Raw genomic sequence first — 56,516 nt, forward strand, 5'->3', positions numbered from 1 at the left:
TGGATGGCGACCACCCCGAACTCGCGCGAGGCGCCCTCGGGCAGGCCGACCAGGTGCCGGACCAGGGCTCGGTAACGCTCCTCGAAGATGTGCAGTGGCAGCACCAACCCGGGAAAGAGCACCGTTGCGAGCGGGAACACCGGCAGCCGTGCGGTCACAGGTGGAGCCTAGCCAATCTCGCCCACGTCGGCGTGGCCCGGCTCACCGTCCCGGCGGACGGGCGGCCCGGGTGCGCTCCGGTCCGGCCGCCTAGACTCGCAAGGGTGCTGAATCGGATCGACCTGCGCAATGGTCTCGGTGACCCGCGCCGCCTGCTGCCCCGTGCCCAGCTCGACGTGTCGGTTGCCGTCGAGCGGATCCGGCCGCTCGTGGAGGCGGTCCGGGAGCATGGGTACCCGGCGATCCGGGAGGCCAGTGAGCGGTTCGACGGCGTCTCCCCGGAGGTGCTGCGGGTGCCGGTCGAGGCGATCGCCGAGGCCGAGGGGGTGCTCGACCCGGACGTGCGCGCCGCGCTGCTGGAGTCGATCAGCCGCGCCCGCCGGGTGCACGCCGACCAGCGGCGTACCGAGCACACCACCCAGGTGGTGCCCGGCGGCACGGTCACCGAGCGGTGGCTGCCGGTCGACCGGGTCGGGCTCTACGTCCCCGGTGGGCTGGCCATGTACCCGTCGACCGTCGTGATGAACGTGGTGCCGGCCCAGGCGGCCGGGGTGCGCTCGCTGGTGGTGGTCAGCCCACCGCAGAAGGACAACGGCGGCCTGCCCGACCCCCGGGTGCTCGCCGCGTGCGCGCTGCTCGGCGTCGACGAGGTCTACGCCGTGGGCGGCGCCCAGGCGGTGGCGATGCTGGCGTACGGGGCGGCGGTGGATCCGGCGGGCGACGCGCGCTGCGAGCCGGTCGATCTGGTCACCGGCCCGGGCAACATCTGGGTGACCGCCGCCAAGCGGCTGCTGCGGGGCGTCGTCGGCATCGACGCCGAGGCCGGTCCGACCGAGATCGCCATCCTGGCCGACGACACCGCCGACCCGGCGCACGTGGCCGCCGACCTGATCAGCCAGGCCGAGCACGACCCGCTCGCCGCGAGCGTGCTGGTCACGCCGTCGGTGGCGCTGGTCGAGGCGGTCGAGCGGGAGCTGGCCCGGCAGGTGCCGGCGACCAAGCACACCGAGCGGGTCACCACGGCGCTGACCGGCGAGCAGAGCGGCGTGGTCCTGGTCGACGACCTCGAGGCCGGGCTGCGGGTGGTCGACGCGTACGCGGCCGAGCACCTGGAGATCCAGACGGTCGACGCCCGCGAGTGGGCGCTGCGGGTACGCAACGCCGGAGCGATCTTCGTGGGTGCCTGGTCGCCGGTGTCGCTCGGCGACTACTGCGCCGGCTCCAACCACGTGCTGCCCACCGGCGGCTGCGCCCGGCACTCGTCGGGGCTGTCCGTGCAGTCCTTCCTGCGCGGCGTGCACCTGATCGAGTACACCCAGGCCGCGCTGCGCGAGGTGGCCCCGCACGTGGTCACCCTGGCCACCGTGGAGGACCTGCCCGCGCACGGCCAGGCCGTCCGGGCCCGCTTCCCCGGGGGGTCGGCGTGAGCTCACTCGACGACCTGCCGATCCGCGACGACCTGCGCGGGCTGTCGCCGTACGGCGCGCCGCAGCTGGACGTGCCGGTGCGGTTGAACACGAACGAGAACTCCTACCCGGTGCCGGAGCCGGTGGCCGACGCGATCGGCAAGGCGCTCGCGGCCGAGCTGCGCGACCTGAACCGCTACCCGGACCGGGACGCGGTGGCGCTCCGCGCCGACCTGGCCGGGTACCTCGGGCACGGGCTCACCGTCGAGCAGGTGTGGGCGGCCAACGGCTCCAACGAGATCCAGCAGCAGCTGCTCCAGGCGTTCGGCGGTCCGGGCCGCAGCGCGCTCGGCTTCGTGCCGGCGTACTCGATGCACCCGCTGCTGGCCCTCGGCACCGGCACCCGGTGGGTGCCGGCCCGGCGCGGCGTCGACTTCGGGTTGACCGCCGACGAGGCGGTGGCCCAGGTCCGTGAGCACCGGCCCGACGTGGTCTTCCTCTGCTCGCCGAACAACCCCACCGGCACCGCGCTGGCCCCGGCGGTCATCGCCGCCGTGCTGGACGTCGCGCCCGGCATGGTGGTGGTCGACGAGGCGTACGCCGAGTTCGCCCGGCCCGGCACGGTCAGCGCGTTGGCCGTGCTGCCGGGGCACCCGCGGCTGGTGGTGACCCGGACGATGAGCAAGGCGTTCGGCTTCGCCGGCGGACGACTGGGCTACCTGGCGGCCGACGCGGCGGTGGTGCAGGCGGTGCAACTGGTCCGGCTGCCGTACCACCTCTCCGTGCTGACCCAGGCCGCCGCCCGCGCGGCACTGGCCCACCGGGACGCCCTGCTCGGTACGGTGAGCGCGATCATGGCGCAGCGGGACCGGATCGTGGCGACGCTGCGTGGTCGGGGGCTGCGGGTGGCCGACAGCGACGCCAACTTCGTGCTCTTCGAGGTGGGCGGCGACCAGGGCGCCGCCTGGCGCGCACTGCTGGCGCAGGGGGTGCTCGTCCGCGACGTCGGCCTGCCCGGCTGGCTGCGGGTCACCGCCGGCACCCCCGCCGAGACCGACGCCTTCCTTTCTGCGATGGAGACATTCTGATGAGCCGGACCGCCCGGGTGGAGCGGATCACCAAGGAGACCAAGGTCCTCGTCGAGATCGACCTCGACGGCACCGGCACGGCCGAGATCAGCACCGGGGTCGGTTTCTACGACCACATGCTGCACCAGATCGCCCGGCACGGCGGCTACGACCTGACCGTGCGCACCGTCGGCGACCTGGAGATCGACGCGCACCACACCATGGAGGACACCGCGCTCGCCCTGGGCGCCGCGTTCGACCAGGCGCTGGGCGACAAGGCCGGCATCCGGCGGTACGGCTCGGCGACCGTCCCGATGGACGAGGTGCTGGTCCGGGCCGCCGTGGACCTGTCCGGCCGGCCGTACGTGGTGCACGACGAGCCGGCGCTGGCGCCGTACATCGGCCCGGTGTACCCGACCAGCATGACCCGGCACATCTGGGAGTCCTTCGGCCAGGCGGCCCGGATCACCCTGCACGTCGACGTGCTGCGGGCGTCCCTGCCGGGCGGCAACCCGGACGCGCACCACGTGGTGGAGGCGCAGTTCAAGGCGGTCTCCCGGGCGCTGCGCGAGGCCACCGCGATCGACCCGCGGGCGGCGGGCGCGATCCCGAGCACGAAGGGCGCTCTCTGATGCGCGTGTTGCCGACGCTGTTGCTGATCCTGGCCGGGGTGCTGGTGGGCGGGGTGTGGTCGCTGTACCGGCAGGGCGCGCCGCAGGCCGCGGTGGTGGTCACCGCGCTCCTGGCCGTGTTGGCCACCGCTGGCGGGGTGCTCTGGCTGCTCCCGGACTCGGGCTCATGACCGGCGTCGTGGTGCTCGACTACGGCTCGGGCAACCTGCGTTCCGCGGAGCGGGCGCTGGCCGCCGCCGGCGCGGACGTGCGGGTGACCGACGACCTCGCGGCCGCGGCCGCGGCCGACGGTCTGGTGGTGCCGGGGGTGGGCGCCTTCGCGGCGTGCATGGCCGGGATCGAGGCGCTCGGCGCCGGCCCGGTGATCGCCGAGCGGGTGGCCGCCGACCGACCGGTGCTCGGCATCTGCGTGGGCATGCAGGTGCTCTTCGAGCACGGGGACGAACACGGTGTGGTGACCAAGGGGCTCGGTCTGCTGCCGGGCGGGGTGACCCGGCTGGCCGCGACCCGGCTGCCACACATGGGCTGGAACACGGTCCGGGCGCCCCGGGACTCGGTGCTCTTCGCGGGCATGCCGGCGCAGAGCAGGTTCTACTTCGTCCACTCGTACGCGATGGGTGACCCGGCGGCGCTGGCCGCGACCGGCGCCACGGTGACCACGGCCCACCACGACACCGATTTCGTCGCCGCGGTGGAGCGTGGTCCGCTCTCGGCGGCACAGTTCCATCCGGAGAAGTCCGCCGACACCGGTGCCGCGCTGCTGCGTAACTGGCTCGCCACGCTGCCCAGTGGTGGCTGAGCGTCGTCGCCGCCCGGCGCTCGCCCGGCGGGGGTCGCGGTGAGCCGGGAACGGGCGCGCCGCCGGGCGGAACGCGAGGCCGAGCAGGCCCGGGAGCGGGCGGTCCGGCAGCGCCGGGTGGCCCGCCGGCAGCGTCGCCGGGCGGTGGTTCGCCGGTTGACGCCGCAGCTGCGGCGGGGCCGGTCCGGTCGGTTGGCCCGGCACACCCGGGGCGAGCGTGCCGCTATCGTGCTGCTCACCGGGGCGGCGCTGATCCTGATCTGGACGTTCGTCGACGATCTGGCGCTGCGCATCGCGCTGATCGTGCTGTTGCTGCTCGTACTGCCGGCGGTCGTGGTGATCGCCCTGGACCGCCGTACCTGATCGAGGAGAAGACGTGAGCCTCACCCTGTTACCCGCCGTGGATGTCGCCGACGGCCGGGCCGTCCGGCTCGTGCAGGGCGCCGTCGGTAGCGAGAGCATCTACGGCGACCCGCTCGACGCCGCACTGGCCTGGCAGCGCGACGGCGCAGAGTGGATCCACCTGGTGGATCTGGACGCGGCGTTCGGACGGGGCACCAACGCGCACCTGCTCGCCGAGGTGGTGCGCCAGCTCGACGTGCAGGTGGAGCTCTCCGGCGGCATCCGGGACGATGAGTCGCTACGTGCGGCGTTGGGCACCGGGGCGGCCCGGGTGAACATTGGCACCGCGGCCCTGGAGGACCCGGTCTGGTGCGACCGGGTGGTCGGGGAGTACGGCGACCGGGTCGCCATCGGGCTGGACGTGCGTGGTCGTACCCTCTCGGCGCGTGGCTGGACCCGTGACGGCGGTGACCTGTACGAGGTGCTGGAGCGGCTGGACAAGGCGGGCGCCAGCCGGTACGTGGTCACCGACATCACCAAGGACGGCACCATGCGCGGGCCGAACCTGGACCTGCTGCGCGAGGTGTGCGGCCACACCGACGCTCCGGTGATCGCGTCCGGCGGTGTGTCCACACTGGACGATCTGCGGGCGCTGGCGACCCTGGAGCCGCTCGGGGTGGAGGGTGTGATCGCGGGCAAGGCGCTCTACGCGGGCGCCTTCACGGTGGCCGAGGCGCTGCGGACGCTGGCCGAGGTGTAACAGCCACCCGGCTCGGACCGTGGTCACGACCGCACCGCGACCAGATCGGTTGTGCACAACTTAATTGTGGGCTACGGTTCAGCGGTGACCGATGACCTGGTGCTGCGCCGGCAGGTGTGCTTCGCGCTCTACGCCGCGTCGCGCGCCCTGACCGACGTCTACCGGCCGATCCTCGACCGGTTCGGCCTGACCTACCCGCAGTACCTGGTGCTGCTGGTGCTCTGGGAGCGCCCCGACGACGCCCCCACGGTCTCCGAGCTGGGCGCCGAGCTGCGGCTGGACTCCGGCACGCTCTCGCCGCTGCTCAAGCGGCTGGAGGGGGCGGGCCTGGTGGTGCGGCGGCGGTCGGCGCGCGACGAGCGACGGGTCGAGGTGGGCCTCACCGAGCAGGGCCGGGCGCTGCGGCAGCAGGTGGACGAAATCCCGCTGCAGATCGCCCGGGCCACCGGGCTCGACATCGCCGAGCTGGTCGCGCTGCGCGACACCCTCACCCGGGTCACCGACACCATCCAACGACAGAAGGAGCAGTGACCATCATGCAGGTGCTCTACACCGCATCCGCCACGGCCAGCGGCGACGGCCGGGACGGCCACGTCGAGACCTCCGACGGCACGTTCACGCTCGACCTGGCCGTGCCGAAGGAGATGGGTGGCGCCGGTGGCGCAGCGAACCCCGAGCAGCTCTTCGCCGCCGGCTACGCGGCCTGCTTCCACGGCGCGCTGCGGCTGGTCGCCCGCCGGGCCAAGGCCGACGTGACCGGCTCGGTCGTCGCCGCCGAGGTGGGCATCGGCCCGAACGGCAGCGGCGGGTTCGGGCTCACCGTGCAGCTCGTCGTCGACCTGCCCGCCGTGCCCCGCGACGCCGCCGAGCAGTTGGTCGAGCAGGCACACCAGGTCTGCCCGTACTCCAACGCCACCCGCGGCAACATCGACGTCGCGCTGACCGTCCGCGAGTCCCTGACCGCGTGACGTCGCGGACCCAGGCCCCGACCGCGACGAGAGGACGACCACCCCGTGACCAGCAACCGTGAGATCCACCTGGCCAGCCGCCCCCAGGGCTGGCCCGTTGAGGAGAACTTCCGGCTCGTCGAGACCGACGTCCCGACGCCCGGCCCGGGCCAGATCGTGGTCCGCAACCAGTACCTGTCGGTCGACCCGTACATGCGTGGCCGGATGAACGACGTCAAGTCGTACGTGCCGCCGTTCGCGCTCGACGCGCCGCTCGACGGCGGTGCGATCGGCGAGGTGGTGGCCAGCGAGGCAGCGGACGTCAGCATCGGCGACACCGTGCTGCACGGGCTGGGCTGGCGGGAGTACGCGGTGCTCGACGCCACCGCCGCCCGCCGGGTCGACCCGAGCCTGGCACCGGTCAGCGCGTACCTCAGCGTGCTGGGTATGACGGGCCTGACCGCGTACGCCGGGCTGCTGGAGGTGGCCGCGATGAAGCCCGGCGAGACGGTCTTCGTCTCCGCCGCGGCCGGCGCGGTCGGCAGCCTGGTCGGCCAGATCGCCAAGCTCAAGGGCGCCGGCCGGGTGATCGGCAGCGCCGGCTCGCCGGCCAAGGTAGAGCGACTGCGGGCGCTGGGCTTCGATGCCGCCTTCGACTACCACGACGGGTCGGTCCGCGACTCGCTGAAGGCGGCCGCCCCGGACGGCGTCGACGTCTACTTCGACAACGTCGGCGGCGATCACCTGGAGGCGGCGATCTCGGTGCTGAACCTGCACGGTCGGGCCGCCATCTGCGGCATGATCGCGCAGTACAACGACACCGAGCCACCGGCCGCACCACGCAACCTGGCGCTGGTCATCGGCAAGCGGCTCACCCTGCGCGGCTTCCTGGTCCGCGACCACGAGGACGTGCGCGAGGCGTTCGTCCGTGACGTCGCCGGCTGGCTGCGCGAGGGCCGGCTCTTCTACGACGAGACGATCGTGGACGGCATCGAGAACGCCCCGGCGGCGTTCCTCGGCCTGCTCCGCGGCGACAACCTGGGCAAGATGCTCGTCCGGGTGTAAGGAAGGGCCCCCTGTTAACGCCTGCGGTATAGGAAGGGCCCCTTCCTAACACGCACAGCACCAAACGGCACCCGCGGTGGCCGGCCACACAGGCCGGCCACCGTCGTGTCGCAGGGGGATAGGCTGGCGGGCATGACGGTGGCGGTGCGGGTGATCCCCTGTCTGGACGTGGACGCCGGGCGGGTGGTCAAGGGGGTCAACTTCCTCGACCTGCGTGATGCCGGTGACCCGGTGGAGCTGGCCGCCGCCTACGACCGGGCCGGCGCGGACGAGCTGACCTTCCTCGACGTCACCGCGTCCTCCAGCGACCGTGGCACGATGCTCGACGTGGTGCGCCGCACCGCCGAGTCGGTGTTCATCCCGCTGACCGTCGGCGGCGGCGTCCGGCAGGTCGCCGACGTCGACACGCTGCTCCGCGCCGGCGCGGACAAGGTCGGCGTGAACACCGCCGCCATCGCCCGGCCGGAGCTGATCGCCGAGATCGCCGACCGGTTCGGCCGGCAGGTGCTGGTGCTCTCCCTCGACGTGCGCCGGGCCCCGGCCGGCACCACGCCCAGCGGCTTCGAGGTCACCACGCACGGCGGCCGGCGCGGCACCGGGATCGACGCGGTGCACTGGGCGCAGCGGGGGGCCGAGCTGGGCGCGGGGGAGATCCTGCTCAACTCGATGGACGCCGACGGCACCAAGGCGGGCTTCGACCTGGCACTGATCGGCGCGGTACGGGCGGTGGTGGACGTGCCGGTCGTGGCCAGCGGTGGCGCCGGCGAGGTGGCCCACTTCGCGCCCGCCATCGGTGCCGGGGCGGACGCGGTGCTCGCCGCCAGCGTCTTCCACTTCGGCGAGCTGACCGTGGCCGAGGTCAAGGACGCACTGCGCCGCAGCGGCCACCCGGTGCGCTGAGCCCCCATCAGTGCCCTCCGGAGTGACCCTCCGGTGAACGCCGGGGTGTGGGAATCGAGCGGACCGCGTACTCCTGGACAGCCGCCGCGTGGTCGGCCTCGTCCAGGTTCCACTCGGCGCTGCCCGGCGCGTGCCGGCGGCTCAGCACGCCCTGGACGGTGTCCACCATGGTCGCCACACCGGCGCGTGGCCGGGAGCGCCAGAGCTGCTCGCCCTCGGCGGTGATCCGGAACCAGCCGTCGGCGACGCTGACCAGACCAGCGCCGACCAGCCGTCGGACGGCGGCCTCCACCTCGTGCCGCTGCGGGATCGCCTGGTTGAGGTGATCGGCGGTGGAGAGCACGTCGGCCAGGCGGACGCCCTCCGGACGGCGGCTGGTGGCGGACCGACGGTGCCGCCCGGCCCCGCTCGCGATCACCAGCGACACGAAGATCCAGGCGTCGGTCCAGCGCCAACCGTTCTCCCCCATGCAGAGATGATGACGGCGAGCGTCGCGGAAGGGAACACCAACCCACCAACCGACCGCCTCCACCACCGGCGCGTGCCGGTGCGCGGACCGTCGGTGAACGCTCAGCCCGCCGGGGCCACCGGCGTGACGGCTCCCGGCGCGGTGGCCGAGGGGTCGGGCACGCCGGGCAGTGGGTCGGGTGCCGCGGGGTGCTGTTCGGGCACCGCGAACAGCGGGATGAAGAGCTGCGCCAGCGGGCCGATGGCCAGCGCGTACGCCACGGTGCCCACACCGACCGTGCCGCCCAGCAGCCAGCCCAGCGCCAGCACGGTGACCTCGATGACCGTGCGCACCAGGCGGATCGAACGGCCGGGTCGGCGGGCCACGAAACCGGTCATCAGCCCGTCGCGTGGGCCGGGGCCGAGCCGGGCGCCGAGATAGAGACCGGTGGCGGCGCCGTTGGCGACGATCCCGGTGATCAGCAGCGCGATCCGGACGCCGAGCGGGCCGCCGGCCGGCAGCAGGGCCAGCGTGGCGTCCACCACCAGGCCGATCACCACCACGTTGCTGACCGTGCCGAGGCCGGGGCGTTGCCGCAGCGGAATCCAGAGCAGCAGCACCAGCGCGCCGACCCCGATGGTGACCGTGCCGAAGGAGAGCCGGGTCAGCTCGGCCAACCCCTGGTGGAACACGTCCCACGGGTCGAGGCCCAGGTCGGAGCGGATCATCAGAGCCATGCTGATCCCGTACAGGGTCAGCCCGGCGTACAGCTGGGCCAGCCGTCGCGCAGGCCGGTGCCGCAGATTGCCAATCAGTGCCATGCATGCCACCCTAGGTGCCAATCCTCCCGGAGGAAGAAGCCAATATCGGAGGAGTGGCCATGACAGCTCAGGTGCGCGGCGGCCAATTGGCCCGTCTGCTCGGGCAGTGGCACGCCCTACCGGGTCGTCGCCGCAGCCCCGACTACGCCGCCCTGGCCGGCGCGGTGCGCGGGCTGCTCGCCGACGGCCGGCTGCCGCTCGGCGTCCGCCTGCCGGCGGAACGGGAACTGGCCGAGGCGCTGCGGATCAGCCGGACCACGGTCACCGCCGCGTACCGGCAGCTGCGCGAGACCGGGCACCTGGCCAGCCGCCGGGGAGCCGGCAGCTGGACCATGCTGCCCGGTAACCACCGGGTGGCCAGCACCGGACTGTGGACCCCGCTGGACGACCGGGAGATGATCGACCTCGGCGTCGCCGCGCTGGCCGCCCCGCCGCAACTGCTGGCGGCCGCCCGCGCCGCCGCCGAGGACCTGCCCCGCTACCTGGGCGGGGCCGGCTACCACCCCACCGGGATCATCGAGCTGCGCGAGGCGGTGGCCGACGGGTACGCCGCCCGGGGCCTGCCCACCTCGGCCGACCAGATCATGATCACTAGTGGCACCCAGCACGCGCTGGACCTGGTGCTGCGACTCGCCCTGGCCCCCGGCGGCAGCGTGCTGGTCGAGTCACCGACCTACCCCAACGCGCTCGCCGCGCTGGCCGGCCGGCGCGCTCGCATCGCCACCCACGGCCTGGCCGCCGACGCCGGTTGGGAGTCCGACCTGCTACTGGGCAGCCTCCGGCAGACCCGACCCAAGCTGGCCTACCTGATCCCGGAGTTCCAGAACCCGACCGGGCACCTGATGCCGGCGTCGCTGCGCGAGCGGGTGGTGGCCGCCGCCCACGCCGTCGGCACCGACCTGGTCATCGACGAGTCCTTCGTGGACCTGCCGCTGGACGGCACCGAGCTGCCCCCGCCGACGGCCACCTTCGACCGGCACAGCCGGGTGGTCAGCATCGGCGGGATGAGCAAGCCGTACTGGGGTGGCCTGCGGATCGGTTGGGTACGCGCCTCCGCCCCACAGGTGCAGCGGCTGGCCGCCGTCCGGGTCGGCGTGGACATGGCCAGCCCGGTGCTGGACCAACTCGTCGCCGTGCACCTGCTCGCCGACGCGAAGGCCATCGTCGCGGACCGCCGCGCCCAGCTCGCCGCCCAGCGCGACGCGCTGCTCGGCGCGCTGGCGCACCGGCTGCCGGACTGGCGGATCACCGTGCCACGCGGCGGCGTGACGCTCTGGGCCGAACTGGACGGCCCGGTCTCCAGCGCGTTGGCCCGGGCCGCCGAGGACGTCGGCGTCCGGCTGGCGCCCGGCCCCCGGTTCGGCCTGGACGGCACCCTGGAGCGCTTCCTGCGGCTGCCGTTCACCCTGCCCGCCGCGGACCTCGTCGAGGCCGTCGGGCGGATCGCCGCAGTCCGCTACGACCTGGACCGCACCGGCCGGCAGCGATGGAGCGAGCCCGCCGTCATCGCCTGAGACCGTCGCCCCGAGCGCAAGCCCCGGCTGGGATCGCCGTCACGTCGTCGCGGGGGCCTCGCCGGTCCGCCTGGACTGCGAGACTGTGCGCCGTGACGATTGGCGGTACGACGCGGCGGACGCCGCGGATGCGGGCGATGACCGAGGGCTCCACGGTGACCCCGCTGGAACTCTTCTTCGACCTGGTCTTCGTCTACGCGCTCACCCAGGTAACCGCGCTGATGGCGGACGACCTCACCGGTGCCGGCCTGCTGCGGGGCCTGCTGCTGCTGGCCCTGCTCTGGTGGTGCTGGTGCTGCTACGCCTGGCTGGGCAACACGGTGCGGGCCGACGAGGGCCTGGTGCGGGTGGTGCTGTTCGCCGTCATGGCCACCATGTTCGTGGTCGCGGTGACCATCCCGGAAGCCTTCGACGACCTTCCCGGCGGGCTCTCCGGCCCGGTGGTCTTCGCCGCCTGCTACCTGGTCGTCCGGGTGCTGCACCTGGTGCTCTACTACTTCGCGGCACGTGGTGACGCCGGGCTGCGCCGTCAACTGCTCCGCGCCGCCCTGCCGATGCTCGCCGGGGCGCTGCTGCTCTTCTCCGCCGCGGTGGTGCCGCAGCGGCTGACCGACTCACCACAGCAGGTCGACACGATCCGCACGGCTCTCTGGGTGCTCGCACTCGCTGTCGACTACGGCGGGATCATGGCGATCGGGGCGCGGGGCTGGCAGATCTTCTCCGCCGCCCACTGGACCGAACGGCACGGCCTGATCATCATCATCGCGTTCGGCGAGTCGCTGGTGGCCATCGGCGTGGGGGTCACCGCGCTGCCCATCTCCTGGCCGATCATCGTCGCCTCGGTGCTGGCCATCATGGTCACCGCCGCGCTCTGGTGGGCGTACTTCGACGTGGTGTCGATCGCCGCCGAGCGGGTGCTCCACCGGGCCGAGGGCGCCGCCCGCGCCGCGCTGGGCCGCGACTCCTACACCTACCTGCACCTGCCCATGGTGGCCGGCATCATCCTGCTCGCCCTCGGCTTCAAGAAGGTGCTGTCGTACGTGGGGGACGGCACCGAGCACGAGCTGAGCGACCCGCTGCACGGGCTGGGACTGCTGGCCCTCTACGGCGGCGTGATCCTCTACCTGCTGGGCCACCTCGGCTTCCGGCTGCGCAACATGGCCTCGGTCAACTGGCCTCGGGTGGCGACGATGCTGCTGCTGGTGGCGCTGCTGCCGGTGGCCGACCACCTGCCGGCGCTGGCCGCGCTGGGCCTGCTGGCCGCCGTCTGCGTCGGAATGGTGGTCGCCGAGGTGCGGCTGTTCGGCGCTGCCCGCCGCGAGCTGCGGGACTCCTTCCTCGCGGAGCACGGCGCGGGCGCGGCTCCGGGCGACTGACCGGAGCAGGCGGCGCGGGTGGGTGGCGGAACACAGCGGTGCACGGCACCGGTCGCGGCGGCCGGCCAGACGCACCGGCGGGCTGCGCACCCGTGAACGCCGGCAGCCCCGAGACCTGATCGGTGCGGGGCCGCCGGCGGTCGAGCTCAGGGCTCGTCTCAGAGTTCGGCGAGGGTGCCGGCGTACATCTTGTCGATCTCGGCGGCGAAGTTGCTCTCCACACCGCGCCGCTTGATCTTCAACGACGGGGTGATCTCGCCGTCCTCGATGGTCAGGTCGCGCGGCAGGATCGCCACCTTCTTGATCGTCTCCCAGCGGTTGAGCTTGGCGTTGAGCTGGGCGACGTACTCCTCGACCATCGCCTTGGCCTCGGGCGAGGTGACGATGGCCGAGTAGTCGCGGCCCTCCAGCGGGCCGCCGGCCACCCACCCCCGGATCGCGTCCGGGTCCAGCGTGACCAGCATCGTGCAGAAGTTGCGGGCCTGCCCGACGACGACCGCCTGCGAGGTGTACGGGCAGATCGCCTTGAACATCCCCTCGATGTGCGAGGGCGCGATGTACTTGCCGCCCGAGGTCTTGACCAGGTCCTTCTTCCGGTCGGTGATCCGCAGGTAGCCCTGCTCGTCGAGGCTGCCGATGTCGCCGGTGCGGAAGAACCCGTCCTCGGTGAACGCGGCGGCGGTCTCCTCCGGCAGGTTGTGGTAGCCGCGCATCACCGGCCGGCCGCGGACCAGGATCTCCCCGTCGGTGTCGATCCGGCACTCCAGGTCGCCCATCGCCCGGCCCACCGTGCCGATCCGCAGCCCGGAGGGCGGGTTGACGAAGTTGCCGGCGCTCGTCTCGGTCAGGCCGTAGCCCTCGGAGATCGGCAGGTTGGCGGCGGCGAAGAAGGTGGCGATCTCCGGGCTGAGCGGAGCCGCGCCGGAGACCAGGACCCGCATCCGGCCGCCCAGGCGGGCCTGGAGCTTGCTGAACACCAGCTTCTCGGCCAACCCGTAGCGCAGCTTCAGCCCGGCGGGCACCGGCTTGCCGGCCTGCTCCAGGGTCACCTTCTCCTTGCCGACCCGGACGCCCCAGGCGAAGATCTTCGCCTTCGCGCCGCCGGCGCCCTGCGCGGTGGTCACCGCCTTGTTGTAGACCTTCTCGAACACCCGGGGAGCGCCGCACATCAGCGTCGGCCGGATCACCGAGAGCAGGTCGACCAGCTTGTCCACCCGCCCGTCGACGTAGGTGGGCAGGCCCACGTGGATGGCGCCGCAGAGCAGCGTCTTGCCGAACGAGTGGGCCAGCGGCAGCCACAGGTACTGCAGGTCGTCGTCGCGGAGCAGCCCGACCTCGGCCTGCGCCACGGCCTCCCAGCACCAGCCGCCGTGCAGCAGTTCGACGCCCTTGGGCCGGCCGGTGGTGCCGGAGGTGTAGATCAGGGTGGCCAGGTGCTCCGGACCGATGCCGGCCACGAGCATGTCGATCAGATCCGGCTCGGCGGCCAGCGCGCGGGCGCCCCGCTCCTCCAAATCGGCGAGGGTGAGCTGGGGGACTGCGGCGGTCTCGTCGGCGGCGCCGTCGAGGAGCACCACGTGGGTCAGCGCGGGCAGGTCGGCACCGGCGATCTTGGCGGCCTGGGCCGGGTTCTCCGCGAAGAGCACCTTCGAGCCGGAGTCGGCGATGATGTAGGTCGCGTCCGCCGGCTCGGTGGTCGGGTAGACGGTGGTGGTCGACCCGCCGGCGCACATGATGCCGAGGTCGGCGATCACCCAGTCCAGGCGGGTGTTGGCGAGGATCGCGACGGGATCCTCCTGGCCGACGCCCAGGCCGTGCAGGCCGGCGGCGACCGCCTTGGCGCGCTGGCCGACCTGCTCCCAGGTCAGCCAGACCGGGCCCGACTCGTCGGGGGCCGGGTAAGCGAACGCGTGCCGGTCGGGGGTGGCCGCCACGCGCTTGAGGAACATGTCCGGGATGGAGCGGTACGGGACATCGAGAGCCATCGCTGTAGCCGCCTTCGGGGGTGGTGGCGTGACGATCGTCACGTCATAGTGGTTACCGAAGGGTATTGCCTGTCGCCGGGCATCGGCTAGCCCCGGTGATCGTCCGGGCCCCCCGTCCCGCCATCCGGTACGCCGGATCAGGCGTAACGGGCGGCCACCAGTGACCAGTCGTAGGTTGCCCGGATCCAGTTGCGCCGGGCGGCGAGCGCCGGGCGCAACCCCTCGTCCCCGCTGGCGAGCAGCGTGTCCTCCGCGGTCAGGTACGCCGTCAGCCCCTGGTTGAACCGGTCGGCCGCGGCCCGCAGCGCGCCCGGTTCGTCCGTGCCGGTCTCCTGGGCGATCACGGTCACCAGGTTGTGCGCGTCCGGGTCGGCCCGGCTCTCCTTGCCGTAGGAGAAGAGGTCGTTGCACCAGCAGACCAGGTCCACCGCCAGCAGGTCCAGGGCGGCCAGCGCCGGGTCGGCGTGCCGGCTCGGCTCGGGCGGCTCCTCCGACGCCAGGTCGGTCAAGGTGAGGCAGGGGTGCACGCCGCCGATGTGTCGGCGCAGTTGGACGTACTCCGCGACCTCGGGAACCCGTCGGCGCTCCCGGTTGGTCGCCTCCCAGAGCAGCGCCAACAGGTACTCCCGTACCTGGCTGACGAACCGCAGCAGCAGTGTCGGGCGGTCGTGCAGCCGGGTCCGGCGGCACAGGTCGTGCAGCGCGTCACCCAGCGGCCCCGCGGTCGGCGGCACGACGTCGGGGTCACCGCACCGGTCCAGCACGTCGAGAAGGGTGCCGATCGCCGGCGCCAGCCGGCCCGGGTCGGCGCCGAGGCCGTCCTCGTCGCAGGCGTCGTCCATCACGAAGAGCCAGGAGATCAGGTCGGTGAGCAGCCGCAGCCCGTCCGCCGACCCGTCGGGGGAGGCTCGCCCGGCCAGGCCGGCGGCGTCCGCCCGCTGCAGCCGATGGACCCGATGGCTGGAATCGATCAGCCCGAACGCGCGCGCCCACTCGACGCTCTCGTCCGCCACTCGATCCGTGGCCTCGTGGCGCCCTACGGGAAACGGGGGCTCCCGCAGCGCCGAGATCGCGAAAGTCCGCACAATGTGCCCCCACTCGTGCCGCCCCGGCGCGGAACGGCGCGGTGAAGCGTACGGGAGCAGGGATCGTTATGCGTCGCTGGGCGCGATGCTTTCCACGAGCGAGGTCGTGACCGTTTAGGTGCAGAGAGTTACAATCCCAGGCTGGCGTTGCGGAGCAGTCGCGCGGACGCCGCCGAGCCGTCCAACTGGACGCGGGCCACCCGCTGCCGGCCGGAAAGGAACAGGGTCAACTCGGCCGGGGCGCCGACCACCCGCAGCCGCTCGCCGCCGCGGCCGACGGAGATCTCGCCGTACCCCGGCGCCTGTACGTAGAGGTCCGCCGGAAAGCGGCGCAGAGCCAGTCGGGCCAGCGGGGCGGCCCGCCTCCACAGCGCGGCCTGCAGGCCGGGCGGCAGCTCGCGCGGCAGCCACCCCGACCCGGCCCGCCGCACGTCCTCGTGGTGGATGAAGAACTCCAGCATGTTGGCCAGTTCGTCGGTCACCGGGTTGCTGACCGGGCTCCACACCGGTGGTCGGCGCACCTGCGCCACCAGGTCGGCGTAGGGCCGGGCGGCAAGACGGCGCCGGACCCGTTCGGCGTACCCGCGCAGCGGGGCCAGCAAAATCCCGCCGGCCGCGTCCGGGCGGCGCTCCCGCAGCACCAGGTGCGCGGCGAGATCGCGGGTCGCCCAGCCCTCGTTGATCGTCGGCGCGTCCGGCCCGAGGGCCAGCAGAAGATCCGCCAGCGCCTCGCGCTCGGCTCGGGCGTACCGCATTGCCCGATCGTAGGCCCACGGGCCCGTCGGCGCCCGCCGGCGGACGCCCGGTCGGCAGAACCGATCTCGTCGCCCTCGGATACGTGATGGTCGACATATGCGGTCCGAGTCGGCAGGGGTGGTCCTGACCGGTAAGGATGAGGGAGATAATGATGGCTTACGGCGGGGGAGAGCGTGGCGAGCAAGACAAGTCGGGATGTGCTCGGCCGGGGGCTGGGGGTTCTCCGGCAGGCGATCCGGGAGCAGCCACGGATCTTCACGGTGGCGGTGGTCGGCAGCGTGCTGTTCGGCTCGATGGTCATCGTCAGCGCGTACGTGGTCGGCGGGGTCGTCGGCGACGTGGTGGTGCCGGCCATCGCGCGGGGCGAGGTGGCCACCGGCAGCCTGGCACTGGCCGCGATCGCCCTGTTCGGCATCAGCGTGCTGCGGGTGGTGGGCATCTTCGGCCGCCGGCTCGGCGCCGGTTACATGCAGTACCGCCTCCAGGCCGCGTACCGCCGCCGGGTCACCCGTCGCTACCTGGACCTGCCGCTGTCCTGGCACCACCGCAACGCCACCGGCACCCTGCTCTCCAACGCCAACTCGGACGTCGAGGCGGCCTGGTATCCGATCGCGCCGCTGCCCTTCGCGGTCGGCACCCTGGTGATGCTGGTCGGCGCGATCGTCTCGCTGTTCGCCACCGACTGGGCGCTGGCCCTGGTCGGCCTCGCGGTCTTCCCCGCGCTGTTCGCGCTCAACGTGGTCTACTCCCGCCGGATGGCGCCCAGGCAGGCCCGGGCGCAGCGGCTGCGCGCCGAGGTCAGCGGCATCGCTCACGAGAGCTTCGACGGCGCCCTGGTGGTCAAGACGATGGGCCGGGAGGCGCAGGAGACCGCCCGATTCGCCGGCCGGGCCGGTGAGCTGCGCGACGCGCTGATCTCGGTCGGCCGGCTGCGCGGCGTCTTCGATCCGCTGCTGGAGACGCTGCCCAGCCTCGGCACCCTGGCCGTGCTGGTGGTCGGGGCGTTCCGGCTGCGCCAGGGCGCGATCAGCGTCACCGAGCTGGTCAGCGTGGCCTTCCTCTTCACCGTGCTGGCCTTTCCGGTGCGGGCCATCGGCTGGGTGCTGGCCGAGCTGCCGCGCAGCGTCGCCGGCTGGGACCGGGTCCGCCGGGTGCTCGACGCCACCGGCGAGATGCCGTACGGGCGGCGGGTGCTCGACCCGGCCACCTCGGGCCCGGCCACCCTCAGCTTCACCGACGTGCACTTCTCCTACCCGCCGGCCGAGGCGCACCAGCCCGGCGTGCAGGTGCTCGGCGAGGTGGGCTTCACGGTGCCCGCCGGACGGACGGTGGCCCTGGTGGGGCCGACCGGCGCCGGGAAGTCCACCATCGCCTCGCTGGCGGTGCGCCTGGTCGACCCGGACGCCGGCATCGTCACGCTGGACGGCGTGGACATGCGCGAGCTGACCGCCGCGTCGCTGGCCGGCACGGTCGCCCTGGTCGCCCAGGTGCCGTTCGTCTTCGACGACACGGTCCGCGCCAACATCGCCCTCGACCGGCCGGGCATCGACGACGAGGACGTCTGGGCGGCACTGCGGCTGGCCGAGGCGGACGGGTTCGTCGCGGCGCTGCCGGAGGGTCTGGACACGATGGTCGGTGAGCGGGGCACCTCGCTCTCCGGCGGGCAGCGGCAGCGGCTCACCCTGGCCCGCGCGCTGGCCGGCCGGCCGCGCCTGCTGGTGCTCGACGACGCGACGAGCGCGGTGGACCCCCGGGTGGAGGCGGCCATCCTGGCCGGGCTGCGCTCGTCGGCGGGTGAGCCCGGCGTGCCGGCGGCGTCGATCCTGGTGGTGGCGTACCGCCGGGCCACCATCGCACTGGCCGACGAGGTCATCTACGTGGAGCAGGGGCGGGTGATCGCGCGGGGCACGCACAGCGAGCTGTTGGCCACCGTGCCCGGCTACGCCGACCTGGTCACCGCCTACGAGCAGGCGGAGGTCGACCGCGCGCAGGAGCGTCCGTACGAGGACGAGGTCGCGCCGCTGCCCTCGGGCCTGGAAATCGAGGTGGACCGGTGACGACAACGGCGAGTACTGATGAGCGGGACGAGCGGGTCGAGACGACCTGGCAGACCCTGCGGCGAGGGTTGTCGCTCTCGCCGGAGCTGCGGACCGGGCTGGCGGGCACCCTGGCCCTGGCGCTGGTCTACATGGTGGGCCGGGTGGCCGTGCCGGTCGCCGTGCAGCAGGGCATCGACCGCGGCATCGTCGGCGGTCTGAACCTGAACTTGGTCTGGTCGGTGGTGGTGATCACCGCCGCGATCCTCACGGTGACCACGCTCTGCGGCTACCTGATGATGCGCCGGTTGTTCACGGTCAGTGAGACGGCGCTGGCCAACGTGCGGACGAGGGCGTTCCGGCACGTGCACGACCTGTCGATGCTGCACCAGCAGTCGGAGCGGCGCGGCTCGCTGGTCTCGCGGGTGACCAGCGACGTCGACCAGATCACCCAGTTCCTCCAGTGGGGTGGGGTGATCCTGCTGGTCAACCTCGGCCAGCTGGTGGTCACCACGATCGTCATGCTGGCGTACTCCTGGCAGTTGACCCTGGTGGTGCTGGTGGCGTTCCTGCCGGCGGTGTTCATCATCCGGCAGTTGCAGCGTCGCCTCGGCGCGGCGTACGCGACGGTGCGTCAGCGCACCGGCACGCTGCTCGGCGCGATCGGCGAGAGCGTGGTGGGCGCGCCGGTGATCCGGGCGTACGGCATCGCGGGGCGCACCGCGCGGCGGCTGGACGACGCGATCGACAGCCAGCGCCTGGCGCAGCAGCGGGCGATCCGGATCAGCATCGTGGGCAGCTCGGTCGGCGAGCTCGCCGCCGGGGTGGCGCTGGCTGGCGTGGTGGTGCTCGGGGTGACGCTGGGGGTGGACGGCACGCTGTCGATCGGCCAGCTGACCGCGTTCCTCTTCCTGGTGACGCTCTTCATCCAGCCGGTGCAGATCGCCACCGAGGTGCTCAACGAGGCGCAGAACGCGATCGCGGGCTGGCGCCGGGTGCTCGACGTGCTGGACGTCGCCCCGGACGTGGCTGACCCGGGGGAGCAGGGGCGGGAGCTGCCGGGCGGGCCGCTGGACATCAGGTTCGCCGGGGTGCGGTTCGCCTATCCGGGCGGTCCTCCGGTGCTGCACGACATCGACCTGGACATCCCGGCGAAGAGCCGGGTGGCGGTGGTCGGCGAGACCGGCAGCGGCAAGACCACCTTCGCCAAGCTGCTGACCCGGTTGATGGATCCGTCGGCGGGCGCCGTGCTGCTGTCCGGGGTGCCGCTGGCGGAGGTCCGGTTCGACTCGCTGCGCTCGCGTGTGGTGATGGTCCCGCAGGACGGGTTCCTCTTCGACGCGACGGTGGGGAACAACGTCCGGTTCGCCCGGCCGGAGTTGACCGACGAGCAGCTCAGCGTCGCCTTCACGGAGCTGGGCCTGGCGGACTGGTTGGACGGCCTGCCGGCCGGCCTGGACACGCCGGTCGGCGAGCGCGGTGAGGCGCTCAGCGTCGGGGAACGGCAGCTGGTCGCGCTGGCGCGGGCGTACGTGGCCGACCCGGACCTGCTGGTGCTGGACGAGGCGACCAGCGCGGTGGACCCGGCGACCGAGGTGCGCCTGCAACGCACTCTGGACGCGGTCACCCGAGGTCGGACCACCCTGGCCATCGCGCACCGGCTCTCCACGGCGCAGGCCGCCGACGAGGTGATCGTGGTGGATCGGGGGCGGGTCGTGCAGCGCGGCCCGCACGACGAGCTGGTCCGCGACGCCGACTCGGTCTACGGCCTGCTCTACGCCTCCTGGCTGGAGCAGACCCGGTAACGGAGCGGTACCCACCTGCGGCTTGATGGCTGGACGCCGCCGGCCGGGTGCTCTACGCTCCGGGTTAGGTAAGCCTAACCTCTGAAGGAGGTCGCGCCATGCGGCCCAGCCCCGCCGAGATCGTTCGTACCCTCGTCGCCGGCCGGCTGCCCGGTCTCGTCCACCTGGCCCACCGGCCGGGCCCGCACCACGCCCGGCACGTGACCGACGCGGACGGTCGGGTGCTGCTGCTGGTCCCGGTGGCCAGCCACCTGGCCGCCGCGCTGCGGCCGGCCGCCGGGGGCAGCGACGTCGCGGTGGTGCTCGACGTGCTCGACCTGCCGCCCGCCGCCGGCGCACCGGGGCTGGGACGGGCCTGGGTCTCCGGCTGGGCAGCCGAGCTGCATGGCGCCGAGGCCCGCCGCGCGGCGGTCGACTTCGCCGCGGTGGAGCCGACCGGCGACCTGCTCGACCTGGGGCGTCCGGTTCCGGCTGTTCCGCTTCGAGGTGGTCGAGGTCCGCTGGGAACGCGCCGGCGTCGTGCAGCGGATCGACCCGGGGGAGTACGCCGAGGCCGAGCCGGACCCGGTGCATCCGGTCGAGGCGCGGCTGCTGGCCGACCTCACGGAGCGCGACGCCGGCCAGGTGGCCGCGTACCTGCGCCGGCAGCTCGGGTTGACCGAGCAGACCCCGGACGGGCCGCCCCGGGTGGTGCGCATCGACCGCTACGGGCTGGTGGTCGCTCTCGGCCGCCCCGGCGCCCGGCGGCGGGTCCGGCTCGCCTTCCCGTGCCCGGTGGCCGACCCGGACGATCTGGTCCGGCTGCTGCCGCCGCTGCGCCACCGTGCCGAGGTCCGCCCGCCGGGCTGACCACTCGCCGGAAGCGCTGACGGTCTAGCTCGGCAGCGGCCCGGTCAGGTAGCGCTGCACGGTCGGGCCGATGGCCGCGACCAGCGTCTCCGGGTCGGCGGAGGCGACCGGCTCCAGCCGGATCACGTGCCGCATCATGCCCAGCCCGATCAGCTGGGTGGCGACCAGCGAGCCGCGTAGCGGCAGCTCGGTCGGCTCGACGTCGAGCTGGTCGATCACCCGGCGCAGCACCTGCGTCGTGATGAACTCACGCAGCAGTCGGGCCGTCCACTCGTTGCTCACCGCGGAGCGCAGCAGGGCCACCCCGGCGCTGCCGGCCGGCGAGTCCCAGACGCCGAGGAAGGTGCGGACCAGCCGTACGCCGATGCCGTCCTGGCCGCCCGCGAGCACCTTCGGCACCACCTCTCCCGGGTCGACCGGGAAGTTCATCGCGGCCAGGAAGAGCTGGTCCTTGCTGCCGAAGTAGTGGTGCACCAGCGCCGGGTCCACCCCGGCGGTGCCGGCGATGGCGCGGATCGAGGCGGCGTCGAAGCCGCGCTCGGCGAACGCCGCCCGCGCCGCGTCGAGGATCGCCTCGCGGGTGCCCTGATTGCCGGGTCGCCGGCCGGTCCGCCGCGCCATCGCCGCCCTTCGTTCGCCCGCCGGTCAGCCGCTGCGCCGGCGCAGGGTGGCCGCCGCGAGCACCAGCGCCAGCACCACCGCGCCGAGCACCACCACCACGTCCCGCCACATCGTCCCGGTCGGCTCGGCGTTGGCGCCGACCTCCTGCAACGCCTCGACGGCGTACGACAGGGGGAAGGCGTCGCTGAGCGCCTGGAGCCAGCCGGCCATCTCGTCGCGGGCCACGAACAGCCCGCAGAGCAGCAGCTGGGGGATCACCACGACCGGCAGGAACTGTACTGCCTGGAACTCGGTGCGGGCGAAGGCGCTGCAGAACAGCCCGAGGGCGACGCCGAGCACGGCGTCGATCACGGCGATCCCGATCACCAGCCCGCTGCTGCCGGCGGTGTCCAGGTCGAAGATCCAGTACGCCACCCCGGCGGCGACGGCGGCCTGCGCGGCGGCGGCCAACCCGAACGCGATGCCGTAGCCGAAGAGCAGGTCGAGCTTGCCCAGCGGGGTGGTGAGCAGTCGCTCCAGGGTGCCGGAGGTGCGCTCGCGGAGCATGGCGATGCTGGTCACCAGGAACATGATCACGAACGGGAAGATGCCGAGCATCACCAGCGCGACCCGGTCGAACGTCGACGGCTGCCCGGGCGGGGTCGGCTGGTCGGCGTACATGAAGTAGACCAGGGTGAGCAGGGCGGACGGCACCGCCACGAGCAGCGCGATGGTGCGCCGGTCGTGCCGGAGCTGGCGCAGGATGCGGCCTGTGGTGGCCGCCAGGATCCGCGGGTTCATGACATGCCTCCAGTTCGCGGCCGCGGGACCCGCGGGCCGGGTGCTCTCCTCGCGTTCACGACGCGTCCCGTCCGGCCGTGGCGTCGGCGGGGCCCGCCGCCTCCGCGGGACCCGGCTCGCCGGCCCGGATCAGCCGCAGGAACGCCTCGTCGAGGTCGTCCACGCCAGCGGCGGCGCGGATCGCGGCCGGGCTGTCGTCGGCGATCAGCCGGCCCTCCCGGATCAGCAGCAGCCGGTCGCAGCGGGCCGCTTCGTCCATCACGTGGCTGGACACCAGCAGGGTGGTGCCCGTGGCGGCCATCGCGTGGAACCGGGCCCACAGGTCGGCCCGCAGCACCGGGTCCTGACCGACGGTGGGCTCGTCGAGGATGACCAGCTCGGGCTCGCCGACGAGGGCGCAGGCCAGGGACGCCCGGCTGCGCTGGCCGCCGGACAGGGTGCCGACCAACTGGCCGGCCGCCCGGGCCAGCCCGACGTCGCTGATCGCCTGGTCCGCCTCGGCGCGACCCCGCCCGTGCAGGGCCGCGAAGTATCGGGCGTTCTCCCGCACGGTCAGGTCGGCGTAGATGCTCGGCGCCTGGGTCAGGTAGCCCACCTGGTGCCGCAGCGCGGGCGAGCCGGCCGGCTGGCCCAGCACGGTGACCGTCCCCCCGGTGACCACCTGCACCCCGACGACCGCGCGCATGAGCGTCGTCTTGCCGCTGCCACTGGGGCCGAGCAGCCCGGTCACGGCACCGCGCGGGACGGTGCAGCTGATGCCGTCCAGCACCCGCCGCCCGCCCCGGTCGACCTTCAGGTCGCGGACCGCTATCGCGTCGTCCATCACGTACCTCCGGGGAAACTCATCATCTGTTGAACTCAACGCTAGATGAGATACCGGCGCCGGCGCAACGATCGACTCCCGCGTATCGCCGCGCCGAGTGTGAGAACGGGCAGTAGCCCCCGGACCGGACATCAGGTCCGGCAACGGGCATTGCGCACCGATGGGGCGTACGGCACGATGACGCCGTGGATCACGCTCCGTTACCGGACAGCGGGTTTCTCGAGGACTGGGCCGCGCGGTTGCGGCAGGCGGCCGAGCGACCTGTCGTCGGCATCCTCCTGCGCGGAAGTCACGCCCGGCGGGCCGCCACCGCGCACAGCGACGTCGACCTCGACGTGCTGGTCGGCGGCGCCCCGTACGAGGCCCGCAGGGCGTACCTGGCCGAGTCCGCGGGCCGGCTCACCCACGTCTCGGTGGCCGCGCGGGACGTCCGCTCCTGGGTGCACCGGCTGGGTGAGCCGGCCGACTGGGCATTCGGGCTGCCGGTCACCGCACCGGCGCGACTGCTCTGGGCCGACCCGTACTGGCGGCGCCGAATCGACCTTCCGGTGCTCTGCCAGCCCGCCGAACCGCCCCGGCTGGAGGAGCTGATCGCCACGCTGGGTAAGGCTGCCGCCGCCCGGGCCGCCGACGACCGCCTCGGGGTCCGGCTCGCCGTGGCCGACCTGGCCCGGCTCTGCCCCTCCGTGCTGCGCCCGGCCAACCCGTCGGTACGGGTGTTCTCCCGCCGGGCGGCCTTCGCGGCGGCCCTGGAGCTGCCGGTCGCCCCGCCCCGCTACCGGGACGACATGCTGCTCTGCCTCGGGCTGCGTCCGGGCTCCACCGGGCAGCTCTGGGCGGCCGCCGTGCGACTGGTCGCCGGAACGCTGCCGCTGATCCGCCCGTACGCCGAGCAGATCGCCGAAGCGGCCGGCAGCGACCTGGCCGACGCCCTGGTCGACGGCCGGCTGGACCGTTACGTCGCTCAGCTGGCCCGGCCCTCCAGCCACCCGCCGCAGCCTCGGCGGGAGCCGTCGCTGGTACCCGCGCCGCGTGCGGGACAATGGGTCACTGTGCCCGTACCTGACGCGCCGGTGACCGGCGTCCCCAGCGATCCGACCGGCCCGACGGCGCCCGTGCCGGCCTGCCCGTCCCAGCTCGACCCGGCCATCGCGGCCCGCCTGCGCCGCACCGCCGACGGCCTGGTCGCGGCCGTGGTCCGCGCGCACGACACCGGCGAGGTGCTGATGGTCGCCTGGATGGACGACGAGGCGCTGCACCGCACCCTCACCACCGGCCGGGCCACGTACTGGTCGCGCAGCCGGCGCGAGTACTGGGTCAAGGGCGCCACCTCCGGGCACCACCAGTACGTCCGCTCGGTGGCGCTGGACTGCGACGGGGACGCGCTGCTGGTCAGCGTGGACCAGGTCGGCGCCGCCTGCCACACCGGACACCGGACGTGCTTCTTCACCGAGCTGCCCGTCACCGGTTCCGAGGCACGCGCATGACCGACGGCGCGGTGAGCCCCGACCTGGCCACCTTCACCGAGCTGGCCGCCCACTGGCGGGTCGTGCCGGTCACCCGGCGGCTGCTGGCCGACGCGGAGACCCCGGTCGGGGTCTACCGCAAGCTGGCCGGCGGGCCCGGCACCTTCCTGCTCGAATCCGCCGAGCAGGGCGTCGGCTCCGCCGGCATGGCCTGGTCGCGGTACTCGTTCATCGGGGTACGCAGCAGCGCCACGCTGGTCGCGCGGGACGGCGTGGCGAGCTGGCTCGGCCAACCGCCGGCCGGGCTGCCCACCGATGGTGATCCGGTGCGGGTGCTGCGGGAGACCGTCGCGGCTCTGGCCGGCCCTTCCGGCGACCCGTCCAGCGGCCTGCCGCCGCTGACCGGCGGCATGGTCGGCTACCTCGGCTACGACCTCGTCCGCCGCTTCGAGCGGCTGCCCGAGCTGACCGAGGACGACCTGGGCGTGCCGGAGCTGGGCATGATGCTCGCCACCGACCTGGTGGTGCTCGACCACTACGACGGTTCGGCCCTCCTGGTCGCGAACGCGGTGCTGCCGCCGATGGACGCTCCGGGCCGCGCCGCGGAGGTCACCGCCGCGTACCACCACGCGGTGGGCCGGCTGGACGCGATGACGACCGCGCTGTCCCGGCCCATCCCGCCGATGATCTCCACCGTCGAGCGCCCGCCGGCCGGTGAGGTGCTCTGCCGCACCCCGGACGGGGGCTACCCGAAGGCGGTGGAGGCGGCCAAGGAGGCGATCCGGGCCGGCGAGTGCTTCCAGATCGTGCTTTCCCAGCGCTTCGAGCGGTCGACGCACGCCGATCCGCTGGACGTGTACCGGGTGCTGCGCACCAGCAACCCCAGCCCGTACATGTACCTGCTGCGCTTCGACGGTTTCGACATCGTCGGTTCGTCGCCGGAGGCGCACCTGAAGGTCACCGGCGGTGCGGACGGGCGGCGCCGGGCGCTCCTGCACCCGATCGCCGGCACCCGGCCGCGCGGCGGCACGCCGGCCGCCGACGCCGGGCTCGCCGCCGAACTCCTCGCCGACCCGAAGGAGCGCGCCGAGCACGTGATGCTGGTCGACCTCGGCCGCAACGACCTGGGCCGGGTCTGCCAGCCGGGCAGCGTGGAGGTGCCCGAGTTCGCCACCATCGAGCGGTACAGCCACGTGATGCACATCGTCTCCACCGTGACCGGCACGCTGCGTGACGATCGCACCGCGTTCGACGCGCTCGCCGCGACGTTCCCGGCCGGCACGCTCTCCGGTGCGCCGAAGGTGCGGGCCATGGAGATCATCGAGGAGCTGGAGCCGGTCCGCCGCGGCCTCTACGGGGGCACGGTCGGCTACTTCGGCTTCGGCGGCGACCTGGACATGGCGATCGCCATCCGGACCGCGTTGATCCGTGACGGCCGGGCCTACGTGCAGGCCGGCGCGGGGGTGGTCGCCGACTCGGACCCGGCCGCGGAGGACCAGGAGACCCGCAACAAGGCCGCCGCCGTGCTGGCCGCGATCGCGGCCGCCGAGACGTTGCGGCCGGCCCGGTGAGCGCGAGGAGTGCAGCGCAGCGGAGCCCCGCAGTCGCGAACGAAAGGTGGGCCCGGTGAGCGCGAGGAGTGCAGCGCAGCGGAGCCCCGCAGTCGCGAACGAAAGGTGGGCCCGATGACCGGCCCGACGCAACCGCCGGACCGGGCCGTGGCGGGTCGGCGTCAGCTGACGTACGCCGTGCTGCTCTGCCTGGCCGGCGCCGGCCTGGCGCTGTGGGCGTCGACCCGGAGCTGGTCGGTTGAGCTGACCGCCCGCCCGGCGCCGCTGCCGCCGGTCCGCGACGCCCGTAGCGGCGCTGCTCTGCTGCCGTGGCTGCCGGCGCTGGCCCTGGTCACGCTGGCCGGCGCGGGCGCGGTGCTGGCCACTCGCGGCCGGGCGCGGCGGCTGCTGGGCGTTCTGCTCGGCGCGCTCGGTCTGGCCGTGGCGGCCGGCGGCGGGTACGGGCTGGTCACCGGCCTCGACGGCGTGGTTAGCCGGCAGTGGCCGGCGCTCTGTCTGCTCGGCGGCCTGCTGGCCGTGGCGGGTGGCGGGTGGACCGCGCTGCGGGGCGGCGGCTGGCCGGCGATGGGCGCCCGGTACGAGCGGCCGGCGCGGACCAGCACGCAGGGCCCGCCTCCGGAGGCCGGACCGGCCGGACCGATGGCCGGGCGGCGAACCACCGAGGCGTGGGACGCGCTGGACCGGGGCGAGGACCCCACGGCCGGCTGACCTGACGGCCGGTGTGGCCGGGCGTCAGCCGACCGGCTGACGCTCCCGCTGCTGGCGGCGGGCGGCGGCGCGGGCGGCGGTCAGCTCGGCCACCAGCCGGTCCAGTTCGGCGCGCTGGTCGGCGCGGGCCCGGTCGGCGCAGACCGCCTCCCAGGCGTTGCCGCGCGCGGTCCGCATCCGCCCCTCGCCGACCACGGCCCGTTCAAGTGTGTGCACCACCCCCACGGCGAGCGATGCCACCGTCCGAGAGAGGGTGGTCAGCCCGATGCTCGGGGTCGGCTCGGAAATGCTCATGGTCACCTCGCACGAGGAGTTGGCGACGGTCGGGCAGGCGCGGCATCGAGTCTGCCTGAGGACGATGCTGGCCGGCTGACGTTTCGCCGGAGTGACCGCCCGGTCAACTGTCCCGCCTCGGCCGTGACCAGGCACCGGCCGTTCGGCCTTGAGCTTGCTCACAGCATCGACAATTATCATTGTTGTCGCTGGTCGGGTGGCATGATCGATGGATTGACGCCGGAGGTGGCGCTGAGTGACATCCCCTTCACGGCAAGTCGGCCATTATGCCGCAGGCCTTTTCGTGAGCAGCGCCATACCCCCGGCTCCCGGCTCAGGTCGGCTGCCCCTAGCATCGGCCCATGACACCCGGAGAGGGGAGTCCGATGGTGACTGATGAGCATGCGCACGCGGAGGGGGACGACGCCGGTCAGGCAGCGTCCGTAAGCGTGCTCGACGAGATCCTGGCTGGCGTACGCGAGGACGTCGCCCGGCGCCAGGAACAGGTTCCGCTGGAGCGGATCCGTGAACTGGCTGCGGCGGCGCCGCCGCCGCTGGACGCGTACGCTGCGCTGCGCAAGCCCGGCGTCGCGGTGATCGCCGAGGTGAAGCGCTCCTCGCCGTCCAGGGGCCGCCTGGCCGAGATCGCCGATCCGGCCGACCTCGCCGTCGACTACGCCTCCGGCGGAGCGCGGGCGATCAGCGTGCTCACCGAGGGCCGCTGGTTCGGCGGCTCGCTGGACGACCTGGCGGCCGTCCGGGCCGCGGTCTCCGTGCCGGTGCTGCGCAAGGACTTCGTGGTCTCCAGCTACCAGGTGCACGAGGCGCGCGCGCACGGCGCCGACCTGGTCCTGCTGATCGTCGCCGCGCTAGAGCAGAACGTGCTGATGGGCCTGCTGGAGCGGATCGAGTCGCTGGGCATGACGGCGCTGGTCGAGGTGCACGACGAGGAGGAGGCCGACCGGGCCCTGGAGGCCGGCGCGCAGGTGATCGGGGTCAACGCCCGTGACCTGCGTACCCTGGAGGTCGACCGGTCGGTGTTCGAGCGGATCGCGCCCGGCCTGCCCAGCAGCGTCGTCAAGATCGCCGAATCTGGCGTCCGCGGCCCGCACGACCTGATCCGGTACGCCTCCGCCGGCGCCGACGCGGTCCTGGTCGGTGAGGGCCTGGTCACGCAGAAGAGCCCCCGGGAGGCGGTGGCCGAGCTGGTCAACGCCGGCAATCACCCGGCAACGCCCCGGCCGGTGCGCTGACCTCGCACCGGTCTGACGCCCCACCGAGAGGATGTCCGATGAGCAGCGACGCGCTGGCCCCGGCGGCCGGTACGCAGCCCGACTCCGCCGGCCACTTCGGCCGCTTCGGCGGTCGATTCGTGCCTGAGGCCCTGGTGGCCGCGCTGGACGAGCTCAACGAGGCGTGGCGCACGGCGATGGCGGACGAGTCCTTCCGGGCCGAGTTCGGCGCGCTGCTGCGCGACTACGCCGGTACCCCGTCGCTGCTCTACGAGGCCCGGCGGTTCTCCGCGAAGGTCGGCGCGCGGGTGCTGCTCAAGCGCGAGGACCTCAACCACACCGGGGCGCACAAGGTGCGCAACGTGCTCGGCCAGGCGCTGCTCACCAAGCGGATGGGCAAGACCCGGGTGATCGCGGAGACCGGCGCGGGCCAGCACGGCGTGGCCACCGCGACGGCCGCCGCCCTGTTCGACCTGGAGTGCGTGGTCTACATGGGCCAGGTCGACACCGAGCGGCAGGCGCTCAACGTGGCCCGGATGCGGATGCTGGGCGCCACCGTCATCCCGGTCACCACCGGCTCGCGCACCCTGAAGGACGCGATGAACGAGGCGATGCGCGACTGGGTGGCCAACGTCGACGAGACGCACTACCTGATCGGCACGGCCGCCGGGCCGCACCCGTTCCCGGCGATGGTCCGCGACTTCGTCCGCGGCATCGGCGACGAGGCCCGCCAGCAGTGCCTGGACCTCACCGGCGCCCTGCCGGACGCGGTCACCGCCTGCGTCGGTGGCGGTTCCAACGCCCTGGGCATCTTCCACGCCTTCGTGGGCGATGAGGACGTGCGGCTGTACGGCTTCGAGGCCGGCGGCGACGGGGTGGCCACCGGCCGCCACGCGGCCAGCATCACCGGCGGCTCTGCGGGTGTGCTGCACGGCACCCGCACCTACGTGCTGCAGGACGCCGACGGGCAGACGCAGGAGTCGCATTCGATCTCCGCCGGGCTGGACTACCCGGGCGTCGGGCCCGAGCACGCCTGGCTGCACGACACCGGCCGGGCCAGCTACCAGCCGGTCACGGACGACGAGGCGATGGCCGCGTTCGAGCTGCTCTGCCGCACCGAGGGGATCATCCCGGCGATCGAGAGCGCACACGCGCTCGCCGGCACCGTCACCCTGGCCCCGAAGCTCGCCGCCGAGCTGGGCCGGGCGCCCACCATCGTGGTCAACCTCTCCGGGCGGGGCGACAAGGACGTGCACACCGCCGGTGACTACTTCGGCATCCTCGACAAGGAGCGGTGAATGAGCCGGATCGGGGTGGCCTTCGACAAGGCACGAGCCGACGGGCGGGCCCTGCTGGTCGGCTGCATGCCGGCCGGGTTTCCGACCGTCGAGGGCAGCATCGCGGCGATGACCGCGATGGTCGAGGCCGGCGTCGACGTCATCGAGGTGGAGATTCCATACTCCGACCCGGTGATGGACGGGCCGGTCATCCAGAAGGCCAGTGACATCGCGCTGGCCGGTGGGGTACGCACCGCGGACACGCTGCGGATCGTCGAGGCGGTCGCGGCCACCGGCGCCCCGGTGGTCACGATGACCTACTGGAACCCGGTCGAGCGCTACGGCGTGGACGCGTTCGCCCGCGATCTCGCCGCCGCCGGCGGGACGGGCCTGATCACCCCGGACCTCATCCCCGACGAGGCGGACGAGTGGCTGGCCGCCTCGGACGCACACGGGTTGGACCGCACCTTCCTGGTCTCGCCGTCGTCCACCGACGCCCGCCTGGAGATGACCGTGCGGCACTGCCGGGGCTTCGTCTACGCCACCGCTGTGATGGGTGTGACCGGGGCTCGGGCGCAGACCTCCGACGCCGCCCCGACGCTCGTCTCCCGGGTACGCGCGGTCACCGACCTGCCGGTCGGTGTCGGTCTGGGCGTGGGCACCGGTGCGCAGGCCGGCACCGTCGCCGGGTACGCCGACGGAGTGATCGTCGGCAGCGCGCTGGTCCGCTGCGTGCTCGATGCGCCCTCCGAGGCCGACGGACTGACCGCCCTGCGCACCCTGAGCGCCGAGCTCGCCGAGGGCGTCCGCACACCCACCCGTTGACCGCTGGGCGGCCTCACATGAGTGACGCCTCCCGGGCAGGTGACCACGGGTTACCTCGCGCTCCGGAGCGGTCAGGGCCGAAGTGACGGGTCCGTCGCCGCCTCGCCACGTTGCTCCGGTGGCTGCCCCACGACCGGCCGTCCGTCGTGGCCGGGCACTGGCTGGCCGTCGTGGCCGCGCAGCACGCCGGAGAGGCCGGCGGCCGCGTCGGTGACGGCGGCCCGGGTGAGTGGGGTGACCGACTCGGGCAGCGCGGCGGGGGCGTGCCAGGACAGCCGGCAACCCGGCGGCGGGTCGGCGACCGGTCGGACCTCGGCCGCGCGGGCCCGGAACACGTGCACCAGGACGTCCGGCAGCGGCCCGGCGCGCCCGGCCGGCTTGCTCGCCGCGGGACTGGTCAGGTGGTAGACGCCGACGAGGTCGAGCAGCTCGATCTCCCAGCCGGTCTCCGCGCGAATGTCCCGCAGCGCCGCCTGGACCGGGCTCTCCGCCGGGCGCAACCGCCCACCGGGCAGCGCGTACCGGCGATCGCCCCGGCCCTGCCGGCAAAGCAGCACCCGGCCGGCGTCGTCGGTGACGACTGCGGCGACCGCCCAGGTGAGCGTGCTCATGGACAAAGAGCGTACGGCGGTGCAAACCAGAAGTCACCGAGATGCGGGCGCAGCCGGCCCGGGGTGCCGCTTCGGGGGTGCGCAGCGGTAGCGTGTGCACCCGTGACCCTCGCCTCGCTGTCCCCCCAGGCGGCCCTGCCCAGTCCCAGCACCGCGGTCTGGCAGCTCGGGCCGGTGCCGATCCGGGCGTACGCACTGTGCATCATCCTCGGCATCGTGCTGGCCTGCTGGGTGACCGAGCGTCGCCTGCGTCAGCGCGGCGTCGCGCCGGGAGCGGTGCTCGACATCGCCGTCTGGGCGGTGCCCACGGGCATCATCGGCGCCCGGATCTACCACGTGATCACCTCCCCCGAGAAGTACTTCGGGGCCGGCGGTGACCCGATGAAGGCGTTCGCCATCTGGGAGGGCGGTCTCGGCATCTGGGGCGCGGTCGCCGGTGGCGCCATCGGCGCCTGGATCGCGGCCCGGCAGCTCGGGATCCCGTTCGGCGTGGTGGCCGACGCGCTGGCCCCCGGGCTGCCACTGGCCCAGGCGGTCGGCCGGTTCGGCAACTGGTTCAACAACGAGCTGTTCGGCGCCCGGACCACCCTGCCGTGGGGCCTGAAGATCCACCGGATGGACCCGGACAACCCGGGGCACGCGCTGCGCGACGACGCCGGCCAACCGATCCTCGAACCGGGCCTGTACCAGCCGACCTTCCTCTACGAGGCGCTGTGGAACCTCGGCGTGGTCGCTCTGGTCCTCGTCCTCGACCGGCGGCTGAAGCTCGGCCGGGGCCGGGCGTTCGCGCTCTACGTGATGGGTTACACCGCGGGCCGGTTCTGGATCGAGCTGATGCGCACCGACGAGGCGAACCAGATCCTCGGCGTACGGCTCAACGTGTGGACGGCCGCCCTGGTCTTCCTCGGCGCGTTGATCTACTTCGTGCGGGTCCGCGGCCCCCGGGAGTACCTGATCCCGCTCGGTGCGGCGGCGACGCCGACCCCGCCCACCACGTCCGACCTGTCCCAGGTCGACCTCTCCGAGCGGGAGACGGCGGCCCGCGCCGCCGCGCCGGAGGGTTACCGCGTGGTCAGCGAGGAGCAGTACCAGGCCTGGCGGGACAGCGGCGTCGTGCCGCCCGAGCCGGCCGCCGAGGGCGACGACCGGCCCGACGACGGCGAGCCGCTCGGCGGGGCGGTGCCCGGCGACGAGCCGCCGGTCGACGACCAGACGGCGGACGGTACGCCGGAACCCCGCGACGACCGGGCCGACGCCGCGGGCGCGCGCCCCGCCGACCGGGACAGCTGAGCGGGGGCGGCACCGATGCGAAGCGCGGTGGTCGTCGGCGCCGGGGTCGGTGGCCTCGCGGTCTCCGGCGCGCTGGCCCGCTCCGGCTGGCAGGTCACCCTGCTGGAACGCGCCGAGCGCGTCCGCCCCGAGCCGACCGCCGTGGTGCTCTGGCCCAACGGTGTCCGCGCCCTGCAGGCCCTCGGTCTCGGCGCTGGCCTGGCCGCGATCGCCACGCCGTTGCCCGACGGCGGGGTCCGGCGCCCGGACGGGCACTGGCTGGTGCAGCCCCGGCCCATCCCGGCCGACCGGATGCCGGTTGTGGTGCACCGCGAAGACCTGCACGACGCGTTGATCGCCGGGCTCGGCGACCGGGTCGAACTCCGCACCGGCGTGACCGTGCGCCACGTCCGGGCCGAGCCGGGCGAGCGCCCGGCCGTCGGCGACGGACGGCACACCATCGAGGCGGACCTGGTCATCGCCGCCGACGGCACGGACAGCGGCATCCGCCGCCAACTCGCCCCCGAATCCCGGGTCGTCAGCTCCGGCTGCGCCGCCTGGCGGGCCGTCATTCCCTGGTACCGGGCACCCCGCCTGCCCGCCGACCAGCCGCTCGCCGGCGAGGTTCTCGGCGCGGGCTACCGGTTCGTGGCCACCTCGCTCGGTGAGCGCGGCTCCTCGGGCGGATCCACCCGGGGCGGCATCTACTGGGTGGCCACCGCCGCCGGCGCGCCCCGCCCCGAGCCGCCGGAGACCCAGCTCGCCCTGCTGCGCCGCTGGTACGCCGGCTGGCCGGAGCCGATCGGCGCGTTGCTCGACGCCACCGACCCGGCGGACCTGGTCCAGCAGGAGGTCCGCGAGCTGCGCCCGCTGCCCCGCGCGTACGGCTTCCCGGCCGGGCCGGGCGGGGTGGTGCTGCTCGGCGACGCGGCGCACGCCATGCCGCCGCACCTCGGCCAGGGCGCCTGCCTCGCCTTCGAGGACGCCGCCACGCTCGCCTCCCTGCTGCGCGAGGCACGGCTGCCCGACGCCGTTCAGGCGTACGACCGGGTGCGCCGCCCCCGGACGGCGACCGTGGTCCGGCAGACCCGGCGGATGTCGGCGGTGCTCCAGACCCGGGGCCGGCTGGCGCTGCGCGCCCGGGACGCCGCCCTCGGCACGATCAACTCGCGGTTGCTCTCCAGCGCCGCGGCCTCCGCCGCCCAGTGGCGGCCACCCGCCTGATCCGTCAGGGGATGAGCGCGGTGGGCTCGGCGATGCAGGCGGTGCCGATTCGACGGAAGCCGACCCGCAGGTAGACCCGGGCGATCTCCTCGCTGCCGGCGGAGAGGAAGACCAGGTCGGTGCCCGCCGCGAGCAGCTCCCGGGCGATGGTGGCGGTCAGCGCGGCGCCCAGCCCGCGCCGCCGGGCGGCCGGCAGGGTGGCCACCCCGGCGATCTCGGCGACGTCGTCCACCCGCATCGCCATGCCGCCGGCCAGAGCGCCCTCGGTCGGCGTGCCGGCCAGCGCGGAGATCCGCCGGCCGTCGGCGACCCTGGTCCGTTCCTCGTCCAGCGCGGCCAGCTCCAGCTCACTGATCGCGGCGTCCCGCTCGGCCGGGCCGGCGTCGCCCGACGCGGTGCCTGCGGCGGCGAACGACACCGCGGCGACCGCCCGCCGGGCGGCCACGTCGGCGGCGAAGCCGGGTGAGTCCGCCGCCAGCACCCGCACCGGTACGTCGGAGAGCGTCGCCGGGTCGGGCAGCGCGGCCGGGTCGAGCACCATCAACGGCGCCTCCAGCACGCTCAGCCCCGCCGAGCGGGCCACCGCCAGCAGCTCCGGGGTCGTCTCGTGCACCCACTCGAACGCTTCCGGCAGGCCCAGCTCCCGCTGCCGTTCACGGACCGAGGTGATGTCGGCCAGCGACGGCGGCTCGGTCGCGTCGAGCCGGGGCCGGGCGTAGAACGGCCAACCGGCGCCGTCGCGGACGAACAACGCCAGACCGCCATGCTCCTGCACAGCCGCGACGTCGCGGGGCACCGCGTCGTAGAAGCGTTCCAACCGGCCGAAGATGTCCTTGTGCAGCGGATCCACCGCGCGAGACTACACGTCCCAGACTCTGGACGGTGTGATCAATCTTGAGTGGCCTTGCGGCCCCCGCCCTAACGTAGACTCAATAGACCCACGGGCCGACGTCGTCCCCACCATGCTCCAACCTGAGTGACGACAGGAGGCCCGGTGGCTCAGCCGTACCCGCGCAAGTCACAGCCGTACCCGCACAGCCCGCAGGCGTCCCCGACGCCCGGCCCCCGCCCGTCCGCCCAGGGCCTCTACGACCCGGCGCAGGAACACGACGCCTGCGGAGTGGCCTTCGTAGCGGACCTGCACGGCCGGCGTTCACACGCGGTCGTCGCGAACGGGCTCGGCGCGCTCTGCCGGCTGGACCATCGGGGCGCCCGCGGCGCGGAGCCCAACACCGGCGACGGCGCGGGCATCATGATCCAGGTCCCGGACGCGTTCCTGCGCGCCGTGGCGGACGTCGCGCTGCCACCGGCCGGCGAGTACGCCACCGGCCTGGTCTTCCTCCCCGACGATGACGCGGCGGAGGCCCGCGCCCGCCGGGTGGTCGAGAAGTACGCGCTCGTCGAGGGCGCCGACGTGCTCGGCTGGCGGGACGTGCCGACCGACCCGACCGGGCTCGGCGAGACCGCCCTGGCGGCGATGCCCCGGGTCCGGCAGCTCTTCCTGGCCGCGCGCCGGCTCACCGGCTCGCCTGCCGGGCCGGCCGGTTCCGCGCTGCGCGACGTCGAGCTGGACCGGGTGGCGTTCTGCCTGCGCAAGCAGGCCGAGCGGGAGACCGCCGAGCGGGGCGTGCCGGCGTACTTCCCGTCGCTGTCCAGCCGGACCATGATCTACAAGGGGATGCTCACCCCCGACCAGTTGCCGGCGTTCTACCCGGACCTGCGGGACGATCGGGTGCACAGCGCGATCGCGCTGGTGCACTCCCGGTTCTCCACCAACACGTTCCCGTCCTGGCCGCTGGCGCACCCGTACCGGTTCATCGCGCACAACGGCGAGATCAACACGATCCGCGGCAATCGCAACTGGATGCAGGCCCGCGAGGCGCTGCTGCGTTCGCCGAACGTGCCCGGCAACATCCGACGGGTCTTCCCGGTCTGCACCCCCGGCGCCTCCGACTCGGCGAACTTCGACGAGGTCCTGGAACTGCTGCACCTGGCCGGGCGGAGCCTGCCGCACGCGGTGCTCATGATGATCCCCGAGGCCTGGGAGAACGACCCCGGCATGCAGCCGGACAAGCGCGCCTTCTACCGCTTCCACGCGAGCCTGATGGAGCCGTGGGACGGCCCGGCGTCGGTGGCCTTCACCGACGGCGAGATCGTCGGCGCGGTGCTGGACCGCAACGGGCTGCGCCCGGGGCGCTGGTGGCGTACGGACGACGGGCTGGTGGTGCTCGGCTCCGAGGCGGGCGTGCTCGACCTCGACCCGGCCCGGGTGATCGCCAAGGGGCGGCTCCAGCCCGGGAAGATGTTCCTGGTCGACACCGTCGCCGGTCGGATCGTGCACGACGAGGAGATCAAGTCCGAGTTGGCCGCCGCGCAGCCGTACGGCGAGTGGCTGCACGCCGGGCTGATCGAGCTTGACGACCTGCCGGCCCGCGAGCACACCGTCTACACCCACGACTCGGTCCGTCGCCGCCAGCAGACGTTCGGCTACACGCAGGAGGAGCTGAAGATCCTCCTCGCGCCGATGGCCCGCACCGGCGCCGAGCCGCTCGGCTCGATGGGCACGGACACCCCGATCTCGCCGCTGTCCACCCGGCCGCGGCTGCTCTACGACTACTTCCACCAGCTCTTCGCCCAGGTCACCAACCCTCCGCTGGACGCCATCCGGGAGGAGTTGGTGACCAGCCTGGCGTCGACGATCGGGCCGGAGGGCAACCTGCTCGACCCGGGCGCGGCGAGCTGCCGGCAGATCGTGCTGCCGCACCCGATCATCGACAACGACGAGCTGGCGAAGATCCTCTCCATCGACGACGACGGCGACCTGCCCGGCTTCAAGGCGGTCCGGGTCTCCGGGCTGTACCGCATCCGGGAGGGCGCCGCCGGGATCAAGGCGCGACTGACCGAGATCTGCCGGCACGTCTCCGAGGCGATCGAGGACGGCGTCCGCATCCTGGTGCTCTCCGACCGGGACTCCAACGCCGACCTGGCGCCCATCCCGTCGCTGCTGCTCACCGCCGCCGTGCACCAGCACCTGGTCCGCGAGCAGACCCGCACCCAGGCGGCGCTGATCGTGGAGTCCGGCGACTGCCGGGAGGTGCACCACGCGGCGGTGCTGATCGGCTACGGCGCGGCGGCGGTCAACCCGTACCTGGCCTTCGAGTCGGTGGAGGACATGATCGCCACCGGCGCGCTGGTCAACGTGGAACCGGCCGCCGCCGTACGCAACTACGCAAAGGCGCTCGGCAAGGGCGTACTGAAGATCATGTCGAAGATGGGCATCTCGACGGTCTCCTCGTACTGCGGGGCGCAGGTCTTCGAGGCGGTCGGCCTGGACACCCGGCTGATCCAGCGCTACTTCCGGGGAACCCCCAGCCGGATCGGCGGGGTGGGGCTGGCCGGCGTCCACGCCGAGGTCGCCGCCCGGCACGCGCTGGCCTGGCCGCCGGCGGGCACTCCGGCCTCCGACCGGCTCGAGGTCGGCGGCGAGTACCAGTGGCGCCGCGAGGGTGAGCTGCACCTGTTCAACCCGGAGACGGTCTTCCTGCTCCAGCACGCCACCCGCAGCCGGCAGTACGACATCTTCCGGCAGTACACCGCGAAGGTCGACGAACTCGCCGCGCGGGCGGGTTCGCTGCGCGGGCTGTTCACCCTACGTACCGGCGTTCGACCGGCGGTGCCGATCGAGGAGGTCGAGCCGGCGACCGAGATCGTCAAGCGGTTCGCCACCGGCGCCATGTCGTACGGGTCGATCTCCGCCGAGGCGCACGAGACGCTCGCCATCGCGATGAACCGGCTGGGCGGCAAGTCCAACACCGGCGAGGGCGGCGAGGACGTCGAGCGGCTGCACGACCCGGCCCGCCGCTCCGCGGTGAAGCAGATCGCGAGCGGCCGTTTCGGCGTCACCAGCGAGTACCTGGTCAACGCCGACGACCTCCAGATCAAGATGGCCCAGGGCGCCAAGCCCGGCGAGGGCGGGCAGCTGCCCGGCAACAAGGTCTGGCCGTGGATCGCCCGGACCCGGCACGCCACCCCGGGCGTCGGTCTGATCTCCCCGCCGCCGCACCACGACATCTACTCCATCGAGGACCTCGCCCAGCTGGTGCACGACCTGAAGTGCGTCAACCCGGCCGCCCGGGTGCACGTCAAGCTGGTCAGCGAGGTCGGCGTCGGCACCGTCGCCGCCGGGGTGGCCAAGCTCAAGGCGGACGTCATCCTGATCTCCGGCCACGACGGGGGCACCGGGGCGTCCCCGATGAACTCGCTCAAGCACGCCGGCACCCCCTGGGAGCTGGGGTTGGCCGAGGCGCAGCAGACGCTGCTGCTCAACAAGCTGCGCGACCGGGTCACCGTGCAGGTCGACGGCCAGCTCAAGACCGGCCGGGACGTCCTGGTCGCGGCGCTGCTCGGCGCGGAGGAGTTCGGCTTCGCCACCGCGCCGCTGATCGTCGCCGGCTGCGTGATGATGCGGGTCTGCCACCTGGACACCTGCCCGGTCGGCATCGCCACCCAGAACCCGGTGCTGCGGGAGCGGTTCACCGGCACCCCGGAGTTCGTGGAGAACTTCTTCCTGTTCCTCGCCGAGGAGGTCCGCGGCTACCTCGCCGAGCTGGGTTTCCGCTCGATCGAGGAGGCGATCGGCCAGACCGAGCTGCTCGACGTGGCCCCGGCGGTGACGCACTGGAAGGCGCACGGGCTGAACCTGGCACCCGTACTGCACCTGCCGGAGCTGCCCGCCGGCGCCGCCCGGCGGGGGGTGCGCGCCCAGGACCACGGCCTGGAGCACGCCCTCGACAACGAGCTCATCGCGCTGGCCCGTCCGGCGCTGTCCGAAGGCGCGCCGGTGCGGGTCGAGGTGGCGGTGCGCAACGAGCACCGCAGCGTCGGCGCCATGCTCGGCGGCGAGGTGACCCGCCGCTTCGGCGGTGCCGGCCTGCCCGACGACACCATCGAGTTCGTGCTGCACGGCACCGCCGGGCAGTCGTTCGGCGCCTTCCTGCCGCGTGGGGTGACCCTGCGGCTGCACGGCGACGCCAACGACTACGTGGCCAAGGGCCTCTCCGGCGGACGGATCATCGTCCGTCCGGACGCCGCCGCGCCGTTCCTCGACGCCGACGCCGAACCGGGGGCGCGGGCCGAGGACCAGATCATCGCGGGCAACACCATCCTGTACGGGGCCACCGCGGGTGAGGTCTTCCTGCGCGGCCGGGTGGGGGAGCGCTTCGCGGTGCGCAACTCCGGCGCGGTCGCCGTGGTCGAGGGCGTCGGCGACCACGGCTGCGAGTACATGACCGGTGGGACGGTGGTGGTGCTCGGAGCGACCGGCCGCAACTTCGCCGCCGGGATGTCCGGCGGCACGGCGTTCGTGCACCAGTTGGACCGGGCCCGGGTCAACGTGGAGCTGGTCGACCTGGCGCCGCTGGGCGAGCAGGAGCAGGCGCTGCTGCACGAGTTGATCCAGCGGCACGTGGCCGAGACCGGCTCCGCGGTCGCCGAGGAACTGCTCAAGCGCTGGCCGGAGGCGGTGGCGGAGTTCACCGCGGTGGTGCCCCGCGACTACCGCCGGGTACTGGAGATCATGAGGGCCGCCGAAGCCGCCGGCCGCGACGTCGACGACGCGGTGATGAGCGCACTCAGCGCGCCGTCATCCGCACCGGTACCGCCCTCTCCCCGGGTGGCGGCCCAGGAGGTGGCTCGTGCCTGACCCGAACGGTTTCCTGCGCTACGACCGGCGACTGCCGGCCCGCCGCCCGGTGCCGGTGCGGATCGGCGACTGGCGCGAGGTGTACCCGCCGGCCGGCGAGGACCTCGTACGCGAGCAGGCCACCCGCTGCATGGACTGCGGCATCCCGTTCTGCCACAGCGACACTGCCGGCTGCCCGCTGGGCAACCGGATCCCGGACTGGAACGACCTGGTCCGCACCGGCAACTGGGACGCCGCGGTGGAGTCGCTGCACGCCACCAACAACTTCCCGGAGTTCACCGGCCGGCTCTGCCCGGCACCCTGCGAGGCGGCCTGCGTGCTCGGCATCGCCGGCGGCCAGCCGGTGACCATCAAGCAGGTCGAGGTGGAGATCGCCGACGCCGCGGCGGCGCGCGGGTTCGCGCCTCGCCCTGTGCCGGCGCCGTCCGGCCGGTCGGTCGCCGTGGTCGGTTCCGGGCCCGCCGGCCTGGCCGCCGCCCAGCAGCTGGCCCGCGCCGGTCACGCGGTGACGGTGTACGAGCGCGACGACGCGATCGGCGGCCTGCTCCGGTACGGCATCCCCGACTTCAAGCTGGAGAAGCGGCACATCGACGCCCGGCTGGCCCAGCTCGCCGCCGAGGGGGTGCGCTTCCGCACCGGGGTGAACGTCGGGGTGGACGTCACCGCCGAGCAGTTGCGCGCCGAGCACGACGCGGTGCTGCTGGCCTGCGGCGCCTTGCAGGGCCGGGACACTCCGGAGACCCCGGGCCGGGCGCTGCGTGGCGTACACCAGGCGATGGCGCACCTGGTCGCCGCGAACCGTGTGGTCGCCGCCGCGGCCGCGGCCGGTGCGGACCGCCCGTCCGTCGCGGTGCTGCCGGACGGCACCCCGATCGACGCGGCCGGCAAGCACGTCGTGATCATCGGCGGTGGTGACACCGCGGCCGACTGCCTCGGCGTCGCGCACCGGCAGGGCGCGGCCGGCGTGCACCAGCTCGACCTGTACCCGCAGCCGCCGCGAGAGCGCGACGAGGCGCGGGACCCGTGGCCGACCTGGCCGTGGATCCTGCGCAGCTACCCGGCGCACGAGGAGGGCGGCGAGCGGGTCTTCGCCGTGGCGGTGCAGGAGTTCGTCGACGACGGCACCGGTCAGGTGCGGGCGGTGCGGATCGCCGAGGTGACCGTGGAGAAGCGCGACGGCCGGCGGGTGGTCACCGTGGTGCCCGGCTCGGAGCGGGAGCTGCCGGCGGACCTGGTGCTGCTGGCGATCGGCTTCGAGGGCACCGAGCAGCAGCCACTGCTGGCCCAGTTCGGGGTCACCCGTAATCCCCGGGGCGCCGTCGACGCAGGGGACGACTGGCAGACGGGAGCCGACGGAGTGTTCGTCGCCGGTGACATGCACCGCGGCGCTTCGCTGATCGTCTGGGCCATCGCCGAGGGGCGTGCCGCCGCCGCCGCCATCCACGGCTACCTCGGCGGTCCCGGCCCGCTGCCGGCCCCGGTCGCCCCGGCCGCGCAGCCGCTCGCCGCGCGCTGACCCAGGGCGTAACCGGAATATCTGGCCGGCGCGGGTGTCTACCGCGCCGGCCGGTCGGGGTGGGTCGGTGAGGCCGGTCACGAATATGGGCAGATCGGTTCAACTGCCGCAAGAATTGTCGGCTGCCGGGCCGCGCCGCGATCGGGCGTGATCATCATGCTCGATCGCACGGGAGGGTTCGTCGTGGCCAAAGGTGCCACCTTCGCCGCGCTGCGCCACCGGAACTACCGGATCTGGGCGCTCGCCGGGTTCGTCTCCGTCATCGGCACGTGGATGCAGGTCCTCGGAGTCAACTGGTACGTGCTGAAGGAGACCGGCTCGGCGACATCCATGGGTTTCGCCGTGCTGCTCCAGGCCGCGCCCACGCTGCTGCTCAGCCTCTGGGGCGGTGTGCTGGCCGATCGGGTCCCCGCCCGCCCTCTGCTGATCACCGCCCAGGTGGCCCACGCGACGCTCGCCGCGGGGTTGGCGGCGGTCGCCCTGACCGGTGTCGGCGGCCTGCCGCTGATCTTCACCATCTCCCTGCTCACCGGCGCCGTCTCGGCGATCGAGGGCCCGGTGATGGGACGTTGGTCCTCCACGCTGGTGGACCGGGAGACACTCGGCAACGCGCTGGCGCTCGGCTCGCTCACCAACTCCGCCGGCCGCATCCTCGGCATGAGTCTCGGCGCCGTCGTGGTGGCCGCCGTCGGCCCCGCGCTGCTCTTCGGCATCAACGCGGTGAGCTTCCTCGCCGTGGTGGTGGCGCTCTTCGGCGTACGCCAGGGGGCGTTGCACGGCCACCAGGTGGCGGCGCCGGACGGCGGCCGGAGCCACGGCGGCGTCCGCGCCGGGTTCGCCTACCTGCGCGGGCAGCCGGTGCTGCTGCTCGCCCTCGCCCTGGCGTTCGTGCTCGGCAGCCTGGGACGCAACTACCAGGTGACGATGGCGGCGATGAGCGAAGGCCCCCTCGACGCCGGGGCGTCCGGCTACGGCCTCCTGTCGACCGTCTTCGCGGTCGGGACGGTCCTGGGTGCGCTCGCCGCGGCCCGCCGGCGTGACCTGGGCTACCGGACCCTGGTCGCCGCGGGCCTGCTGGCCAGCACGCTGCAGATCGTCGCCGGTCTCGCTCCGGGCACCTGGAGCTTCGCGGCGGTGATCCTGCCGATCGCCGCCGCCGCGGTGGTCATCGACACTACCGTCGGCACCCGCGCCCAACTCGACACCGACGGCGCGATGCGGGGTCGGGTACTCGCCGCGCTAGCGGTCACCGGCTCGGTCTCCGCCGCGGTCGGCGCGCCGCTGCTCGGCTGGCTCTCCGAACACGCCGGGCCCCGGCAGACGCTCGTCCTGGCCGGATCGGTCGCGGCGATCGCCACCGTGGCGGCGGCGGTCGCGCTGGATCAGCAGCGCGGTCGCCGGCTGCGGCCGGGGCTCACCCTCGCGCTGGTCGTGCCGCCGCTGGGGCGGCCGGTACGGCGGGTGGTGCGGACGGCGGCCCGCATCGCCCGGCCCGCCGTAGCGGTCGGCGGCGGCCCGTTGACGCCGCGGCCGGTCCCGACACCGGCCGGCGACAATCGGCAAGCCGTCGGGGTGTGCTCGGCCGATCTGACCGATCCGGCTCTCGCGCCCACCTGCCGCTGAGACAGCGGCCCGATCCGGGTGCCGCCGAGGCTGTCCGGGCGGCACTGGTGCGTGCCTGTCGAGCTGCCCCAGATCTGGACCGGCGTCGTCCGTCCGGGTGCCGGACCCGGCACAGGCGGTTCAGCCCCGCGTGACCGTGCCGGCGCTCGTGCCGGTTTCAGCCGCGCCCCGTTTGTGGGGCAGCTCGACAGGCGCCGTGCAGGCTGGTCGGGGGCCGGGGCTGTCGCGCCCCATGACCCGGCCGGCCGGGAGGCTCGCCCGCTCGGGCGGCGGGCCTCCCGGCCGACGTCGGGGCTCAGTGCGCCAGCAGTCGGTGCGCCTCCTGGATCTTGGTCCAGGACTTCGGCTCGGCCGGTGGGGCGGCGGCCTTGCGCGCGGCCGAGGCCACGTCGGGCCGGCCGGCGGTGAACAGCCAGGTGGTGAAGAGCTCGTCCAGGTCGAGCCCGGAGATCCGCTCGGCCAGGGCCTGGAACTGCGCGACGGTGCCGTTGCCGTACCGGCGTTCGGCGGTCCAGGCCGGCAGGATCTCGAAGAACGCGTCGTCGCCGACGGCCAGCCGCAGCTGGTGCAGCGTCATCGCGCCCCGGTCGTAGACGGCGTCGTCGAAGACCCGGTCGGCACCCGGGTCACCCGGTAGCACCTGCCAGAACTCCGAGTCCGCCGGGTAGCTGGCGTAGGTGAAGTCGAAGAGCTCCTGGGCGGTGCCCTCGCCCTGCTCCTCCGACCAGAGCCACTCGGCGTACGAGGCGAAGCCCTCGTTGAGCCAGATGTGGCGCCACTCGGCCACCGAGACCGAGTCGCCGAACCACTGGTGGGCGTTCTCGTGTGCCACCACGTACGTGTTGGCGCCGCGCCGCCAGAAGCCCGGGCCGTACACCGGTCGGGTCTGCGTCTCCAGTGCGAAGCCGATGCCGTCCACCGGCCCGGCCACGCCGCCCTGCGCCTCGAACGGGTACGGCCCGAAGATCCCGCTCTCCCAGTCGACGATCTCGGCGGTCCGCTCGATGCTGGCCCGGGCGGCCGGGCCGAGCGCGCCCAGCGAGGTGCTGTACGCGTTCACCACCGGCTGGCCGCTCGGCGTGGTGTCGGTGACGATGTCGTACTGGCCGATGGCCATGAAGGCCAGGTAGGTGGCGGTGGGGGAGGTGGTCCGCCAGCTCCACCGGGTGCGGTTGCCGGCTTCGGCCAGCGGCGGTCGCGGCTGCACGCCGTTGCTGATCACCTCGACGCCGGTGGGCACCGACACGGAGATGTCGAAGGTCGCCTTGTCCAGTGGGTGGTCGTTGCTCGGGAACCACCACCACGCGGACTCCGGCTCGTTGACGGCGAGGGCCCCGTCGTCGGTACGCGTCCAGCCGGTGTAGCCGCCGACCAGTGTCTCGGACGGGATGCCGGCGTAGCGCACCACGATGGTGAGCTGCTGGCCCCGGGTCACCGTGCGGGACGGCGTGACCACCAGCTCGTGCGCGCCCGCGGTGCTGGTGGTCGCCACCCAGCCGTTGACCCGTACCGACTCGACGTCGAGCAGGAAGTCCAGGTTGAACCGGGAGAGATCCTCGGTCGCGGTGGCGAGGATCGTGGTGGTGCCGGTGAGCAGGTCGGTGGCCGGGTCGTAGCGCAGCCGGACGTCGTAGTGGGAGACGTCGTAGCCGCCGTTGCCGTAGTCGGGGAAGTAGCTGTCGCCCAGCCCGGGGGCGCCGGGTTGCGGCGCGAGCGTGACGGTGGGCCGGCCCCAGGCCGTCGGGGCGGCCTGGCCGGGAGCGCCGGCGAGCATGGTGCCGGCGGTGGTGAGGGTCAGGGCGGCGGTGGCCGCCGTGAGGACTCGTCGCACGAGGTGGACTCCCTCCATCGGGGTGGTTCGCCCCGCCAACCTAATCGACAACTGTGAACGCCGTGGGCCCGGCGCGCGGGTCGACCGGCTATTCCATCGATCTACGTATTTCGATAGCATTACCGCCTGGTAACAACCGTTCCACCCCTGGCCACGCGCGCGGTCGCAGGATCCCACCACCCCTGTCCTGTGGAGGTCCGTCATGCTCCACCGCCCGCTGGCCCGCGCCCTGGCCGCGCTGGTCGCCGCGTTCACCGCCGCCCTCGGCGCCGTGCTCGTCCCCGGCACCGCACAGGCCGCCGCCGTCAACTACGTCGCGCTCGGCGACTCGTACTCCTCCGGCGTCGGCGCCGGCCCGTACGACTCGTCCAGCTGCCTGCGCAGCCAGAAGTCGTACGCCCCGCTCTGGGCCGCCGCCCACGGCGTGACCAGCTTCAGCTTCCCGGCCTGCGGCGGCGCGGTCACCGCCGACGTGCTCAACAGCCAGGTCAACGCGCTCAGCAGCGCCACCACCCTGGTCACCATCACCATCGGTGGCAACGACGCCGGCTTCGTCAACGTCATCACCAGCTGCCGGTTCGGCAGCACCTCGTCCTGCACCAACGCCGTCAACACCGCGAAGTCCTTCGCCACCTCGACGCTTCCCGGCCGGCTGGACGCCACCTACACCGCCATCCGCAACCGGGCACCGAACGCCCGGCTGATCGTCCTCGGCTACCCGAGGCTGTTCGAGACCGGCTCCTGCGGTTGGTTCGCGATGAGCACCTACAAGCGCACGATCCTCAACGAGGCCGCCGACGTGCTCGCCTCGGTCATCTCCGGTCGGGCCAACGCCGCCGGCGCCACCTTCGCCGACACCCGGCCCTACTTCGCCGGGCACGGTGTCTGCGCCGGCGACCCGTGGATCAACGACATCTCCGGGATCATCGAGGCGTACCACCCGGACACCGACGGCTACCGCTACGGCTACCTGCCCGCACTGAACGCGGTCACCGGCTGACCCGTACACCCCTCGCGTGGCGGCCGACGGTCCACCCCGGACCGTCGGCCGCCACGCGTCGCGCCGCGTCGGTACTGTCCCGGTGTCACCGCCGTCCGTTAGGGTTTCGGCGAACCGGACAGCCGTGGCGTGGGAGGCAGAGCGTGGGCAGGCTCGCGTCGGCGTACGGGCAGGCGGTCACCGCCCACCGAGCGGCCCGGGCGCACCTGGACGCCGCACGAGGCGCGCTCGGCACGGCAGGGGCTTCCGCCGCGCCGGTCGGCGCCGGCGAGCTGGTGGCCCGACTGGCCCGGGTCGGCGGCGCGTTGGCCACCCCCACCCCCGGCGCGACCCCGCTGACCGACGCGCCGGCCCCGGTCCGGATCGGCGAGACGTCCACTCCGGACGGCGGTTTCCCGGTGCTGCTGCCGCTCGGCGGCGGCCACCACCTAGCGCTGGACACCGACGCCCGGGACCCCCGGGTCGCCGGGCTACTGCGGGCGCTGGTGCTGCGGCTGGTCGCCACCGCCCCGGCCGGTCAGGTCCGGGTGGTCGGCATCGACACCGCCGCGCTGGGCGCCACCTTCGGCCCGTTGCGCCCGCTGCTCGACGCCGGGGTGCTCGACCCGCCGGCCACCGGGGAGGCCGAGGTGGCCGCCCTGCTGGACGCCGCCGAACAGCACGCCCGCGCCGCGCAGCACGCCGACCCCGATGCCCGGCAACTGCTGGTGGTGGTCGCCACCGCCGCGCCGCCGCCGCGCGAGCTGGCCCGGCTCGCCGCGCTCACCCACGCCGGCCCGGCCGCCGCCGTCTGCGTGCTGCTCGCCGGCCACCCGTCCCGGCTGCCGGGCGAGACCTCGCCGCCGCTGGGCGGCACCACGGCGGTCCGGCTCAGCGAGCGGTACGCGCAGGTCGGCGACCCGCCGAACGCCCCGTTCAGCGCCGACGGCGGCGGTCTCGCCGCGCCGGTGCTGCTCGACGGCGACCCCCCGCCGGCCTCGGTGCGCGCGCTCGCCGAGCACCTCGGCGCCGCCGCCCGCCGCACCGACGCGCTGCACTTCGCCGAGCTGCTGCCCGAGCGGCGCTGGGCCGAGTCCGCCGCCAACGGTCTGCGGACCGTGATCGGCCGGGCCGCCCGCGCCCCGCTGACCGTCGCGTTCGACACTCCACTGACGGTCGCCTTCGACGACGCAACACCGCACTGGCTGGTCGGCGGGCGTACCGGCGCCGGCAAGACCGTCTTCCTGCTGGACGTCCTCTACGGGCTGGCGGCCCGCTACTCCCCGGCCGAGCTCCAGCTCTACCTGCTCGACTTCAAGGAGGGCGTGAGCTTCACCGAGTTCGTGCCCACCGGGCGTGACCCGTCCTGGCTGCCGCACGCCCGTGCCGTCGGCATCGAATCCGACCGGGAGTACGGCCTCGCCGTGCTGCGTGAGCTGCGTCGGGAGGCCCAGCGCCGGGCCACCGCACTGAAGCGGCACGGCGTCACCAAGCTCGCCGACCTGCCCCGGGACAATGCGCTGCCGCGCATCGTGGCGGTCGTCGACGAGTTCCACGTGCTGCTCGCCGGCAACGACGCGCTGGCCCGGGAGTCCGTCGACCTGCTGGAGGAGCTGGCGCGCAAGGGTCGCTCCTACGGCGTACACCTGGTGCTGGCCAGCCAGAGCATGACCGGCATCGAGGCGCTCTACGGGCGGGCCGAGGCGATCTTCGGACAGTTCGCGCTGCGGGTGGCGCTGCCCGGTGGTGGCGGGGTGCTCGACCCGCTCAACGACGCCGCCTCGGCCCTGCCGATCGGATCGGCCGTGGTCAACACCGCCGCCGGCGCGGTCGGCGCCGACACCGTGCTGCGCTTCCCCGACGCGCACGCCGCCGCGGCCGACCTCGCCGCGCTGCGCCACGAGCTGTGGGAGGCCCGCCCGCCGGGCGCGCGGGCGCCCGCGGTCTTCAAGGGGTACGAGGCTGCGCGGGTCGAGGACGACCCCACCTTCGCCGGGCTGCGCCCCGGTGGCCGGCGCCCGATGGCCCTGGTCGGCCGGACGGTCGACGTGCACGGCACCACCGCGCTGTTCCTGATGGACGCCACCCCCGGCCGGCACCTCGCCGTGGTGGGCACCGCACCGGCCGGCGCGGACGTGCTGCGCGCCGCGACACTGAGCCTGGCCCGCCAACACGCCGCCGACGACGCCCGGTTCCTGCTGGCCTCCCTGGTCACCGCCGCCGACCCGGTCGCCGACGAGACCGAAACCGCGCTGCGCACGGCGGGCCACCCGGTGCAGCGCGTCGACGCGGCCGGGCTGCGCGACCGGATCGCCGCGCTGGCCGACGCGCCCGCCGCGCGCGAATACCTGGTGGTGTTCGGCATGGACGCCGCCGCACCGGTGCTGGGCGCGGCCGACCCGGTCACCTTCCGCTCCGGCCTGGACGACCTGCGCACCGTACTGCGACAGGGCCCCGCCCAAGGGGTGCATCTGCTGGGCTGGTGGCGCGGCCTGCGCCGGCTCGCCGACGACCTCGGCGGCACGCAGAACCGCGACGACATCGCGTGCCTGGTCGCGCTCAACGTGCCCGGCACCGACCTGGCCCTGCACATCGGGGTACACGACCTCGCATACACGCCCCGCGCCGACCGCGCGTTGCTGGTCGACCGGCACGACCACCGGACGAGGCTGATCGTGCCGTTCGCCCGCGATGGGCACGAGCCGGACGGGGAGCAGTGACGGTGTCCTTCGAGGAGTACGCGGCGCTGGCCCGCCAGCTCGCCGAGCAGCGCCGCGCCGGCGAGCGGGACGCCGCGGTCGAGTCCGAGCGCCGCCGCGACCTGCACGCCGCCGCCGACTACCTGCACCAAAGGCTGACCGCCCAGGGGCACCGCCTCGACCAGCTCGGCCGGGCGATCGGCGTCGACGAGCCGGCCGCCGCCCCACCGCCCGCGCCGAGGCACCCGGATCCCACACCCGGATCGGGGGACGGGGGACCCGCCGGCGCAGCCGACGCGCCGGGGCGGGCGGATGTCGGGGCGTACCCCGAGGTGCCGGCGGTGCCGGCGCGGCTGGCGCTGCCGACGGCGGTGAGCCCGGCGGGCGCCGGGGTGCCGGCGCAGCGCGCGGCGGCGGTCGACCCGGCAGTTGAGTTGGAGCTGGCCCGGCGGATGGCCGACGAGGCCGACCGGCACGGGCAGCAGGCGGAGCTGCTGGCCCAGCGGCCGGAGCTGCTGCCCACCTGGTCGCCGCTGGCCCGCGCGGTCGCCGTCTACGCCGGGTGCGGTGCCGCCGCCGGGGTGCTCATGCTGGCCCTGGTGCTCGCCTCCGGGGTCGGCCTGGTCGACGGGTTCACCCTCGGCGCGTGGATCTGTGCCGGGCTGCCCGCGCTGGCGTTCTTCGGGGGTTACCTGGTGCTCGGCCGATGGGGCCGGCCCGCCATGGTCGCCGGCACCCCGCCGCGCTACCTGCCGCTCGGGTTCCTGATCTGCTTCCTGCTGGTGCCGATGGCCTACTGCGGCTACCTGCTGGTGTTCCGCACCCTGCGCTGAGCCGTCGGCGGGTCCAGCCCAGTCCAGCCCGGGCGTGATCCACTCAATATCGCCGACATCGGGGTATCCGAGCCGTTGGGATACCCCGACATCGCCGCCTCGCAGAGGGGACAGGACGCTGTACCTCCCCGGCCATCCACTGTGTTCGCCCGGGTGCCGTAGTCTCGCGCCCCGAGCGCTATCGGTACGCAATCCGCGTGGCAGACCGAGGCTCTGGCTCGTCACGCCTCGACGTCTCGCACATGGCAGGTCGAAAGGTTGGTCAGGGAATTGCAAGGACAGACGTCCACCAACGTTGAGCCGGATTCGGCACGGGACAGGGCGCTCACGACGCCGGTGGAAGCCGACGCCGCCGTGGGGACCGATCGGGAGGCGGAGCTGACGGTTGTCGCGGCGTCGCAGCAGGCCGGCCCCGGCGCGGTCGTCGCGGGTTTCGGGCTGATCGCCGTCGGCTCTGTCGCCGGCTGGATGATCTGGCGTAGCGGCGCCGCCGCGGCGAAGATCCAGCCCAAGGACACCACCGCCGTCTTCCTCACCCTGTTGGTCTTCGCCGCGGCGGTCGAGCGGATCCTGGAACCGTTCTCGCGATGGCTGCCGGGACGTGCCGCCGAGGCCGCGTTGACGCGGACGGTGGCCGAGGTGAACGGCCGCGTCGACAGCCCGACGGAGGCCGACCGGGAGGCGGTCGCCGTGGCCACGGCCGCGGTGGCGCGGGCGAAGGCGAACCGCACGATCGTCGCGTGGGGTCTCGCGAGCGGGTTGGCCACCGTGGCGTCCAGCGCCGGCGGGTTCTACGTTCTGCACGCGGTCGCGGGGTCCGACTGGAACGGGGTGGCGGTCTGGGTCGATGCGATCGTGACCGGTGTGATGGTCGGCAGCGGCACCAAACCACTCCACGATCTGATCAACCGGGCGCAGAACGGGACGCCGTCTCCCTAAAGCGCCGCCCGGCGTCCTGTCGCCTGTTCGGGCAACGGCCCTCGCACCCAACCGCCAGCGCGGCCAGGCCGGCGTAAACGGGGCTCAACGCTCGCCAGCACTCCGTGACCGCGTCCTGCCAGGGCAGCCGCCGGCCGGGTGGTCCTGCCCCGTGCAACTGGGCTCCGGCCCGGTCGGCGGCGGCAATCGTCGCCAGCCACGCGTCGCGCAGGTCGTCCACAGTTTCAGGGTTCATTCGCCCGCCTCGGCATTGGACTTGACCAGGAGGGCGAAGCGCACGTCGGGGCAGGGGTAGTCCGCGCCGCATCCGCAGAGCCAACGTCGCACCACGCGGGGTGGGTGGGCGAAGAGGATGTCGTCCGCGTCCTCGACGTCCTGATCGGACACGAGGCGGTGGCGTTGTTCGGGCCGGGTCGGAGGGGCGCTCGGGTGTTCGTCGGGTTGGTCGGGCATTCCGGGGCCTCCCGCCGGGTCGGTCTCTTTGCTGCTCATGGCACTTGCGTCGGGGTGGCGTGTGGGCACGCCCCGGCACGCCCGGCCGGACGGGGGGACCGACCGGCCGGGCGCTCTCTGCGGTGGGAAAGAACCAACTCCGGGGTTGCAGACCTGGGAGTCGGTCGATGGGAAGCGTATATAACAGGTCATGTACGCGCAAGCACCGGCCGCACATTGCTTGCTATACAAAGTTGCTCGTGATCGAATGGCGGGGCAGACCTGGGAGACACCAATGCCCGCCAAAGCCAAGTGGGCGCTGATCGCCGATGGCATCCGCGCTCAGATAAAGTCCGGCGAACTCGCGCCGGGCGACAAGCTGCCCTCGACCTCCGAGTTGTGTCGTCAGCATGACGTCTCGGCCATCGTCGTTCGCCAGGCCATCAACGCGCTCAAGATCGAGGGCTTGGTGGAGGGTGTCGGTGGCGTCGGAGTGTTCGTCGCTGAGCGCTGAGTGCACCCGATCCCCGCGCACCGCGTGAGATCTTGGAAGGAAATGGCCCTTTGAGGGGCGGGTTTCCGTCCAAGATTCACTACTCCTGCCGGCGCGAGTGAGCGATCACCCGGTCGCGCTGGGTGCGGGGATCTCGTACGCTCCCTTGTGGTCTTCACCGGTGCGGGTGGTGGAGGCGATGGTCGACCAGGGGGAGGATGCGCGTGAGCGCAGCACAGATCATCGCGAGGTTGGCGGCGGCGTCGCAGAAGCTGGACGAGGCGAAGGCAAAGACGGCAGCGGCAGCGCAGGACGCGGCCGAGGCGCGGGCGCTCGTCGCCGGAGCGCTGGAGGGTGTTGCCGCCGGCCCGCTGATCGGCATGATCGACACGTACCGCCAGGCCCTCGCGCAGGCGTCTCAGGGCGGCGACCCCGCCAAGCAGCACGTTCAGGAGACGATCGCCAAGGTCCGGGCGCTGGGAAACTGACCACGGGTGGCGGCGCCGAATGCGCTACCCGCCTGGTCGGTCAATCACGGCGCAGGATCCTTCGCGGCACTCGAAGCGCGTTCGACGACGACGACGGGGATCTCGCGGTCGGTGTCCTTCTGGTAGCGGGCGTACGTCGGAAAGACCGCCGTCATGACCGGCCACAGCCGGGCCCGTTCCTCGGCCGTCGCGGTGTGCGCCCGCCCGGCGAACCGGTCCGCGCCGACCTGGATCTCCACCGTCGGGTCGGCACTCAGGTTCAGGTACCAGGCGGGATGCGTTGTCGCGCCGCCGTTCGACGCCACCAGCAGGTAGCTGTCGCCGTCCCGGCCGTAGATCAGCGCGGTACGCCGTAGCTTGCCCGACCGGCGGCCCCGCGTGGTGAGCAGCAGCGCGGGGTAGCCGTGGTACCTGCCACCGTCGGCGCCGTCGCTCTCCACGTATCGCCGGATGTGGCTGGCGACCCAGCCGACCGGACTGTCCTCGATGGTCTCGTGCTGCTCCGCCGCGGTCACCGGACGAGCCTAGCCGTGCAGGGGCTGCGCGGGTGGCCCCACGAGCGCGATCAGCCGCGTGAGCGCGGCAGGCAGCACTTCTTGTACTTGCCACCCGAGCCGCACCAGCACGCTTCGTTGCGGCCGGGCGGCCAGGTGACCGGACCCACCTCGTCGAGGCTGTCCGCGTACTCGTCGAGGGTCTCCTCGTCGGTGGGGTCGCTGCCCTCCTGCTCGGCGAAGGAGGCCAGCCCCGCGATGGAGCCGGCGACCACGCCCAGGTCGCTCGCACCCAGCTCGGCGGCGTTGGCCAGCGCGCGTTCGACCTGGGCGCGGTGCTCGTCCCAGGTGGCGGGGTAGCTGTCGGCCAGCGCGGGCCAGTGCACCAGCAGCGCGTCGAACTCCGCCCGCGGCCAGAACAGCAGCGTCGCCGGGCCGTCGTCCAACGCGTCGAGCGCGTGGTCGCTCGCGGCGCGCAGCCGGTCGGCGAGGTTGTCGTACTCGTCGTGGGGGAGGCCCATCTCCTCGCGCAGGTCGTGCCGCCGCTGGGTCAGCCCGTAGATCATGGCGGCGGCCTCGTCTTGCGCATCCTCGGACTCATGCTGCTGGGTCCGGGTTCGCTCCATGATCGCGTCCAGCGCGCCGGTGAGCCACTCCAACGCCGTCTCGGCGTGGCCGGCCTCCGCCAAGTCGTCGACCAGGTACGTGGCGTCGGGATCGGTTTCCAGCAGTGGACGCAGGGCGGTCAGCTCGGCCAGGCCCTCGTCCTCGCGGCCGAGGCGCAGCAGCAGGCCACCGCGCATCGATCGCGCGTACGCGTCGTCCTCCGGCTGCTCGGCGATGGCGCGGGTGGTCAGCGCCAAAGCGTCGGCCAGGTCACCCGCCTGCACCAGGATGTCCGCGGCGACCAGCAGCGCGTACCCGGTGTCGTCGGGGTCGGCGACCCGCCCCTCGTCGACGGCGCCGACCAACTCGGCGACCAGTGCGGCCGGGTCCGGGCTCTTCGCTCCCAGGGCACCGATCTCGTCGATGCGGTCGGCGGTCAGCAACTCGGACGTGGGCATGGGCTCATCCTGAGGACGGGGAACGGGCGGGAAGCGGCCAGCGTACTCCCGCATTCGACGGAAACACCGGAGCCCGGGACGGCGGACCGCCCCGGGCTCCGGTGGTGTGTCAGCGGGTCGCCGGCATGGTGGCGAACTCGCCGGCTAGCTCCGACTCGACGATCGTCGCGGTGGACGGCCGGCGACCGGACGACGCGCGCCGGGCGGACGGGACGGCCAGGGCCGCGAGCGCGGCGGCGAGGGCGATCGCGGTGAGGACGAGAAACCCCGTCGTGAAGCCGGCCTCCCGGGGCAGTCCGTTGGCCTGCGGGTGGGCGGTGATCACGCCGCTGACCACGGCGGCGCCGATCGCGCCGCCGATGGTGCGGATGTTGGCGTTCATGCCGGTGGCCACGCCGGTCTGGCTGGCGGGCACGCTGCCCACGATCAGGTTCGCCATCGAGGCGAAGGCCAGGCCGATGCCGAGGCCGACCAGGCCGCCGGCGATCGCGACCTCCCAGCGGGTGTCGTGCGCGGCGGCCAGCATCGCGGAGGCGGCCACGTTGAACGTGGCGCCGGTGGCGAGCTGCGCCTTGGCGCTGAAGACGGACTGGAGCCGGCCGGCGACCAGGCCCGCGACGAACATCGCGACCAGCATCGGCAGCATGAGCAGGCCCGCCTGGCTGATGCTGGCGCCGAAGCCGTAGCCGGCGGCGGTGGGGGTCTGCACGAACTGCGGGAGGAACGCGTACACGGAGAACATCGACGCGCCGTAGAGCAGGGCGACCAGGTTGGTGGTCCAGACGCCGGGCAGCCGCATCATCCGCATGTCGATCAGCGGGTTGGCGGAGCGCACCTCGGCGACCAGCCAGCCGACCAGGAGCACCACGGCGAGCGCCAGCAGGCCGAGCACCCGGGGAGAGGTCCAGCCCCAGGCCGCGCCCTGGCTGATCGGCAGCAGCAGCGCGACCAGCCAGCCGGAGAGCAGCAGGGTGGCCCGCCAGTCGATCCGTCCGGGGGTACGCACCGGCGACTCGGGCACGAACAGGTACGCGGCGAGGGCGGTCAGCCCGACCACGACCATCGGGATCCAGAACAGCCAGCGGTAGTCGAGGGTGCTGACGATCGGGCCGGCCAGCACGACGCCGAGGCCACCGCCGGCGGCGACGATCGCCGAGATGGCGGCGACGGCGCCGGAGACCCGCGCGGCGGGGAACTCGTCGCGGATGATGCCGAACGACAGCGGGAAGACCGCGCCGCCGATGCCCTGCACGATCCGGGCGATGATGAGGACGCCGATGCTCGGCGCGATGGCCGCCAGCAGGCAGCCGAGGGCGAGTGCGGCGAGCGAGACGACCAGCATCCGCTCCTTGCCGACGATGTCCCCGACCCGGCCGAGGATCGGCGTGAAGATCGAGGCGGAGAGCAGGTACGCGGTCAGTACCCAGGTCACGGTGTTCTGCGAGGTGTGCAGGTCCTGCTGGATGGTCGGCAGCACCGGGGTGATCAGCGACTGGAGCATCGCGAAGAACCCGGCACCGGCCGCGAGCACGGTGAAGGTGAGCCGACGCGAGCTGCGTCGGGATGTCACTGCCACGAGAGAGAACTCCCTGATTGCGGTACGGAAGGAGGTTTGTCACCCGCCGTGCGGAGGCGGGCGGGCTGTCGGGCCCGGGCGATCGGGTGGCCAGGCGGATCGGGCGGTCCCGAGGTAAGCTAACCGGAGGCAGGCCTCCGGGATTCCGGAGGGGTGCCTCCACAAAGCTAGCGGAGGCTTGCCTCCGGATGCAACCAAGGTGAGGTGACGCACGTCATGACCAGCCCGGGGCAGGCGCCCGAGGTTTTCGCCCGGCGGCCGAAGCGGGCCGACGCGCGACGCAACTACGACGCGCTCATCGCCGCCGCCCGCGACGCGTTCGCCGAGCACGGCGCCGCCGCCTCGCTGGAGGACGTGGCCCGGCGAGCCGGGGTGGGCATCGGCACGCTCTACCGCAACTTCCCCAGTCGGCGGCACCTGTTCGAGGCCGTCTACGTCGAGGAGGTCCGGGCGCTGAGCCGGTCCGCCGCGGACCTGGCCGAGCTGCCCCCGTGGGACGCCCTGGTCGCCTGGCTGCACCGCTTCGTCGCGTACGTCGCCACCAAGCGGGCGCTCGCCGAGCAGTTGCTGCACGACTCCGAGATCTTCCGAACCTGCCGGACGGAGATCTACGCCGCGGGTGAGCCGCTGATGAGCCGCGCCCAGGCGGCCGGCGTGGTCCGCGACGACGTCGGCTTCGACGACGTGGTGCGGCTGATCAGCGGGCTCACGATGGCCCAGTTCCCGTCACCCGAGCAGCGCGACCGGGTGCTCGGCGTCGCCCTGGACGGGCTGCGCCCGCCAGCCTCGCTGCGCTGACCCCCGCCCCCGCCGGTTACCGGTCGACCAGCAGCAGCCACTCGTCGTCGAGTCGCCGCACGGTGGTGCCGGCGGGCCAGGCATGCCCGCCGTCGACCGCCGCCCGGGCCTGGTCGACCTGCGGTGGCTGGCTCAGCCACGCGCCGTCGAAGCTGGCCGGGCCGTGGAACCGGGCCCGCCCGAAGTTCGCCGGCCCCTCGAACCGGGCCTGCTCGAACAGCGCGTCCCGGCCGAACACCGTCCAGCGGAACAGCGCCATGTCCGCGAACCGGGTCGAGCGGAAACCGGCGTGCCCGGCGAACTCGGTGTGCTCCATCGACAGGCCGCCGAGGAACGTGGCCTCGCGGAAGGTGGCCCCGTCGCCGAAGCGGGTCGCGTCGAAGCTGGCCGGTTGGCCGAAGCTCGCCCGGCGGAAGGAGACCGGGCCGTCGAAGGCCGCCCGCCGGCAGGACAGCCCGCCGCCGAACTCGGCCCCCTCGAAGCTCGCCTCCCCGCCGACGCGGGCGTCGTCCAGCACGACCTCCGCGTCGCCGGCCGCGAGATCGTCGAGGACCATGTCCCCGAAGGCCGCCCCGAGAGCGAGCCGCCCCCGGGCGATCACCCCGGCGAAGCTGGTGGCGCCGGTGAACACCGCCCCGGTGAAGTCCGCGTCGATGAGAGTGCACCCGGTGGCGTCGAAGTCGAGCAGCCGGGCCCCGGTCAGGTCCAGCCGGACCTCCGGCCAGTAGGCCGGGTCGGCCGCGCGCAGGTGCCGGGTGAGCACCCGTTGCGCGCTGCGCCGGACCTCCGTCTCGCGCGGCTCGTCGTCCGGCGCCGGCATCCGCAGGTACGCGCAGAGCACCGCCACGATCGTCGGGCGCTGCGCCGGATGGTCCTGACCGAGACGCTCCAACGCGTGCAGCCCACCGAGGCGTACCGCCGCGCTGTCGTTGCCGAGCAGCTCGACCGCCCGGGTGTAGAGCTCGGTCAGGCGGCGCTCGGCCGCGTCGTGCTCGGCCGCCCCGGCCTGCCGGTCCTGGTGCCGTTGCGCGGTTTCGGTCACCGACTCGGCGTGGGCCTGCACCCGGTCGCGGTGCGCCTGGTCCCGGGCGGCGACGCTCTCCTGGTGCCGCTGCGCGCGTTCGGTGATCCACTGCCGGCGGGCGGCGAGCAGGAGCGCCAGCGCGCCGCCGGTGCCGGCGACCACGGTCAGGCCGGTGCGGATCGCGTCGATGCGCAGCGTGGCGCGGGTGTCCGGTTGGCTGGCCCGGTCGGCCTCGGTGAGCAGCAGGTCCAGCACCAGCCAACCGAGGGCGGCGGCGACCAGCAGGCCGACCAGGACCAACCACCACGGCATCACCCGCAGCTGACGCTCGGTGGGTTCGTCGGCGGCCACGGCCACAGCATGCCATCCGCCGTGCCGCTGCGGGGTGCGCGCGGTCGGGTGGGCGTCCGATGTGGAGAGACGCCGATATGCCGGTTTGCGCCTCCGTCGGAACAACGGGTTACCGGCGCGTAACAAGTCATTGACGTTTCCAAATTGTTGCGCGCATCATCGTCGCACGGTCGACCGGACACCCCCACCCACCTGCCCGGCTCGCCGGGTGCCTCCCCCCGGAGGTTCCGCCATGCTGCTCCG

At 73.6% G+C, this 56,516-nt stretch carries 52 protein-coding genes and 2 pseudogenes (2 of these 54 running past the window's edge); 36 read left to right on the forward strand and 18 right to left on the reverse strand.

What is annotated here, in order from left to right; all coding sequences use genetic code 11:
- A protein-coding gene (locus tag ACFYPS_RS10485) for an LON peptidase substrate-binding domain-containing protein (RefSeq protein ID WP_354964984.1) crosses the window boundary here: on the reverse strand, window positions 1-158 show its 5' end (the start). Its footprint begins 547 nt before the window's first position; the window shows 158 of its 705 coding nt (coding positions 1-158); its start codon is at window positions 156-158; its stop codon lies off the left edge, out of view.
- Window positions 159-263: 105 nt separating this feature from the next.
- Between ACFYPS_RS10485 and hisD the strand changes: the two genes are divergently transcribed.
- From hisD to hisF, 11 genes are all read left to right on the forward strand, one after another.
- On the forward strand, window positions 264-1,586 hold the full coding sequence (hisD, locus tag ACFYPS_RS10490) for a histidinol dehydrogenase (RefSeq protein WP_354964983.1): 1,323 nt from the start codon (window positions 264-266) through the stop codon (window positions 1,584-1,586).
- Window positions 1,583-2,653, forward strand: a complete 1,071-nt coding sequence (locus ACFYPS_RS10495; protein ID WP_354964982.1) for a histidinol-phosphate transaminase — start codon at window positions 1,583-1,585, stop codon at window positions 2,651-2,653. The genes hisD and ACFYPS_RS10495 overlap by 4 nt, the downstream gene beginning before the upstream one ends.
- The gene (hisB, locus tag ACFYPS_RS10500; protein ID WP_354964981.1) at window positions 2,653-3,264 is read left to right on the forward strand and encodes an imidazoleglycerol-phosphate dehydratase HisB; all 612 of its coding nucleotides are present in this window, start codon (window positions 2,653-2,655) and stop codon (window positions 3,262-3,264) included. Before ACFYPS_RS10495 ends, hisB begins: the two co-directional genes overlap by 1 nt.
- The gene (locus tag ACFYPS_RS10505; protein ID WP_354964980.1) at window positions 3,264-3,434 is read left to right on the forward strand and encodes a hypothetical protein; all 171 of its coding nucleotides are present in this window, start codon (window positions 3,264-3,266) and stop codon (window positions 3,432-3,434) included. The genes hisB and ACFYPS_RS10505 overlap by 1 nt, the downstream gene beginning before the upstream one ends.
- Window positions 3,431-4,063, forward strand: coding sequence for an imidazole glycerol phosphate synthase subunit HisH (gene hisH / locus ACFYPS_RS10510; RefSeq protein ID WP_354964979.1), 633 nt, complete (start codon window positions 3,431-3,433; stop codon window positions 4,061-4,063). The genes ACFYPS_RS10505 and hisH overlap by 4 nt, the downstream gene beginning before the upstream one ends.
- 39 nt (window positions 4,064-4,102) lie before the next feature.
- On the forward strand, window positions 4,103-4,426 hold the full coding sequence (locus ACFYPS_RS10515) for a hypothetical protein (RefSeq protein ID WP_089019766.1): 324 nt from the start codon (window positions 4,103-4,105) through the stop codon (window positions 4,424-4,426).
- Window positions 4,427-4,439: 13 nt separating this feature from the next.
- The gene (priA, locus tag ACFYPS_RS10520) at window positions 4,440-5,165 is read left to right on the forward strand and encodes a bifunctional 1-(5-phosphoribosyl)-5-((5-phosphoribosylamino)methylideneamino)imidazole-4-carboxamide isomerase/phosphoribosylanthranilate isomerase PriA (protein WP_354964978.1); all 726 of its coding nucleotides are present in this window, start codon (window positions 4,440-4,442) and stop codon (window positions 5,163-5,165) included.
- An 84-nt stretch (window positions 5,166-5,249) separates the two neighbouring features.
- On the forward strand, window positions 5,250-5,696 hold the full coding sequence (locus ACFYPS_RS10525) for a MarR family transcriptional regulator (protein ID WP_354964977.1): 447 nt from the start codon (window positions 5,250-5,252) through the stop codon (window positions 5,694-5,696).
- Between the two features lie 5 nt (window positions 5,697-5,701).
- Window positions 5,702-6,133 carry an organic hydroperoxide resistance protein gene (locus tag ACFYPS_RS10530; protein WP_354965122.1) on the forward strand — a complete coding sequence of 144 codons (432 nt, stop codon included), beginning with the start codon at window positions 5,702-5,704 and terminating at the stop codon, window positions 6,131-6,133.
- Window positions 6,134-6,178: 45 nt separating this feature from the next.
- Window positions 6,179-7,177 carry an NADP-dependent oxidoreductase gene (locus ACFYPS_RS10535; RefSeq protein WP_354964976.1) on the forward strand — a complete coding sequence of 333 codons (999 nt, stop codon included), beginning with the start codon at window positions 6,179-6,181 and terminating at the stop codon, window positions 7,175-7,177.
- Between the two features lie 132 nt (window positions 7,178-7,309).
- Window positions 7,310-8,077, forward strand: coding sequence for an imidazole glycerol phosphate synthase subunit HisF (gene hisF / locus ACFYPS_RS10540; protein ID WP_354964975.1), 768 nt, complete (start codon window positions 7,310-7,312; stop codon window positions 8,075-8,077).
- 7 nt (window positions 8,078-8,084) lie between these two features.
- Here the strand turns inward: hisF and ACFYPS_RS10545 are convergent, their stop codons facing one another.
- Complete coding sequence (locus ACFYPS_RS10545; protein ID WP_089019770.1) at window positions 8,085-8,546, reverse strand: hypothetical protein; 462 nt, start codon at window positions 8,544-8,546, stop codon at window positions 8,085-8,087.
- Between the two features lie 101 nt (window positions 8,547-8,647).
- Window positions 8,648-9,346, reverse strand: coding sequence for a hypothetical protein (locus ACFYPS_RS10550; RefSeq protein ID WP_354964974.1), 699 nt, complete (start codon window positions 9,344-9,346; stop codon window positions 8,648-8,650).
- A 59-nt stretch (window positions 9,347-9,405) separates the two neighbouring features.
- On the opposite strand from ACFYPS_RS10550, the gene ACFYPS_RS10555 reads away from it, so the two are divergent.
- Window positions 9,406-10,860 (forward strand): PLP-dependent aminotransferase family protein, encoded by a 1,455-nt coding sequence (locus ACFYPS_RS10555; RefSeq protein WP_354964973.1) that lies wholly within the window; start codon window positions 9,406-9,408, stop codon window positions 10,858-10,860.
- Between the two features lie 137 nt (window positions 10,861-10,997).
- Window positions 10,998-12,236, forward strand: a complete 1,239-nt coding sequence (locus ACFYPS_RS10560; RefSeq protein WP_387323898.1) for a low temperature requirement protein A — start codon at window positions 10,998-11,000, stop codon at window positions 12,234-12,236.
- 158 nt (window positions 12,237-12,394) lie between these two features.
- Here ACFYPS_RS10560 and ACFYPS_RS10565 read toward each other — a convergent pair whose 3' ends face one another.
- The 3 genes from ACFYPS_RS10565 to ACFYPS_RS10575 form a co-directional block, all read right to left on the reverse strand.
- A complete protein-coding gene (locus tag ACFYPS_RS10565; RefSeq protein WP_354964971.1) occupies window positions 12,395-14,221 on the reverse strand; it encodes a long-chain fatty acid--CoA ligase in 1,827 nt (608 codons plus the stop codon).
- A gap of 137 nt (window positions 14,222-14,358) precedes the next feature.
- Window positions 14,359-15,234 (reverse strand): terpene synthase, encoded by an 876-nt coding sequence (locus ACFYPS_RS10570; RefSeq protein WP_354964970.1) that lies wholly within the window; start codon window positions 15,232-15,234, stop codon window positions 14,359-14,361.
- Window positions 15,235-15,434: 200 nt separating this feature from the next.
- Window positions 15,435-16,061 carry a TIGR03085 family metal-binding protein gene (locus ACFYPS_RS10575; protein ID WP_354964969.1) on the reverse strand — a complete coding sequence of 209 codons (627 nt, stop codon included), beginning with the start codon at window positions 16,059-16,061 and terminating at the stop codon, window positions 15,435-15,437.
- Window positions 16,062-16,235: 174 nt separating this feature from the next.
- Between ACFYPS_RS10575 and ACFYPS_RS10580 the strand changes: the two genes are divergently transcribed.
- From ACFYPS_RS10580 to ACFYPS_RS10590, 3 genes and pseudogenes are all read left to right on the forward strand, one after another.
- Entirely contained in the window at window positions 16,236-18,119 is a 1,884-nt protein-coding gene (locus ACFYPS_RS10580; RefSeq protein ID WP_354964968.1) for an ABC transporter ATP-binding protein, read from the forward strand.
- Window positions 18,116-19,903: an ABC transporter ATP-binding protein gene (locus ACFYPS_RS10585; protein WP_354964967.1), complete on the forward strand. Its 1,788-nt coding sequence runs from the start codon at window positions 18,116-18,118 to the stop codon at window positions 19,901-19,903. Before ACFYPS_RS10580 ends, ACFYPS_RS10585 begins: the two co-directional genes overlap by 4 nt.
- Before the next feature lie 98 nt (window positions 19,904-20,001).
- Window positions 20,002-20,752, forward strand: a pseudogene (locus ACFYPS_RS10590) (DUF2470 domain-containing protein).
- Window positions 20,753-20,776: 24 nt separating this feature from the next.
- Here the strand turns inward: ACFYPS_RS10590 and ACFYPS_RS10595 are convergent.
- The 3 genes from ACFYPS_RS10595 to ACFYPS_RS10605 are packed head-to-tail and all read right to left on the reverse strand — an operon-like array spanning window position 20,777 to window position 22,976.
- Window positions 20,777-21,373: a TetR family transcriptional regulator gene (locus ACFYPS_RS10595; protein WP_354964966.1), complete on the reverse strand. Its 597-nt coding sequence runs from the start codon at window positions 21,371-21,373 to the stop codon at window positions 20,777-20,779.
- A gap of 24 nt (window positions 21,374-21,397) precedes the next feature.
- Window positions 21,398-22,153, reverse strand: a complete 756-nt coding sequence (locus ACFYPS_RS10600; RefSeq protein WP_354964965.1) for an ABC transporter permease — start codon at window positions 22,151-22,153, stop codon at window positions 21,398-21,400.
- A gap of 55 nt (window positions 22,154-22,208) precedes the next feature.
- A complete protein-coding gene (locus ACFYPS_RS10605) occupies window positions 22,209-22,976 on the reverse strand; it encodes an ABC transporter ATP-binding protein (protein WP_354964964.1) in 768 nt (255 codons plus the stop codon).
- 548 nt (window positions 22,977-23,524) lie between these two features.
- Between ACFYPS_RS10605 and ACFYPS_RS10610 the strand changes: the two are divergent.
- The 4 genes and pseudogenes from ACFYPS_RS10610 to ACFYPS_RS10625 all read left to right on the forward strand — a co-directional run.
- A pseudogene (locus tag ACFYPS_RS10610) lies at window positions 23,525-23,848 on the forward strand (phosphoribosyl-AMP cyclohydrolase); the annotation flags it as partial.
- 180 nt (window positions 23,849-24,028) lie between these two features.
- On the forward strand, window positions 24,029-24,463 hold the full coding sequence (hisI, locus tag ACFYPS_RS10615) for a phosphoribosyl-AMP cyclohydrolase (RefSeq protein WP_354965121.1): 435 nt from the start codon (window positions 24,029-24,031) through the stop codon (window positions 24,461-24,463).
- On the forward strand, window positions 24,460-26,013 hold the full coding sequence (locus ACFYPS_RS10620) for an anthranilate synthase component I (protein WP_354964963.1): 1,554 nt from the start codon (window positions 24,460-24,462) through the stop codon (window positions 26,011-26,013). The genes hisI and ACFYPS_RS10620 overlap by 4 nt, the downstream gene beginning before the upstream one ends.
- 114 nt (window positions 26,014-26,127) lie before the next feature.
- Complete coding sequence (locus tag ACFYPS_RS10625) at window positions 26,128-26,721, forward strand: Trp biosynthesis-associated membrane protein (RefSeq protein WP_354964962.1); 594 nt, start codon at window positions 26,128-26,130, stop codon at window positions 26,719-26,721.
- Between the two features lie 24 nt (window positions 26,722-26,745).
- Here ACFYPS_RS10625 and ACFYPS_RS10630 read toward each other — a convergent pair whose 3' ends face one another.
- Window positions 26,746-27,015, reverse strand: a complete 270-nt coding sequence (locus ACFYPS_RS10630; RefSeq protein WP_210911902.1) for a hypothetical protein — start codon at window positions 27,013-27,015, stop codon at window positions 26,746-26,748.
- Window positions 27,016-27,443: 428 nt separating this feature from the next.
- On the opposite strand from ACFYPS_RS10630, the gene trpC reads away from it, so the two are divergent.
- The 3 genes from trpC to trpA are packed head-to-tail and all read left to right on the forward strand — an operon-like array spanning window position 27,444 to window position 30,328.
- A complete protein-coding gene (gene trpC, locus ACFYPS_RS10635) occupies window positions 27,444-28,247 on the forward strand; it encodes an indole-3-glycerol phosphate synthase TrpC (RefSeq protein WP_354965120.1) in 804 nt (267 codons plus the stop codon).
- A 38-nt stretch (window positions 28,248-28,285) separates the two neighbouring features.
- Window positions 28,286-29,524, forward strand: a complete 1,239-nt coding sequence (trpB, locus tag ACFYPS_RS10640) for a tryptophan synthase subunit beta (protein WP_354964961.1) — start codon at window positions 28,286-28,288, stop codon at window positions 29,522-29,524.
- The gene (trpA, locus tag ACFYPS_RS10645) at window positions 29,525-30,328 is read left to right on the forward strand and encodes a tryptophan synthase subunit alpha (RefSeq protein ID WP_354964960.1); all 804 of its coding nucleotides are present in this window, start codon (window positions 29,525-29,527) and stop codon (window positions 30,326-30,328) included.
- A gap of 71 nt (window positions 30,329-30,399) precedes the next feature.
- Here the strand turns inward: trpA and ACFYPS_RS10650 are convergent, their stop codons facing one another.
- Window positions 30,400-30,939, reverse strand: a complete 540-nt coding sequence (locus ACFYPS_RS10650; protein ID WP_354964959.1) for an NUDIX hydrolase — start codon at window positions 30,937-30,939, stop codon at window positions 30,400-30,402.
- A gap of 102 nt (window positions 30,940-31,041) precedes the next feature.
- Between ACFYPS_RS10650 and lgt the strand changes: the two genes are divergently transcribed.
- Entirely contained in the window at window positions 31,042-32,229 is a 1,188-nt protein-coding gene (gene lgt / locus ACFYPS_RS10655; RefSeq protein WP_354964958.1) for a prolipoprotein diacylglyceryl transferase, read from the forward strand.
- 15 nt (window positions 32,230-32,244) lie between these two features.
- On the forward strand, window positions 32,245-33,432 hold the full coding sequence (locus tag ACFYPS_RS10660) for an FAD-dependent monooxygenase (RefSeq protein ID WP_354964957.1): 1,188 nt from the start codon (window positions 32,245-32,247) through the stop codon (window positions 33,430-33,432).
- 4 nt (window positions 33,433-33,436) lie between these two features.
- Here ACFYPS_RS10660 and ACFYPS_RS10665 read toward each other — a convergent pair whose 3' ends face one another.
- Window positions 33,437-34,273 carry a GNAT family N-acetyltransferase gene (locus ACFYPS_RS10665; protein WP_354965119.1) on the reverse strand — a complete coding sequence of 279 codons (837 nt, stop codon included), beginning with the start codon at window positions 34,271-34,273 and terminating at the stop codon, window positions 33,437-33,439.
- Between the two features lie 153 nt (window positions 34,274-34,426).
- Here ACFYPS_RS10665 and gltB point away from each other — a divergent pair, with 153 nt between their 5' ends.
- The 3 genes from gltB (at window position 34,427) to ACFYPS_RS10680 (ending at window position 42,272) form a co-directional block, all read left to right on the forward strand.
- On the forward strand, window positions 34,427-39,133 hold the full coding sequence (gltB, locus tag ACFYPS_RS10670; RefSeq protein ID WP_354964956.1) for a glutamate synthase large subunit: 4,707 nt from the start codon (window positions 34,427-34,429) through the stop codon (window positions 39,131-39,133).
- Window positions 39,126-40,649 (forward strand): glutamate synthase subunit beta, encoded by a 1,524-nt coding sequence (locus ACFYPS_RS10675; protein WP_354964955.1) that lies wholly within the window; start codon window positions 39,126-39,128, stop codon window positions 40,647-40,649. Before gltB ends, ACFYPS_RS10675 begins: the two co-directional genes overlap by 8 nt.
- Window positions 40,650-40,832: 183 nt before the next feature.
- The gene (locus ACFYPS_RS10680; RefSeq protein ID WP_354964954.1) at window positions 40,833-42,272 is read left to right on the forward strand and encodes an MFS transporter; all 1,440 of its coding nucleotides are present in this window, start codon (window positions 40,833-40,835) and stop codon (window positions 42,270-42,272) included.
- Between the two features lie 295 nt (window positions 42,273-42,567).
- On the opposite strand, the gene ACFYPS_RS10685 is transcribed toward ACFYPS_RS10680, so the two are convergent.
- Window positions 42,568-44,103: a M1 family metallopeptidase gene (locus ACFYPS_RS10685; RefSeq protein ID WP_354964953.1), complete on the reverse strand. Its 1,536-nt coding sequence runs from the start codon at window positions 44,101-44,103 to the stop codon at window positions 42,568-42,570.
- Window positions 44,104-44,305: 202 nt separating this feature from the next.
- On the opposite strand from ACFYPS_RS10685, the gene ACFYPS_RS10690 reads away from it, so the two are divergent.
- From ACFYPS_RS10690 to ACFYPS_RS10705, 4 genes are all read left to right on the forward strand, one after another.
- The gene (locus tag ACFYPS_RS10690; RefSeq protein ID WP_354964952.1) at window positions 44,306-45,103 is read left to right on the forward strand and encodes an SGNH/GDSL hydrolase family protein; all 798 of its coding nucleotides are present in this window, start codon (window positions 44,306-44,308) and stop codon (window positions 45,101-45,103) included.
- Window positions 45,104-45,246: 143 nt separating this feature from the next.
- On the forward strand, window positions 45,247-47,802 hold the full coding sequence (locus tag ACFYPS_RS10695) for an FtsK/SpoIIIE domain-containing protein (protein WP_354964951.1): 2,556 nt from the start codon (window positions 45,247-45,249) through the stop codon (window positions 47,800-47,802).
- 2 nt (window positions 47,803-47,804) lie between these two features.
- Entirely contained in the window at window positions 47,805-48,614 is an 810-nt protein-coding gene (locus tag ACFYPS_RS10700) for a hypothetical protein (protein WP_354964950.1), read from the forward strand.
- A 354-nt stretch (window positions 48,615-48,968) separates the two neighbouring features.
- Window positions 48,969-49,553 carry a hypothetical protein gene (locus tag ACFYPS_RS10705; protein WP_354964949.1) on the forward strand — a complete coding sequence of 195 codons (585 nt, stop codon included), beginning with the start codon at window positions 48,969-48,971 and terminating at the stop codon, window positions 49,551-49,553.
- Between the two features lie 231 nt (window positions 49,554-49,784).
- Here the strand turns inward: ACFYPS_RS10705 and ACFYPS_RS10710 are convergent, their stop codons facing one another.
- Window positions 49,785-50,045 (reverse strand): hypothetical protein, encoded by a 261-nt coding sequence (locus ACFYPS_RS10710; RefSeq protein WP_354964948.1) that lies wholly within the window; start codon window positions 50,043-50,045, stop codon window positions 49,785-49,787.
- Window positions 50,046-50,253: 208 nt separating this feature from the next.
- Here ACFYPS_RS10710 and ACFYPS_RS10715 point away from each other — a divergent pair, with 208 nt between their 5' ends.
- Window positions 50,254-50,499, forward strand: coding sequence for a winged helix-turn-helix domain-containing protein (locus tag ACFYPS_RS10715; RefSeq protein ID WP_088949319.1), 246 nt, complete (start codon window positions 50,254-50,256; stop codon window positions 50,497-50,499).
- Window positions 50,500-50,696: 197 nt separating this feature from the next.
- Window positions 50,697-50,966: a DUF6244 family protein gene (locus ACFYPS_RS10720; protein ID WP_387323914.1), complete on the forward strand. Its 270-nt coding sequence runs from the start codon at window positions 50,697-50,699 to the stop codon at window positions 50,964-50,966.
- A 44-nt stretch (window positions 50,967-51,010) separates the two neighbouring features.
- Here ACFYPS_RS10720 and ACFYPS_RS10725 read toward each other — a convergent pair whose 3' ends face one another.
- The 3 genes from ACFYPS_RS10725 to ACFYPS_RS10735 form a co-directional block, all read right to left on the reverse strand.
- A complete protein-coding gene (locus tag ACFYPS_RS10725) occupies window positions 51,011-51,481 on the reverse strand; it encodes a nitroreductase family deazaflavin-dependent oxidoreductase (RefSeq protein ID WP_354964946.1) in 471 nt (156 codons plus the stop codon).
- A 50-nt stretch (window positions 51,482-51,531) separates the two neighbouring features.
- Window positions 51,532-52,524, reverse strand: coding sequence for an SEC-C domain-containing protein (locus tag ACFYPS_RS10730; protein ID WP_354964945.1), 993 nt, complete (start codon window positions 52,522-52,524; stop codon window positions 51,532-51,534).
- Window positions 52,525-52,633: 109 nt separating this feature from the next.
- Window positions 52,634-54,100 (reverse strand): MFS transporter, encoded by a 1,467-nt coding sequence (locus tag ACFYPS_RS10735; RefSeq protein WP_354964944.1) that lies wholly within the window; start codon window positions 54,098-54,100, stop codon window positions 52,634-52,636.
- A gap of 216 nt (window positions 54,101-54,316) precedes the next feature.
- Between ACFYPS_RS10735 and ACFYPS_RS10740 the strand changes: the two genes are divergently transcribed.
- On the forward strand, window positions 54,317-54,898 hold the full coding sequence (locus ACFYPS_RS10740; RefSeq protein ID WP_354964943.1) for a helix-turn-helix domain-containing protein: 582 nt from the start codon (window positions 54,317-54,319) through the stop codon (window positions 54,896-54,898).
- 16 nt (window positions 54,899-54,914) lie between these two features.
- Here ACFYPS_RS10740 and ACFYPS_RS10745 read toward each other — a convergent pair whose 3' ends face one another.
- A complete protein-coding gene (locus ACFYPS_RS10745; RefSeq protein WP_354964942.1) occupies window positions 54,915-56,273 on the reverse strand; it encodes a pentapeptide repeat-containing protein in 1,359 nt (452 codons plus the stop codon).
- A gap of 232 nt (window positions 56,274-56,505) precedes the next feature.
- Here ACFYPS_RS10745 and ACFYPS_RS10750 point away from each other — a divergent pair, with 232 nt between their 5' ends.
- Window positions 56,506-56,516, forward strand: the 5' portion of a protein-coding gene (locus ACFYPS_RS10750; RefSeq protein ID WP_387323918.1) for a lipase family alpha/beta hydrolase. 769 nt of this gene lie beyond the right edge of the window; only the first 11 of its 780 coding nucleotides appear in the window; it begins with the start codon at window positions 56,506-56,508; its stop codon lies beyond the right edge, outside the window.

It is taken from the genome of Micromonospora sp. NPDC005087, assembly GCF_042872965.1.
Classification (GTDB): domain Bacteria; phylum Actinomycetota; class Actinomycetes; order Mycobacteriales; family Micromonosporaceae; genus Micromonospora.

Bases quoted from the DNA above. Each gene is read 5' to 3' on its own strand.
- trpB (WP_354964961.1), top strand. From the start codon at position 28,286: ATGAGCAGCGACGCGCTGGCCCCGGCGGCCGGTACGCAGCCCGACTCC.
- trpA (WP_354964960.1), top strand. From the start codon at position 29,525: ATGAGCCGGATCGGGGTGGCCTTCGACAAGGCACGAGCCGACGGGCGG.
- ACFYPS_RS10690 (WP_354964952.1), top strand. From the start codon at position 44,306: ATGCTCCACCGCCCGCTGGCCCGCGCCCTGGCCGCGCTGGTCGCCGCG.
- ACFYPS_RS10605 (WP_354964964.1), bottom strand. From the start codon at position 22,976: ATGGACGACGCGATAGCGGTCCGCGACCTGAAGGTCGACCGGGGCGGG.
- ACFYPS_RS10740 (WP_354964943.1), top strand. From the start codon at position 54,317: ATGACCAGCCCGGGGCAGGCGCCCGAGGTTTTCGCCCGGCGGCCGAAG.
- ACFYPS_RS10650 (WP_354964959.1), bottom strand. From the start codon at position 30,939: ATGAGCACGCTCACCTGGGCGGTCGCCGCAGTCGTCACCGACGACGCC.
- ACFYPS_RS10595 (WP_354964966.1), bottom strand. From the start codon at position 21,373: ATGGCGCGGCGGACCGGCCGGCGACCCGGCAATCAGGGCACCCGCGAG.
- ACFYPS_RS10730 (WP_354964945.1), bottom strand. From the start codon at position 52,524: ATGCCCACGTCCGAGTTGCTGACCGCCGACCGCATCGACGAGATCGGT.
- hisH (WP_354964979.1), top strand. From the start codon at position 3,431: ATGACCGGCGTCGTGGTGCTCGACTACGGCTCGGGCAACCTGCGTTCC.
- ACFYPS_RS10660 (WP_354964957.1), top strand. From the start codon at position 32,245: ATGCGAAGCGCGGTGGTCGTCGGCGCCGGGGTCGGTGGCCTCGCGGTC.
- ACFYPS_RS10550 (WP_354964974.1), bottom strand. From the start codon at position 9,346: ATGGCACTGATTGGCAATCTGCGGCACCGGCCTGCGCGACGGCTGGCC.
- ACFYPS_RS10560 (WP_387323898.1), top strand. From the start codon at position 10,998: ATGACCGAGGGCTCCACGGTGACCCCGCTGGAACTCTTCTTCGACCTG.
- hisF (WP_354964975.1), top strand. From the start codon at position 7,310: ATGACGGTGGCGGTGCGGGTGATCCCCTGTCTGGACGTGGACGCCGGG.
- ACFYPS_RS10505 (WP_354964980.1), top strand. From the start codon at position 3,264: ATGCGCGTGTTGCCGACGCTGTTGCTGATCCTGGCCGGGGTGCTGGTG.
- hisB (WP_354964981.1), top strand. From the start codon at position 2,653: ATGAGCCGGACCGCCCGGGTGGAGCGGATCACCAAGGAGACCAAGGTC.
- ACFYPS_RS10625 (WP_354964962.1), top strand. From the start codon at position 26,128: ATGACCGGCCCGACGCAACCGCCGGACCGGGCCGTGGCGGGTCGGCGT.
- ACFYPS_RS10565 (WP_354964971.1), bottom strand. From the start codon at position 14,221: ATGGCTCTCGATGTCCCGTACCGCTCCATCCCGGACATGTTCCTCAAG.
- ACFYPS_RS10620 (WP_354964963.1), top strand. From the start codon at position 24,460: ATGACCGACGGCGCGGTGAGCCCCGACCTGGCCACCTTCACCGAGCTG.
- ACFYPS_RS10575 (WP_354964969.1), bottom strand. From the start codon at position 16,061: ATGCGGTACGCCCGAGCCGAGCGCGAGGCGCTGGCGGATCTTCTGCTG.
- ACFYPS_RS10555 (WP_354964973.1), top strand. From the start codon at position 9,406: ATGACAGCTCAGGTGCGCGGCGGCCAATTGGCCCGTCTGCTCGGGCAG.
- ACFYPS_RS10600 (WP_354964965.1), bottom strand. From the start codon at position 22,153: ATGAACCCGCGGATCCTGGCGGCCACCACAGGCCGCATCCTGCGCCAG.
- ACFYPS_RS10545 (WP_089019770.1), bottom strand. From the start codon at position 8,546: ATGGGGGAGAACGGTTGGCGCTGGACCGACGCCTGGATCTTCGTGTCG.
- ACFYPS_RS10530 (WP_354965122.1), top strand. From the start codon at position 5,702: ATGCAGGTGCTCTACACCGCATCCGCCACGGCCAGCGGCGACGGCCGG.
- ACFYPS_RS10720 (WP_387323914.1), top strand. From the start codon at position 50,697: ATGCGCGTGAGCGCAGCACAGATCATCGCGAGGTTGGCGGCGGCGTCG.
- ACFYPS_RS10630 (WP_210911902.1), bottom strand. From the start codon at position 27,015: ATGAGCATTTCCGAGCCGACCCCGAGCATCGGGCTGACCACCCTCTCT.
- ACFYPS_RS10710 (WP_354964948.1), bottom strand. From the start codon at position 50,045: ATGAGCAGCAAAGAGACCGACCCGGCGGGAGGCCCCGGAATGCCCGAC.
- ACFYPS_RS10715 (WP_088949319.1), top strand. From the start codon at position 50,254: ATGGCGGGGCAGACCTGGGAGACACCAATGCCCGCCAAAGCCAAGTGG.